The organism is Pseudomonas sp. UBA1879, assembly GCF_002338065.1.
Classification (GTDB): domain Bacteria; phylum Pseudomonadota; class Gammaproteobacteria; order Pseudomonadales; family Pseudomonadaceae; genus Aquipseudomonas.
Genome location: NZ_DDHJ01000007.1, coordinates 4,127 through 59,309 on the forward strand (window position 1 = coordinate 4,127; position 55,183 = coordinate 59,309).

Consider the following 55,183-nt stretch of genomic DNA (forward strand, 5'->3'; position numbering starts at 1 on the left):
TTCGGTGACCGCCGCAGGGCCGGAGATGCTGATCTGCGTGGTGTCGCGCACGTCGGTAACGGTGGTGCTGACCGGCGTGGTGGCGAACGCCAGGTTTTCGTAGTTGCCGCCGCTCACACCCGTGATCGCCGCGGTGACTGCAGGGTGACCGACATAAACGTCGTTGGTCGCGACGGCGGTGGTGGTACCGCTGCTCTGGCCGACGCCGATGGTGATGGTTTTACCGTTGTCCAGAGTGACGCTCACGGGCGAGCCGGTCACCGGGTTGGACACTGTGGCGGTGTAGGTGATGGTGCCGTTTTCGGCAACGGTGCTGCTTGCACTCAGGGTCACCCGAGTGGTGTCGGTGGAGTCGACGATGGTGGTCGAGGCGGCTTTGCCGTCAATCGCCAGTTGTTCGAAGTTGCCGCCCGACGCGCCGGTGATGGTCGCAGTGACCGTGGCAGTGGTCTTGTAGACATCGTTGGCCGGGGCATCGACTTTGATCGTGCCCACGGACTGGCCGGCGGCGATGTTGATGATCGCGCCGTTGGACAGGGTCACGGTGACGGCGGTCTGCGCGGCGTTGGTCAACGTCGCGGTGTAGGTGATCTGGCCGCCTTCGGTGGCGGCGGCGTCGGCAGCCAGGCTGACCGTGGTGGTATCGATGGTGTCCGTCACCTGGGTGTTGGCCGGTTGCGGATCGATAGTGATCGCAATGCCGTCGCCCCCGGTCGTACCGGTGACGGTGGTGCTGATCTGGCTTGGGTTGATGTAGACATCGTTGATGCTGGTCATCGGCACGTTGACGCTGCCGCTCAACTGGCCTGCTTCGATGGTAATGAGCTGGCCATTAGACAAAGTCACGGTCACAGCCGACTGTGCCGCGACGGTCAGGGTCGCGGTGTAAACGAGAACGCCACCGGCTTCGGAGATGGTCGGCGTGCCGGTGAGGCTGAGCGTGGACGGCGTCCGGGTATTGGACGGGTCGTCGATGGCGTTGCGTTGGAAGTCGTTGTTTGCCGTCGCGCCGATCGGAGCGGTCGGGTAGCCAATGGTCGGGTCCACCACGCCAGCGGTCTCAGTCAGCATCACCACGCTGTGGCCGCCTCCTGCGTTGCCGCCGTCGGTGCTGCCGGTGGTCTGGCCAGCGGCGGTGGCTTCGAGGTCTTGGGTCGGGTCGGCGCCCGCAGCGATGGCTTGCTGCAGTTCGGCAACCGATGGCGCGGCTTGCGCGGTGGCCTCTGCCAGGTCGGTGGTAGCGCTGGACGCGGGAGTGTCTGCACTCCACTGCGTGTCACGACCCAGATCCAGGTGGCGGCCGTCAGCCAGTTCGAGCGTGACCGCACCTTCCGGGCCTGTCAGGACCTGTTCGCCGGCCAGCAGCCGGTCACCCTCAATGAGTACACGACGAATCCCTTCAGCGGAGACTGCGACTACTTGGCCAACAATGCTTTTGACGATGGCAACCACACTGCTCATGGGGTGACTCTCCGGATCTACGTCTGTGGACTCCTCCCCTTATCGGCCACTGGGCGCAGGGTTTAAGGGGTCCGAATGTTTGTTTTCTGAAACTTCAATCACTAACAACCTGTTTACATTAGTGATGTTTATTTGACGTCAAATATCAAACTGCTACTTATCAGGTTTTGAATTAACTTCGCGCCAAAGTATTGACCTATTTCGCGCCATCCTAAACAATCGCACCCGTAATGTCACATTGATATTTTAAGACATCGACAAATTCTGCGGTACCGCCTAAAGCGTGCTCAGAACCCTCCGATAACCCTCACATCAATGGTCATTTCTGTACGACACGGTGACGTCCTGTTGCCGTGTTTGAACCCAGTCCGTTTTCGGGAAGTCACGAGCATGCGCCTGCCTTTGTTCACCGCTGTACCCTTCGCTCTTTCAATCGGCTTCGTACAGGCACAAACCCTGCCAGAAGCCATGCAAAAGGCCATGGACGTGCATCCCGAGGTACAGGCCGGGGTCAACGCCCGTATCGCGCAGGATTACAACGTTCGCGCTGCCAAGGGCGGCTACCTGCCCCGTGTCGATGTGCTCGCGGGTTATGGCCGTGCCGGCACCGACAGCCCGACCACTCGCGCAACGGGCAACGATAACCACTGGCAAACTTCCAACCGCGGCGAGTCAAGTGTGCGTTTGCGGCAAATGCTGTTTGACGGTTTTCAAACAAGTAACGAAGTTGGGCGTCAACAAGCCACCGCCAATTCTCGGGCGTACTCTTTGTTGAACACTTCCGAACGAACGGCACTGACCGTGGCGCAGGTTTATATCGATGTCATGACGCAACGCGAGATGGTGCGTCTGGCGGAAGAAAACCTGAAAAGCCACGAGCGTATCTACGACCAGATCAAACTGCGCACGAGCCGCGGTGTGGGTCGCATGGCCGACATGGACCAGGCCGACGCCCGTTTGGCACAAGCGCGTAACAACCTGATCACCGAACAGACCAACCTGGCGGACGCCCAGACCAACTTCCTCAGCGCGGTCGGTGACATGCCCGATCAACTGGAGAAACCGGCGCCGTTCGCACTGATGCCTGCGACGCTGGACGAAGCGCGTCGCCAGATGCTGGACAACAGCCCGGTGCTGCGTTCGGCTGAATCCGACATCGCCGCTGCCGAGAAGCAGTACGCCACTGCGAAGTCCACGTTCTATCCGCGTTTTGACGCCGAGCTGGGCCGCAATGCCGATGACAACGTCGGTGGCGACCTGGGCCACAATAACGGCTGGGAAGCCATGGTGCGCATGCAGTTCAACCTGTACGCCGGTGGCAGCAACAAGGCTGACTTGACCTCCAAGTCCTATCAGACCTCGCAGGCACTGGACATCCGCAACAACGCCCTGCGCCAGCTGAACGAAGAATTGGGCCTGGCCTGGAACGCCTTCAGCAACGCTAACGCGCAGGTGCCGATCGCGCAGCAGTACGTCGACCGGGCCACCAGCGTGCGGACGTCGTACCAGCAGCAATTCAGTCTGGGTGAGCGTACCTTGCTCGACCTTCTCGACAGCGAGAACGAACTGTTCACCGCGCAGCAGCGCCTGGTGCAGCTGCAAAGCCTGAAAACCTACACCCAATATCGGATTCAGGCCGGCATGGGCACCTTGCTGAAAAGTCAGGGCGTCGTTGCGCCGCTGGCATCGGTTGTGCAGAACGATATAAAACCGACGGTCAAATTGCCGGGGATGAACTGATTCTTGACGGAACGCGCTTCCGTTAGGGTCCAGCTTCTTTTAATTGCTTAACGAAAGAGAGTGTCAGCGTGGATTTGGAATTACCTTCGGCTCGATTAGGTCATGATCCCCGCAGCCAGCATGATGACCCCTTGCTCGACGGCCTGCTGACACTCTGCGCCCTGCATCACAAACCGGCGAGCCGGGCGATGCTGACCACCGGATTGCCCTTGCCGGACCAGCGTTTAAGCCCGGATTTGCTGCCGCGCGCAGCGGCCCGTGCCGGTTTGCAGGGGCGTTTGCTGGTGCGCAAGTTGGAACAGATTCCGGCAATTGCCCTGCCCGCCATGGTGCTGCTCAAAGAAGGCCGCAGCGCGGTGTTGCTCGGTTGGGAAGGCGACCTGGCGCGTCTGTTGATCAGCGAAAGCGACGGCGGCGAAGTCCGTGTCGAGCGCGACGTGCTGGCAAAGGACTACGCTGGCAAGGTCTTCTTCGCACAGCCGCAACATAAATTTGACGTGACCAAAGGCTCGCTCATTCCTCGGGCGCGCTCCTGGTTCAAAGACACCCTCAAGCTGTCGCGCTGGCTGTATGCCGATGCGATCGCTGCCAGCTTCGTGATCAACCTGATCGCACTGGCCGCACCTCTGTTCGTGATGAATGTCTACGACCGCGTCGTACCAAACCAGGCCACTGCGACCCTGTGGGTACTGGCCACCGGTATCTGCGGCGCGTACCTGTTCGACCTGTTGCTCAAGGGTCTGCGCAGTCTGTGCCTGGACCTTGCCGGCAAAAAAACCGATCTGATTATTTCCGCGACGCTGTTCGAGCGGATCGTCGGCATGGCGATGAAGTTTCGTCCGGCCCGGGTCGGTAGCTTCGCGCAGAACATTCATGAATTTCAGGGCATGCGCGACTTTCTGACGTCGCTGACCCTGACCAGCCTGATCGACCTGCCGTTCACCCTCATCATTCTGTTGGTGATTGCGCTGCTGGGCGGGCATCTGGTGTGGATTCCCGTGGTCGCGTTCCCGCTGGCGCTGGGCATCGGCCACTTGTTGCAGAAGCCGTTGACCGCGACCCTCGAACGCACCATGGCGCTGGGCGCAGAGCGTCAGTCGAGCCTGATCGAAACCCTGTCCGGGCTGGACGCGGTCAAGGTCAACAACGCCGAAAGCGAGCGCCAGTATCACTGGGAACACACGATCGGCACCCTCAGCCGTCTTGAGCTGCGGGTCAAAATTCTGTCCGGCCTGGCGATGAACATCACGCTGCTGATCCAGCAACTGGCTGGCGTGGCGATGATCTGTTTTGGCGTGTACATGATCATCGACGGCAACCTCAGCATGGGCGGTCTGGTGGCGTGCTACATGCTCAGTGGCCGCGCCCTCGGCCCCTTGGCGGCGCTCGCGGGGCTGCTCACCCGCTATCAGCAAGCCAAGGTGACGATGGTCTCCGTGGATCAAATGATGGAGCTGCCGCAGGAGCGCAACTTCGACGAGCGCCCTCTCAGCCGTCAGGTGCTGCAGGGCGCTATGGAATTTCGCAACCTCGAATTCACCTACCCGAATCAACAGAACCTTGCGCTGAAAAACATCAACCTGGTGGTTCGCCCCGGCGAGAAGATCGGCATCATCGGCCGCAGCGGTTCGGGCAAAAGCTCGCTGGCCAAGTTGCTGGTGGGGCTGTATCAGCCGGATGAAGGCTCGCTGTTGGTCGATGGCGTAGACATTCGCCAGATCGACGTCAGCGAGCTACGCCATAACATCGGTTATGTCGCGCAAGACATTCAGTTGTTGGCCGGCTCGCTTCGCGACAATCTGGTGTCGGGCGCGCGTTACGTCGATGACGAAATGGTGCTGCAAGCCGCCGAGCTGGCCGGTGTCCATGAGTTTGCCCGTCTGCACCCTCAGGGCTACGAACTGCAAGTGGGCGAGCGTGGGCAGAACCTGTCCGGGGGGCAGCGTCAGAACGTGGCACTGGCTCGAGCTCTATTGCTCGACCCGCCGATTCTGCTGCTGGACGAACCCACCAGTGCCATGGACAACACTGGCGAGGAGCGCCTGAAGCAGCGTCTGCAAGCCGTCATCGAGAACAAGACCGTGATTCTTGTCACCCACCGGGCCTCGCTGCTCTCGCTGGTCGATCGCCTGCTGGTGATCGACCGTGGCCAGATTCTTGCCGACGGCCCGAAAGCCGCCGTGATGGAAGCGTTGAAGAAGGGGCAGATCAGTGTTGCTTAAATCGGGTCCAAATTCCGGCGGCTTTTTCGGCTATTTCAAAGGCACACCTTCTTATGAAGGCCAGCCGATGCCCGAGGTGGAAAAAGCCCTGGTCGACGACGCGCCGCGCATCGTCCGGCTGACCATCTGGGCGGTCATCCTGTTCTTCACCTTCCTGGTACTGTGGGCCAACTTTGCCGTCATCGACGAAGTGACCAAAGGCGAGGGCAAGGCCATTCCGTCGACCAAAGTGCAGAAGGTCCAGAACCTGGAAGGCGGCATCGTCGCTGAGATTTATGCCCATGACGGCCAGGTGGTCGACGCGGGCGCGCCTTTGATTCGTCTGGACGACACCCGGTTTGCCTCCAACGTCGGCGAAACCGAGGCAGACCGGGTGGCCATGGAGCTGCGCGTCGAGCGTCTGAGCGCGGAGGTCGAGGACCGCCCGTTGAATATCAGTCCTGAAGCGCGTAAGTCGGCCCCGCATCAGGCCACCAACGAAGAGTCTCTTTATAAGAGCCGGCGGCAGCAGTTGGCGGATGAGATTGGCGGTTTGCAGCAACAGCTGATTCAGCGTCAGCAAGAGCTGCGTGAATTCGGCTCCAAGCAGGAGCAGTACCGCAACAGCCTGAACCTGCTGCGTCAGGAGATCGGCATGTCCGAGCCGTTGGTGGCGCAGGGCGCGGTTTCGCCGGTGGACATCCTGCGCTTGAAACGTTCCGAGGTAGAAACCCGCGGTCAACTGGACGGCACCAGCCTGGCCATCCCCCGCGCGCAAGCGGCGATTGCCGAAGTGCAGCGCAAGATCGACGAAACCCGCGGCAAGTTCCGCAGCGACGCGTTGACCCAACTGAACGAGGCGCGGACCAATCTTGCCAAGGCCCAGTCCACCGCCAAAGGCCTGGAAGACCGGGTCAACCGTACAATGGTCACTTCGCCTGTGCGCGGCATCGTCAAGCAGATGCTGGTGAATACCGTCGGCGGCGTGATCCAGCCGGGCAGCGACATCGCCGAAGTCGTGCCGCTGGACGACACCCTGCTGGTGGAAGCCCGGATTCGTCCGCAAGACATTGCGTTTCTGCACCCCGGTCAAGAAGCCATGATCAAATTCACGGCCTACGACTACACCATCTATGGCGGTCTTAAAGGCAAACTGGAACAGATCGGCGCCGACACCATTCAGGATGAAGAGAAGAAGAACACCTTCTACGTCATCAAGTTGCGCACCGACCGCAGCCACCTCGGCACCGATGAGCATCCGCTGCTGATCATCCCTGGCATGGTCGCCTCGGTAGACATCATCACCGGCAAAAAGAGCATCCTCAGCTACCTGCTCAAGCCCGTCCTCAAAGCCCGTGCCGAGGCCCTGCACGAGCGTTGATTGGCTGATCGGATTCTGATCACTGTGGGCGTGAGCTCGCTGGAGTTCTGTGAATGTACGGGCTTCTTCGTTGAGCGAGCTCCCGGCCACAGGCGGTATTCAGTCTTTCACTTCGAACGCAAGTTATCCCGCTAACACATCGATCAAATCGATACGGTTGATCCTTCCATCACCCCCGTCAATCCTGTTGGGCTTCAAGCATATTGCGCCTGTAATTTATCTCTCCCATCCCCTAAAGATCTGCGCCAATTCAGCGATACGGTTATCTGAACCCTTCATTTAGACGGCCGCCGCTTCTGCGGATGGCCATCTCTTTATCATTGAAAAAAATGATATTTCCGCACACAAGGACGCCGTCGTGACGCTGAATCTACGCCGCAAGGTCATTCTGCTTGCCATCATTCCGAGCCTTCTATTGGCTGCTGTCATCAGTTGCATCACCTGGGTGGTTCTGCAAAAGCTCGCCACCCAAGAGGTCGAACAGACCCACTCGCTGTTGCTCGAAGAACGCAAGCTGTCGTTGAAGAACTATCAACAGATCGGTGAAGCGGCGATCAAGCCGATCTACGATGCCTCGGCGCCGGGTGACATGGAGGCAAGGGATCGTGCTCTGAAGGTGCTGAAAAACCTTCAGTACGATAAAGCCAGCTACTTCTTCGGCTACAACTCGCAGTACGTGCGAGTGTTCTGGGCCGACAAGGACGTGGACATCGGCAAGAACTTCTCCGATGCCAAGGACGCCAATGGCGTCTTCGTGATCCGCGGTCTGGTAGACAAGGCCAAAGACGGCAGCCATTTCTTCCGTTACGACTGGCCAACGCCGGGCAGCGACAAGCCAATCCCTAAACTGGGTTACACCAACTACCTGGCGAAATGGGACCTGGCGTTCGGCACCCAGGCCAACCTCGACGACATCGACCTGCAAGTCGCCGCCATCGAGGCCTCGACCCAAGGCCGCATCGGTTCCTCGGCGGCGCTTATCGTGGCCGTCGTTGCGGTGCTGTTGATCATCGTCGCGCTGATCGGCGTGTTCTTCGGCAACGGGCTGGTCAAACCTGTGCTGGTGATCAAACAGAACCTGGACGACATTGCTGCCGGAGATGGCGATCTCACTCGCCGTTTGCCGGAGAGCGGCAACGATGAGCTGGGCGCGTTGGCGAAGTCCTTCAACCTGTTCGTCGAGAAGATTCACGGCCTGGTGCGTCAGATCGCCGAAATGACCGGCCAGCTCAACGGCCTGGTCAACGACATGTCGGCTCAGGCCGAGCGTTCCGAGCAGGCCATGGGGCGTCAGCGTCAGGAAACCGATCAGGTCGCCACGGCCATTCATGAGATGTCTTCGGCGGCGCATCAGGTTTCGATCAGCGCCCAGGGGGCTTCTCAAGCGGCGCGCAAAACCAGCGATGTCGGCCTGGATGCCAAGACCGTGGTGAACAAGAGCATCGACAGCATTCATGCGTTGATTGGCGAAATCGGCGAGAGCAGTTCGTCCCTCGATCATCTGCGCAAGGACGTGCAGTCCATTGCCACAGTGGTCGATGTAATTCGTTCGGTGGCCGAGCAGACCAACCTGCTCGCGCTCAACGCGGCCATTGAAGCGGCGCGTGCCGGGGACGCCGGTCGCGGCTTTGCGGTGGTGGCTGACGAGGTCCGCGCCCTGGCCAGCCGCACGCAGCAAAGCACGCAGGAAATCCACGACATGATCACCTCACTGCAACGGGGTGCTCAGGATGCGGTGGTGGCGATGAGTCGGTCCAGCGATACCGGCCGGACCACCGGCGAGCTGGCGAATGAGGCGGGGACGTCATTGGACGCGATCGGCCAATTGATCGAGACCATCAACGACATGAACGCGCAGATTGCCAGCGCGTCGGAAGAGCAGACCGCCGTGGCCGAAGAGATCGCCCGCAGCATGACCCAGATCGCCCAATCCGTGGACAGCGTGGCCGACGACGCGCAAAGCGGCGCCTACACCGCGCGCAGCCTGACCGCATTGGGGGATCGGTTGGGCGGGTTGGTGAAGCAGTTCAGGATTTGAAAAAGATTCTGAAATGATCGTTGTTTGTGGGAGCCGGCTTGCTGGCGAATGCGGTTTGCCAGCGAGCATAGAATTTCCCACGGTCCCTCAGTCCCGAATCAAAAACGGGCTGAGTACTGGCTGATCAATTCCTCCGCTTGCTATCGATCCGCACCAACCGCCCACCTTCGAATCGTAGGTACTGATACATGCCGCTGTTCGGGCCGTACACCCATTCCTGCACCTGCACCTGATCGACCTGGCGGAAGTGGTTGACGGTTTCCTTGTAGCCGATGATGTCCTGGCTGACCGGTTGGCCGCATTTCTGCTGCACCTCGAACATCCGATCACCGACGCTGATCAATTGACTGCCACAACGCAACGTATCGGCCTGGCTTAAACCGCTCAATGCCGTCAGCCCTAGGATGGCCAGGGCCCTGGTGAACACACTCTTCAAAAGTCGTTACTCGCTGTCCAGATGCAGGGGGCTGATGACGCGGCCGTCTTTCTCGGGCTGACCGAGGGAAGCGTCCACGAAATAGACCCGATCATCCGCCAATTGTCCCTTGTCCACCAGATAGTCCTTGATGCTGCTGGCGCGGGCCTGCCCCAGTTGACGCAGCAGCAGGGCGCTGGAGCTCCAGGATTTGAGGACCGCCTCGCGCAGCTTGTTCTGCCGCTCTTCCTTGCCCAGATCGACCCATTGCGCAGGCGGCTGCTGTTTCAGGCGCGTGCGGTAGATGCCGTCGAGCATCGGGCCTTTCTCGTCGTCGGGCACTTTCAGATCGCCTGCCTGCGCCGGCACCTTGTCACCGCGCCGCTGCAGGATCTTGTAGTAGGTGCTTTGGTATTCGCGCTCCAGACGCTGCTGTGCAATCAGCGGGCCGTCGCTGGCCTCGGCGCTGGTGCCTTCAATTTCCAGGCGCAGGGCAGGGCGCTCTTTCAAAGCAGCGGCCAGTTTGTCCAGCGAGGCTTGCGCGTCGGCGCTCAGGTCATCCGAACCGGGGGCAAAGGCCACAGTGCCCAGGTCTTGCGAGCTACCGCCGCTGATCAGACCGCCGATGAATTTGAACGGCGCTGCAGCGGCCTTGACCACGAGATTGCGCAGGGTCTGCCAGACAATCGGCATCACGCTGAACTGCGGGTTGTTCAGGTCACCCGTCACAGGCAGCTCGATGGATATCTTGCCGTCGACATCCTTGAGCAGGGCAATTGCCAGCTTCAGCGGCAGGTTCACGGCATCCGGGCTGTCGACTTTTTCACCCAGCTGCAACTGCTCAACCACCACTTTGTTTTCGGCCTTGAGCTGACCTTTGGTGATCAGGTAATGCAGGTCCAGATTCAGCCGACCCTTGCGAATGCGATAGCCCGCGAACTTGCCGGAATAGGGCGTCAGCGTCGTCAGTTCGACGCGCTTGAAGCTGGTGGCGATGTCGAGGCTCGCCAATGGGTTGAACGGGTTGAGCGCACCTTTGATGGTGACCGGCGCATAGCGATCGACCTTGCCCTGAATGTTCACCGGGGCCGGTTTGTCCTGCCGGTTGTCGAGGGTGCCAATCTTACCGTTGAGCTGCTGGACCGCCGTCGCAAAGTTCGGCGTGAGGCTGAAGTCGGCGAAGTTGGCCGAGCCGTTATTGATATTGACCTCGCCGATGTGAATGCCCATGGGCTTGTCGGCAGTGGCGGTTTTCGGTTTCGGCGCAGGCTTCGCCTCGGTTTTGGAGCCGGCAGGCGCGGTTTCGTCTGGCTGCGCAATCAGCAGGTCGTCGATGTTGGTGGTGCGGTCATCGGCGATCACGAAACGCGCATAGGGCTGTTCGAGGTTGACCGTCGCAATGCTCAGGCTGTCGCCGAGCTGGAAATTCACGCCTTCGACATTCAACCGCTGCCACTTCACGAAGTCCCGAGATTTGAGGGTGTCTAGCGTGTGCAATTGGTCGACCTGAGCCTTGCCGGTGATGCCCAACGCCAAGGGCTCGGTGCTCTTAAGGTCAACGGCCAGATCGCTGTTGAGCATGCCACTGCGCACTTCAAGACGAATGAACGGCGTGACGTAGGACTGCGCGACGCGCAGGTCGATGTCGCGGGTGGTGACATTCAGTTTGGCCCGCACCGGGTCGAGATTGACCTCGCCTTCTGCCGTCAGCTTGCCCTGTTTGCCCAGCCCGGTGTCGAGCTTGAGGTTGAAAGGCGATTTGTTGAGGCTGTCGAAGCCGGTCAGGTCCAGATTGAGCGGACCCACTTCCAGCGCGACCGGCTCTTTCGGCACTTTGTCGGCCAGGTGAATGCGGTAGTCGCGCAGTTGCGTGTCACGCAACAGCACCTGCCATGGCTTGCTCGGCGCGGCGGGCGCTTTGCTGGCGGTGGTCTCGGCGCCCGTGGCTGTGGCGGGTTGCTGCTTCTCGACCTCGGCTTTTTTCTGCGCAGTCTTCGATGGCTGGCTGGCGAACAACTTTTGCCAGTCGAGCTGACCATCGGCCTCTCTCGACGCCCAGGTTTCCAGACCCTGACTGCGGATCTTTCCGACGGTGACCAATTGCTTGGCCAAGTCGATCGCCGTGTCGCTGACCTCCAGATTTTTCAGACGCACCAACGGGCGGCCGTCCGGCGCGTCGATGGCAAACGGCGCAACCTTGAGTGAGGTCTGGTCCAGCCGCAGTTCGGTTTCCTTGGCCAGGTTCAGCGTGTAGTGAGTACTGAGGTTAAGCACGCCGTCCTTGAGCACCAGAGGAAGGGCGTCCCGCACGTACGGCCACCAGACTTTCATCTTGCCGTCGGTGACTTTCAGCGTGCCTTCGGAGGTGATCGGCACCAAGCTGATGCGCCCGACCCAATCGATCTGACCGCCTTCGGGGCCTGCGGCGACGAGGGTCATGTCGGCATTGTCTTCGGGCAGGGTGCTGAGGTTCTTCAGCTCGAAATTGAGGGTGTCGTAGAGGAATTCGATGGGCTCGCTGGGGCGGTTGTCCTGGAAATGCACGTAGCCGTCGGACAGCTTGATTTCGCCGATGCGCAGCGGAAAGGGCTTGCTCGGCGGTTCGTCAGGTTTCGCAGGCTCGCTCGGCGGCAGCTTGAACAGACCGGCCAGATTGAGCTTGCCGTCTTTGGAGAACAGCAATTCGGTCTTGGGTTTGTCGAGCGCCACTGCTTCGAGGTGCAGGGCTTTTGTCCACAGGCTGTCGATTTGCAGGTTGGCGTATAACCGTTCGAAACCGATTTGTTCTTTGCCCGGCGCGCCGATGCGCAGGCCCCACAGTGTGACTTCGAGGGTGTAGGGGTTGAGTTCGAGACGATCCAGCTGGGTCGGCACCGTGGCGTAGTTCGCCAGTTGCTGGTTGATCACCCGCAGCGCGATGCCGGGCAGGATGAGAAACCCCAGCAAACTGTAGATCGCGAAGACGGCCAGCAAGGCGCCGATGGCGCGTTTCAATCCTTTGGGCATGTAGTCGCCAACTCTCTCGATATGAGGTGCCTTTGAGTATGGCACGCCAATCTGGTTCCGAAGTCGCGGCGCTGCATTCCTTGTAGGAAACTTCCCTACAGCTCGTGCGTATTCACAGTTGCAAGATCAAGGTCTTGAGCGGGGGCTGTTGATCCATCGACGGAAAATCGGCGCCCGGCGTCATCACCTGCCACTCGCGTACAGGTCGGCCGAGTTTATTGGCGCAACGCAGCACCTGCTCGCGCCAGTCTTCCATGCTGACTTTTGCCAGGTTGTTGCAGCAGATCAGCACGCCGTTTTCCGCGGTGGTCAGCAGAGCGGGTTTGAGCAGGCTCTGGTAGTCGCGCAGCAGGTCAACGGTGCCGAACGCGCTTTTCGCCCACGCGGGCGGGTCCAGCAGGACAAGGTCGAATTGACGTTGTTCCAGACGCACGTAGCTGGGGAGTTTCTGACCACGGCGGGAAGCAATCGGCAGGCCGGCCAATTGACGAATGGCCGGGAAATAGTCCGACTGGATGAATTGCATGTCCGGCAACTGCGGGTTCAGCGCGCCGTTCTCCCGACCGACCGCCAGATTGCCTTCGGCGAAATCCAGATTGCACACCTCCCGCGCCCCGCCTGCTGCTGCACTCAGGCCGACGCCGCAAGTGTAAGCGAACAGGTTCAACACGCTTTTGCCCATGGCGTGGGTTTTCACCCAGCCGCGCGTGTTGCGCAGATCAAGAAACAGCAGCGGGTCCTGGCCTGCGTGACGACCGCGCACCCGGTAATTCAACCCCCATTCGTGGCCGATGAGATCGTCCAGCGCGGCGTCGTCGGCTTTGTACACGGCGTCTGTACGATCGATGCGCGAGTTGCCGTGAGACCGGTCGTTGTAGACCAGCAACAGGTCCAGGCCCAATCGGGCGTTGACCAGCGCATGGGCAGCCAGCAGCGAATCCCGGTCCAGGCTGTTGTGGAAGCTTTGGACCAGCAGTTGCGGGCCGTAGCGGTCAAGGGTCAAGCCGCTCGCGCCTTCCTGACTGCCGTGGAACAGGCGATAGCAGTCGGTGCCTTGGGCATGAAGCTCGGCCAGTAAGGATTGGCGATTGTCGAGGGCGACGCTGAGCGCCTGATTCAAGGAGGACATGCTCGGCGCCTTGGGGCAGGAATTGGGCGCGCGAGTTTAACAGTTCGGCCAATGGCAGTGTTGCAGCCGGCACGTATCTGTCCGGTAATCGCGCACCTCTGTGGGAGCCGGCTTGCTGGCGAATGCATCCTTCCTGACAGCGCGATGGCGACTGATACGACGCTTTCGCCAGCAAGCCGGCTCCCACCATGCTGTCCGTGTCGGGCCCGGAGGGTGTGGTCCATTGTAGGAGCGTGGCTTGTCCCGCGATCGGCGGGGAACCCGTCGTCAAACCCGAGCGAAAGTTACATACCTCGTTAGCCGGTTCGCAACGACTCAATCGCCGATCGCGGGACAAGCCACGCTCCTACAGGGGGGCTCCATCAGCCGTGCTGAAGCGTCTTTCATCCCAACGAGATGCCTCCCGCACAATCACCGTATCGGCTGTAGGAAACACCCTTCCTGAACCTTCCCTGAATCCCCGCGCAATTGTCTCGGCAGGCGCTGTAATGGCCGTTTACTCTCATAAAGGCCGGGCGTATTCTTCGCCCGTTTTCAACAGATGCGGAGACCCACAGTGGGTACTTGTTCGAGTGACAGACGTCAGCCGGTTCCGATGACCGGCCAATCCTCGGCGAGCTAACGCGCAGTCTTTACGCTGCCGTTTCTCGCTGACAAACGCGAGAAACGGCGGGCGAATCTTTTTCCTGTCCTTTCCCTGACGCCCAAGCGCCGTGCGCCGTTCTTTCGGTCGTGCGGGCTGACCGTTGTGCGCCGTTCACGCCTGAGCGTCGCGCAGTGCACTTGGCTGTGCCTCCTGAATCTCCATGAGCCGTAAGCCCTCAATTCAGGGGACACCGTCATGAAGTTCGCCCTTCTCAAAGAGTTCTTCGCAGGCTTCCTGCGCACTCGCCACTTCGCCCGGCACTTCCGTCGGCTGGCGATGCTCGACAGCCTGACCGACGCCACCGTCAGCCGCGAAGTCCCGCCCACCCTGGCACAAACCCTCACCCGTGGCGCCGGCAGCGATGTGCCTGAATTGCTCGCACGCCTGCGTACCCATCACGACGGCCTGAGTGAAGACGAAGCAACCTTGTTGCGCCAACAGCACGGCCTCAACGAAGTCGAACACGAACAGCCGCTGCCAGGGTGGGTGCATCTGTGGCACTGCTACAAAAACCCGTTCAACCTGCTGCTGACCCTGCTGGCGTTCATCTCTTGGCTGACCGAGGACATGAAGGCCGCCACCGTGATCTTCTCCATGGTGGTGCTTTCGACCCTGCTGCGCTTCTGGCAGGAGACCCGCTCCAACCAAGCCGCAGACGCACTCAAGGCGATGGTCAGCAACACCGCCACGGTGCTGCGTCGGGTAGACGGCAAATCCGGGCGCATCGAACTGCCGATCAAACAACTTGTGCCGGGTGACCTGATCGTGCTCTCGGCCGGCGACATGATCCCCGCCGACTGCCGCGTGCTCAGCGCCAAGGATCTGTTCGTCAGCCAGGCCGCGATGACCGGGGAATCGATGCCCGTAGAGAAATTCGCTCGCCGTCAGGAGGTCGACACGGGCAACCCGCTGGACCTGGAAAACATCCTGTTCATGGGCACCAATGTGGTGTCCGGCGCCGCCACCGGGGTGATTCTGGCCACCGGCAATCACACCTATTTCGGTGCCCTGGCTCAACGCGTCAGCGCCACAGATCGCGCGCCCACCTCGTTTCAGGCCGGGGTCAACAAGGTCAGTTGGCTGTTGATCCGCTTCATGTTCGTCATGGCCCCACTGGTGCTGTTCATCAATGGTTTCACCAAGGGCGACTGGATGGAGGCGCTGCTGTTCGCGCTGTCCATCGCCGTGGGCCTGACCCCGGAAATGCTGCCGATGATCGTCACCTCGACGTTGGCCAAAGGCGCGGTGTTCCTGTCGCGCAAGAAAGTCATCGTCAAACGTCTCGACGCGATCCAGAACTTCGGCGCCATGGACGTGCTGTGCACCGACAAAACCGGAACGCTGACGCAGGACAAAATTTTCCTGGCCCGCCATGTGGACGTGTGGGGCGATGAGTCCGATGACGTACTGGAAATGGCGTATTTGAACAGCTACTACCAGACCGGGCTGAAAAACCTGTTGGACGTGGCGGTGCTGGAACACGTGGAAATCCACCGCGAGCTGCAAGTCGGCACAGCCTTCAGCAAGGTCGATGAAGTGCCGTTCGACTTCAATCGGCGGCGCATGTCGGTGGTGGTGCAGGAGCAAGAACAGCCCCATCTGCTGATCTGCAAGGGTGCGCTGGAAGAAGTCTTGGGGGTGTGCAATCGCGTGCGCCACGGCGAAGTGGATGAAGCGCTGACCCCGGAATTGCTGACGCGCATCCTGCGGGTCACGGCGGAGTTCAACGAAGAAGGCCTGCGCGTGGTCGCGGTGGCTGCCCGATCCATGCAGAAAGGGCGGGATAGCTATGGCCTGGCGGATGAATGCGACCTGACCCTGATCGGTTATGTGGCTTTCCTCGATCCGCCCAAGGAAAGCACCGCGCCTGCGCTGAAAGCCTTGGCCGAACATGGCGTGGCCGTGAAAGTGCTGACCGGTGACAACGAACGCGTGACGGCGAAGATCTGCCGTGAGGTGGGGCTGGAGCGTCAGGGCCTGTTGCTGGGCGGCGACGTTGAACGCATGAGCGACGCAGAATTAGCGGTCGCCGTGGAAACCACCAACGTCTTCGCCAAACTGACGCCATCGCACAAAGAACGCATCGTGCGGCTGCTCAAGGCCAACGGCCATGTCGTGGGGTTCATGGGCGATGGCATCAACGATGCGCCAGCGCTGCGCACGGCGGATATCGGCATTTCGGTGGACAGCGCGGTGGACATCGCCAAGGAAGCCGCCGACATCATCCTCCTGGAAAAGAGCCTGATGGTGTTGGAGGAGGGCGTGCTGGAGGGGCGTCGCACCTTCGCCAACATGCTCAAGTACATCAAGATGACGGCCAGCTCCAATTTCGGAAATGTGTTCTCGGTGTTGGTGGCCAGCGCGTTCATCCCGTTCCTGCCGATGCTGCCGATGCACCTGCTGGTGCAAAACCTGCTGTACGACATTTCCCAGATCGCCATTCCGTTCGATAACGTCGACGAGGAATTGCTGAAAAAACCGCAACGTTGGCAGCCGGCGGACGTGGGGCGTTTCATGGTGTTTTTCGGGCCGATCAGTTCGATCTTCGACATCACCACCTTTGCGGTGATGTGGTACGTGTTCGGCGCCAACACGCCAGAACATCAGACGCTGTTCCAGTCCGGCTGGTTCGTGGTGGGGCTGCTGACTCAGACGTTGATCGTGCACATGATCCGCACGCCGAAAATCCCGTTCCTGCAAAGCCGCGCGGCCATGCCGTTGATGGTGATGACCGGAGTGATCATGGCCGTGGGCATCTTCCTGCCGATGGGACCGCTGGCGCACTACTTCAAACTGCAGGCACTGCCACCGCTGTACTTCGTCATCCTGCCGCTGATTCTGCTGGCATACGTGGGGCTGACCCAGGCGGTGAAAGGGTTCTATGTGAAGCGGTTCGGTTGGCAGTGATTCAAGGACGGCAACGGAGGCGGCGATCGTGCCCACGCTCTGCGTGGGCACGCATTCTTTGGCGCTCCGCGTCGCGCGCGCGGGGACGCTAAGCGTCCAGGGCTGAATTCCCACGCGGGGCGGGGGAACGATCAACACGGATTGCTTTTGATTCTGGCCGTAGGAGCGTGGCTTGTCCCGCGATCTGGCGCGAAGCGGCAGCAAACTCGGTTACTTCGGTGTACCTGACACAACGAATACGCCTGATTTTGCTGCCGGTGCCCGGCAGATCGCGGGACAAGCCACGCTCCTACGCCGTCCGGGCAGAAGCGGGCTTTGTATGCTGTATTACCGCGCCAGTGCCAGTGCCACACCCTGACCGCCACCGATGCACAGGGTCGCCAGGCCTTTCTTCGCATCGCGCTTGATCATTTCATGCAGCAGCGTCACCAGCACGCGGCAGCCCGACGCTCCGATCGGGTGGCCGATGGCAATCGCGCCGCCGTTGACGTTGACCTTGTCCATATCCCAACCCAGCTCTTTGCCCACCGACAGCGATTGCGCGGCGAAGGCTTCGTTGGCTTCGATCAAGTCCAGCTCGTCCAGCGACCAGCCGGCTTTGTCCAGGCAACGGCGAGTCGCGCTGACCGGGCCGATGCCCATGATTGCCGGGTCGACACCGGCGTTGGCGTAAGCCGCGATGCGCGCCAGCACCGGCAGGCCCAGCGCTTCAGCCTTCTTCGCGCTCATCAGGATCACGGCAGCGGCGCCATCGTTCAGCGACGACGCGTTACCGGCGGTCACCGTGCCGTCTTTCTTGAAGGCAGGTTTGAGTCTGGCCAGAGATTCGGCCGTGGTGCCTGCACGGGGCTGTTCGTCGGTGGCGAAGGAAACAGGGTCGCCTTTGCGCTGAGGGATCAGGATCGGGGTGATCTCGTCGACAAAACGCCCGGCTTCGATGGCCGCAGCGGCTTTCTGTTGCGAGGCGGCGGCGAAGGCGTCTTGTGCCTCACGGCTGATGCCGTATTTTTCCGACAGGTTCTCGGCAGTGATGCCCATGTGGTAGTCGTTGAACGCGTCCCACAGGCCGTCGCTGATCATGGTGTCGACCATGGTTGCGTGGCCCATACGCAGACCGGTGCGCGCGCCCGGCATCACGTAGTTGGCCAGACTCATGCTCTCCTGACCGCCGGCGATGATCACGTCGGCATCGCCACAACGGATTGCTTGTGTACCCAGGTGAAGCGCTTTAAGGCCCGAGCCGCAGACCTTGTTCAGCGTCATCGCAGGCACGGCGAACGGCAGTCCGGCCTTGATCGACGCCTGACGCGCCGGGTTCTGGCCAGCGCCAGCCGTCAGCACTTGGCCCATGATCACTTCGTCGACCTGCGCAGGGTCCAGACCGGTCTGCGCCAGCAACTGACGAATCACCGCCGCCCCCAAATCAACAGCAGGGACATTCGCCAGCGAACCCTGGAAACTGCCGACCGCGGTGCGGGTGGCGGCAACGATTACGACGTCTTGCATGGTGCGAATCCTCACAGGTGTGGGTGTTGGGCCCGGACATTGGGACAAGGCTGAAGCAAGCCATTCGTGGCCGGGTCATCAAGGGGGCACATGGTGGCATGAATGACGGTGGTAATTTAAGCGTTTTCTCGCTTGCGCCACCTTTTCAGCGCGCGCCGTCCCGCGAGCTTCGCACCGGCCGTACGGGCCCCTCGCGAGCAAGCTCACTCCTACAGGGAATGCCATTTAACTGCAGCATTTGGACAACCTCACGCCTACAGGGAGATGCGATCCGCTGTAGGAGTGAGCTTGCTCGCGATCTGGCGCGAAGCGGCAGCAAAGCCCAACGCCGAGTGATGATCGAGGCCCGGCAGTCGCCTGTGGGCGTGAGCTTGCTCACGATGGCGGACGTCAGGTCATTGGAATGTTTTACATGTACCAGCCCTTTCGTGAGCGAGCTCACGCCTACAGGGAGATGCGATCCGCTGTAGGAGTGAGCTTGCTCGCGATCTGGCGCGAAGCGGCAGCAAAGCCCAACGCCGAGTGATGATCGAGGCCCGGCAGTCACCTGTGGGCGTGAGGTTGCTCACGATGGCGGACGTCAGGTCATTGAAATGTTTTGCCTGCCGTTTCAGCGGCAATTCATTCCCACAGGCGCCGATGCTGATCTCACACCACCCCCATCCTGCGCCGCGCCCGATGCACCGAGGCATTGCGCACGGCCCATCTCAGGATCGGGGCGGTGCGGTTGACCCCGACGCGGATCATCTTGCGCTTGAACTCGCCCATCTGAAGGTCGAACATCCCGCTTGCCCATTCCGGCAGCAGCTCAACCCCGGCCTGCATCATCAGGCTGCCCATCGGTTTGGCCAGTCGGCTCGGCGCGGGGGCATTGCGCAGGATGCGAAACACCTCCCGCGCGCGGTCATCACACAGCAGTTGCGGGTGCATTCGTTGCAAGTAAGCGTCGATTTCCGCCGCCGAACGCGGAATGTCTCGCGCGCCCAAGCGTTCGGCAACGCGTGCGGTTTCGGCGTAATAGCGGTCCTGATCCTCAAGCGATAGAACGGGATTGAGATAGCGCAGATGCGCAGCCATGAAACTGCTGACCTCCGCCACATGCACCCACGTCAGCAATTGCGGGTCATCGGCTCTGTACGGGCTGCCATCCGGCGCCGTCCCGCTGATCTGCGCATGAATGGTCAGCACCCTGTCGATCAGCCAGTTGGCGTCGTGGGTCGAACCGAAGGTCGTGCCGGAAATGAATTGCCCGGTCCTGCGCAGTCGGCCGAGCAGGTCTTCACGAAAATTGGAATGGTCCCAGACCCCCGCCAGCACGCGAGGGTGGAGCATTTGCAGCATCAATGCGCAGATGCCGCCGATCAGCATGCTTGGAAAATCGCCATGCACCTGCCAGCACACCGCTTGCGGGCCAAACAGACCGGGGTCGCCTTTGGGGTTTTCCATGTCCAATTGACCCAGGGCCAGGCCAGTCATGCTCATGACCTGGTTTTCGATGCGGGTGCGGATGAATTCCATGGGGTGTCCAATCGAAAGATGAAATGCCGATACCTGTAGGAGCGTGGCTTGTCCCGCGATCTGCCGGAACGGCAGTCAAACCTGCAACCGGAGTGCACCTGACACAACGCGTGTAGTGGTTTCACGACGGGTTCCCCCAGATCGCAGGACAAGCCACGCTCCCTTTATCGGTTCAGGCGCTTCTCGATCAACCCTTCGACGACACTCGAATCCGCCAGGGTCGAAATATCCCCCAGGCTGTCGATCTCGTTGCAGGCGATCTTGCGCAGAATGCGCCGCATGATCTTCCCCGAACGGGTTTTCGGCAACGCCGGGGCCCACTGAATCAACTCCGGTTTGGCGAAGCTGCCAATTTCCTTGCTGACCAGCGCCAGCAATTCCTTCTGCAACGCGTTATCCGGTTCGATGCCGGCCATGGTGGTCACGTACGCATAGATCGCCATGCCTTTCACGTCATGGGGATACCCCACCACCGCGGCCTCGGCCACGTTGTCATGCAGCACCAGCGCGCTTTCGACCTCCGCAGTGCCAATGCGATGCCCGGAGACGTTGATCACGTCGTCGACGCGGCCGGTGATCCAGTAATGCCCGTCCTGATCCCGACGCGCCCCGTCACCCGTGAAGTAATAACCCGGATACGGCTTGAAGTAAGTCTCCACCATGCGTTGCTGGTCGCCGTACACGCCGCGAATCTGCCCCGGCCAACTGGCCTTGATCGCCAACAGGCCGCTGGTGGCGCCTTCCAGCTCATTGCCTTTGTCGTCAAGCAACACCGGCTGCACGCCAAACATCGGCTGGGTCGCACAGCCCGGTTTCAGCGGGGTGGTGCTGATCAGCGGGGTGAGCATGGTGCCGCCGGTCTCGGTCTGCCACCACGTGTCGACGATAGGGCAGCGGTCTTTTCCGACTTTATGGAAATACCATTCCCACGCTTCGGGATTGATGGGCTCACCGACCGTGCCAAGAATTCGCAGGCTGTCACGGCTAGTATTCTCAAGCGGTTTCGGCCCCTCACGCATCAGCGCGCGCAACGCCGTAGGAGCGGTGTAGAAAATGTTGACGTGGTGCTTATCGATCACCTGCCAGAAGCGCGATGAGTCCGGGTAATTGGACACGCCTTCGAAAATCAGCGTGGTGGCGCCGTTGGCCAGGGGCCCATAGACGATGTAGGTGTGACCGGTGACCCAACCGACGTCGGCGGAGCACCAGAAAATCTCCCCATCGCGGTAGTCGAACACGTGCTGATGCGTCATCGCCGCTTGCAGCAGATAGCCGCCAGTGGTGTGCAGCACGCCCTTGGGTTTGCCGGTGCTGCCGGAGGTGTAGAGGATGAACAATGGATCCTCGGCGTCCATTGGCTCGGGCGGGCAGTCATCGCTGATGCCGTGCAGGGCTTCGTGGTACCAGATGTCGCGCCCTTCGACCCAATCGACCTCGCCCTCGGTGCGCTTGACTACCAGCACGGTGCTGACATTCGGACAGCTTCGCAGGGCCTTGTCGACGTTCTGTTTCAGCGGGATGTATTTGCCGCCGCGCACGCCTTCATCCGCCGTGATCACGGTCTGGCAATCGGCATCGAGGATTCGGTCGCGCAGGGCGTCCGGGGAAAAACCGCCAAACACCACCGAATGAATCGCGCCGATGCGGGTACAGGCGAGCATTGCGTAAGCCGCTTCCGGAATCATCGGCATGTAGATGCACACCCGATCGCCTTTTTTCACCCCGCGCTGCTTCAGCACATTCGCCAGGCGGGCGACGTTGTGGTGCAGCTTCTTGTAGGTGATTTCCGCGGACTCTGAAGGGTTGTCGCCCTCCCAAATGATCGCGACCTGGTCGCCACGCTTCTCCAGGTGGCGGTCGATACAGTTGTAACTGACGTTCAGCGTGCCGCCTTTGAACCACTGCGCGCTGCCGGTCTTGAGATCGGATTGCTGTACCTGGTCCCACGGCGAGAACCAGTGAAGGAATTTTTTTGCCTGTTCGGCCCAGAAGGCGTCGGGCTGTTCGATGGATTGCCGGTACAGACGCTTGTAGTCATCGGCACTGAGTTGAGCGGCTTTTCGCGTCGCGTCGGCGTGTGGGAAATCGCTGATATTGAACATGGCGTCTCCTGTTTTTCTTGTGAGGGTGTGTAGCCACAATAGGACATCAGAGTCGATTGTGTCGGCGCGGTTCAGACGTGTCGGGTTCAGTTCGGCCAGACGCAATGAACCAAAAACACAAAACCCGCCGCCTCTTGCGAGGGAGCGGGTTTTGACGTGTTGCCTTACAACTGAATCAGCCGCGGTGGCGACCGCGGAAGTAGTTGATCAGGCCTTGAGTGGACGCATCTTCGGCCACGCTCTCTTCCGTGCCAACGAGGCGGCTGTACACGCCCTTGCCCAGTTCCTTGCCCAACTCGACGCCCCATTGGTCGAAGGCGTTGGTGCCCCAGACCACGCTCTGAACGAAGACCTTGTGTTCGTACATCGCGACCAGCGCACCCAAACGACGCGGGCTGATGCGCTCGACGACGATGGTGTTGCTGGGACGGTTGCCGGGGATGACCTTGTGCGGCGCGACCCGCTGCACTTCTTCTTCGGGCATGCCCTTGGCGCGTAGCTCGGCTTCGGCTTCAGCACGGGTCTTGCCCTGCATCAGCGCCTGGCTCTGCGACAGGCAGTTGGCGTACAGCCACTGATGGTGATCGGAGACCGGGTTGAAGCTGACGATCGGCACGATGAAGTCCGCCGGAATCAGCAGGGTGCCCTGGTGCAGCAACTGGTGATACGCATGCTGACCATTGGCCCCCACGCCACCCCAGATCACAGGCCCGGTGTCGATATTCACCGGCACGCCGTCCTGGCGAACGCTCTTGCCGTTGGACTCCATGTCCAGTTGTTGCAAGTGTTTGGTGATGTTGCGCAGGTAGTGGTCGTACGGCAGGATCGCGTGGCTCTGCGCGCCCCAGAAGTTGCCGTACCACACCCCCAAGAGGCCCAGCAGCACGGGCATGTTCTGTTCGAAAGACGCGTTCTGGAAGTGCTGGTCCATGGTGTACGCACCGGACAGCAGCTCCTTGAAGTTGGACATGCCGATGGCCAGCGCGATCGGCAAACCAATGGCCGACCACAGCGAGTAACGACCGCCCACCCAGTCCCACATTGGGAAGATGTTCTCTTCGCGAATGCCGAACGCTACAGCCGCAGCGTTGTTGCTCGACACGGCGATGAAGTGGCGATGCAGCTCGGCCTCAGAACCGCCTTGGGCCAGGTACCAGGCGCGGGCTGCGGTGGCATTCTTCAAGGTTTCGAGGGTGGTGAAGGTTTTCGACGACACGATGAACAGCGTCGTTTCAGCGCGCAGTTTGCTGGTCAGCTCGTGCAGTTCAGTGCCGTCGATGTTCGCCAGGTAATGGCAGCGAACGCCTTTTTGCGCGTAGGACAACAGCGCTTCGGAGACCAGCTCCGGGCCCAGGAACGAGCCGCCGATGCCGATGTTGACGATGTCAGTGATCGGTTTTTCGGTGTAGCCACGCCACAGGCCGTCGTGGATGCGCCCCACCAGATCAGTCATCTGGTTCAGCACTTTGTGCACTTCCGGCATCACGTTGACACCGTTGACCTGCAGCTTGTCGCCGACCGGGCGACGCAGCGCTGTGTGCAAAGCCGGACGACCTTCTGAAGCATTCACCAACTCGCCGTCGTATTGCGCTTTGATCGCGTCTTTCAGGCCCACTTCATTGGCCAGATTGACCAACAGCTGACGCGTTTCGGAAGTGATCAGGTTTTTCGAGTAGTCGAGAAACAGCCCGCTGCTGCTGAGGGTGAATTCGTCGAAACGCTTCGGGTCTTCGTTGAACGCATCACGCATGCTGAAGTTCTGCATCGCTTTGCGGTGATCGGTGAGCGCCTGCCAGGCGGGCAGGGTGGTGACGTCATGAGGGGTGCGGTAGTACGCCATCGCTGCGGGTTTCCTTGTACTTGAACTGCCTTTTGGACATTGAAAAGCCAGGGGCGGGTCGAATGCATGCGTTCTCCGAAGCCTAATGCCCGGACGCGCCGATGTCTGCGCCTCGCTTTACCTTTGCTCGGTACTTTTTCTCACAAGGTAGTGCCGCCCCAGTGGGGCGACCTGTACCGGTATGGCATTGCGGGTGTGGCTAAGTTCATTGCCCGCTGCCAGATAGAGCCTGCGCGGGCTGAAGTTTCATCAAGCGTTCCGGGACTGAGCATAGTTGCGAATCCCGAGACCATCGCCTTTAAGGCACTTTGCTCAAATGCAGATTGTCGATCAGGCGCGTCTTACCCAGAAATGCGGCACCCAGCACCACGAGATCCTGATCCTCCGCTGCCGCGGGGCGCAGTGTGACGGCCTGGCGAATCTCAAGGTAGTCCAGACGGAAGCCGGCGTCTTCCAGCGCTTTCTTGCCATCGGCGAGTAACCGTTCGTGGTCTTGCTCGCCCGCGAGGAGGGCGTCGCCGATCTGCTTGAGGACACGGTACAGCGTCGGGGCGGTGGCGCGCTGTGCTTCGGTCAGGTAGCCGTTGCGCGAAGACAGCGCCAGGCCATCAGCGGCGCGAACCGTGGGCTCGCCAATGATCTGGATCGGCATGTTCAGGTCACGCACCAAGGCGTTGACCACGGCCAGTTGCTGAAAGTCTTTCTGGCCGAAGATTGCGATGTCGGGCTGCGCCATGTTGAACAGTTTGCTGACCACCGTAGACACACCGTCGAAGTGGCCCGGGCGACTGCCGCCACACAGGCCTTCGGAGACCACGGGCACGCGGACGATGGTTTGATCGGCCATGCCGTGGGGGTACATTTCTTCGACCGTTGGCGTGAACAGCAGATGGCAACCGGCTTGCAGCAGCTTCTCCTGATCGGCCGCGAGAGTGCGCGGGTAAGTGGCCAGGTCTTCGTTGGGGCCGAACTGCAGCGGGTTGACGAAAATGCTCGCGACCACGAAGTCCGCCCGCTGGGCGGCTTTGGTGACCAGCGCAGTGTGGCCGCTGTGCAAGTTGCCCATGGTCGGGACCAGCGCGATGCGTTTGCCTTCACTGCGGGCGCGTGCCACGGCGGCGCGCAGTTCACGCACGGTTTTTACAGTGTTCATGCCGAAAATCCGTGTTCTGGGGCCGGAAAGCTGACGTTTTTGACAGCGCTGACGTACGCGGCGATGGCCGATTGAATGTCGGGCTGACCGAGCATGAAGTTCCTCACGAACTTCGGCACGCGACCGCTGATGGACAGGCCAAGCATGTCGTGCAGCACCAGCACCTGGCCGTCGACCGCGCTGCCCGCGCCAATCCCGATGACCGGAATCTTCACGGCCTGCGTGATTTCCTGCGCCAGCTCGCTCGGAACGCATTCCAGCAACAGCATGGCGGCACCGGCCTGTTCCAACGCGATGGCGTCGGCACGAATCTGCCGTGCTTGCGCCTCCTGACGACCCTGCACTTTATAGCCGCCCAGGACGTTGACGGTCTGCGGCGTCAGGCCCATGTGCGCACACACTGGAATGCCCCGTTCGGCCAACACACGAATGGAGTCGGCCAACCAGCCCGCGCCTTCGATCTTGAGCATGTGCGCCCCGGCCTGCATGAGCATCGCACTGTTGGCGAACAGTTGTTCCGGGGTGGCGTAGGACATGAACGGCAAATCGGCGAGGATCATGGCGCCCTGATTGCCCCGTTTGACGCTGGCCACGTGATAGGCCATCTCGGCGGTAGTGACGGGGAGGGTGCTGTCATGACCCTGCAAGACCATGCCCAGCGAGTCGCCCACCAGCAAAATTTCAACGCCCGACTGAGACGCCGCATGGGCGAAAGTCGCGTCGTAAGCCGTGAGCATGGTGATTTTTTCACCCTTCTGCTTCAGGCCCAGCAAGGACGTCACGGTGATATCTGGCATGTAAAAAGTCCTCGTTCAGGCGCGGTGAATACTACGGCGAGCAACGCGTGATTCATTCTGCAAACGCAGGCACATCGTCGTTTCGCGATGTTTGAAAAGACCTGTCTGGCACCTGGCAAGCCGGTCGTCCGGCTTTGGGACGCTTATCTTCGTGAGGAGGGGGCGGGAAGTCAATTCCAGGTGTTACCGGGTGGCGCGGGGATGTTACCGGAGGGAAACGGCTGATGGGCCTGAGTGGTGAAAATGCCGATACCTGTGTAGGAGCGCGCTTGCCCGCGATTGCAGTGCGTCAGTGCCATTACAGCGTCTGACACACCGCATTCGCGGGCAAGCGCGCTCCTACTGCTCGTATCTGTGCTTCAGCCCGGAATGCGCTCAAGCCCTTCGAACGGGCATGCGGCCAGCAAATCATCCAGCGAACGACCATCGGCGAAGGTGATCCCAGGCGCCAGCTCTGCCAGTGGATACAGCACGAACGCGCGGGCGTGCATGTGATAGTGCGGGACTTTCAGGCGAGGTTCGTCGATCGAGCGCTCTCCAAACAGCAGAATGTCCAGATCCAGTGTTCTCGGCCCCCAGCGCTCAAGACGTTCGCGGCCTTGACCGTTCTCGATCCCCTGAAGGGCATCCAGTAGCGCCAGGGGAGCCAGCGCGGTGTCGAGGGCCGCGACGGCGTTGGTGTAGCGCGGCTGACCGGGCAGCAACGAATCGCTTACGTAAAAAGAGGAAACGCCTGACAGCGTGGTCTCGGGCAATTGGCCCAGCGCCTTGATCGCTTCACGCAATTGCTCGGCAGGGTCAGCGAGATTGCTGCCCATGCCGATGTATACCCGTTCCATCTCCGTCACTCCGATGCATCGGCACCAGCGCGTTTGCGCTTGCTGCCACCGCTGCGACGACGTTTGCGCGGGCCTTGGCCAGTCGTGTCGGATTTGCTGCCCAGGTCACGGATCATGTCGCGACGGCCAGACTCGTTGGCATCCTGATACTCAGTCCACCAATCACCCAGCCCATCGGTTTCCTCACCCGCACTTTCACGCAGCAGCAGGAAATCGTAACCCGCACGGAAACGCGGGTTGTCCAGCAGCAGGTCGGCGCGCTTGCCTGAACGGCGGGGCAGACGCTCCTGCATGTCCCAGATCTCGCGGATCGGCATGGTGAAACGCTTGGGTATAGCGATGCGTTGGCATTGCTCGGCGATCAGCTCGTGAGCGGCTTCCTGCATGGCCGGGATCGGCGGCATGCCGCGCTCTTGCAGGCGCAATACGCGGGCGGGCAGGGCCGGCCACAGCAGCGCGGCGAACAGGAATGCCGGTGTCACCGGTTTGTTCTGCTGCACGCGCAGGTCGGTGTTGGCCAGCGCTTCGCTGATGAGCGTATGCGTGTAAGTCGGGGTGTATTCCAGCGCCTTGGAACTGGCCGGGAACAGTGGCTCGAACAGTTCCAGATCCACCAGCATCTCGAAGGTCGGTTCGGCGTACCCTGACAGGAACAGCTTGAGGACTTCTTCGAACAGGCGGGCGGCGGGGATATCACGCAGCATTGGCGCCAGCGGGCGAATCGGCGTGGCGCTATGTTTTTCGATGCCGAAGTCCAGCTTGGCAGCGAAACGCACGGCGCGCAGCATCCGCACCGGGTCTTCTTTATAGCGCTGCTGAGGATCGCCGATCAGACGGATCAGCCGGTTGCGAATGTCGTGCACGCCGTTGGCGTAATCCAGCACGCGTTCGCTGACCGGGTCGTAATACAACGCGTTGATGGTGAAGTCGCGGCGTTGAGCGTCTTCTTCCAGCGTGCCGTAAACGTTGTCCCGGAGAATCCGACCGCTCTCATTACGGGAAGACTGGTTGCTGTCTTCCTCCTCGTCATCCTGCGGGTGATTGGCGCGAAAGGTCGCGACTTCGATGATTTCGCGACCGAAGTGGATGTGCACCAGCTTGAAACGGCGGCCGATGATGCGCGCATTGCGAAACTCGGCGCGGACTTGCTCGGGCGTGGCGCTGGTGGCGACGTCGAAATCCTTGGGGGTGATGCCCAGCATCAGGTCCCGCACGCAGCCGCCGACCAGATAGGCCTGGTAGCCCGCGTTCTGTAAACGCTCGACGATGTTAACCGCGTAGCGACTGAATTGAGTGCGCTGCAACGAGTGTTGGCTGCTACTGAGCACTTCAGGCGTTGTACGCGTATGTTGCTGCGGCTTGCGCAGGGGAGATCGGAATGACTGGAACAGCTTTTTCAGCATGGGATGCACTGTTTGAAGGAATATTCGGCCAATGACAAAGAATGACCGCACGATGGGCGGGGATTCTAGCATTTAGTCGAGGGATGGTGTAGGACGCCGCGCGAACAGGTCCTGGAGGCAGGGAAAGTAGGGCTGTGACGGGGATGGCGGGGGGAGGTAATCCGGCACGCGACCGGAGAAACGCTGTGTTTCGGTGTTACGGAAGCTACTGGGGGAGCCGAAGCTCCCCCAAAGTGTATGCTCTTATTTTTATTATTCGTTGGGCTTTTTATTTTTGTTGAGCGCCCAATTCACGGCTTTCGCCTGTGAAATCTCCCAATCGGGAGCCAAGAGCAAACGGATTGCTTTGGTCGCTGTGCTGCAATTATCAATCGATCCAACCAGTTCAGGCGCTACCTTAGGGTAGTTTTTTGTTGTTCTCAGCCTGGTTGCGGGACAAGTCCCAAATGCAACGCCTCTCCAAAAGAATCAGTTAGCTGCGCCTCCGCCGTGTTGTTTTTATTGTGCGTGAGTCGATACGTCTTATTTTTATTATGGTGTTCTGCGGGTGACTGATTTTTGTTGTTCTTGTACTAAGCATATAGCAGGACGCGTGCCAACTATTGCCAAACTGGCTGGAGCCCGCTGTTTTCGGGGGTGTGGCAAATCGACGCTATTTTCTTGTAGCCAAAAAAAACCGGGACTACGTTACCGTACGCCCCGGCTTTTGTTACGTGTTGCTGATGAGGTAACAGTTTTTTCACAACTGCTGAGAGGCGCGTGCCAGAGCCTCGCGGCTGTGCCTGGCCTCAGGTTTCGCTGGCCACGCCGGTCTTGCGCCGAGGGATGCCGAGCCGTTGACGCCGCTCCCACAGGCATTTGCGGCTCACACCCAGCTTGCGGGCCAGTTCGGTCTCGGTCATGTGGTCCTGATGCTCAAGAACGAAGTGCTGGAAGTAGTCCTCAAGGGACAAGTCTTCAGTGGGCTCATGAGCGGTTGAGCTGGCCGATGGCTGCTGCGGCGCCAGACCGATGAATTCCTCAACGTCCAGATCGCTCAGCTCGATGTCAATCCCTAGCAGATCTGCCGATATTTCAGGGCTCTCGCACAGGATGACCGCCCGCTCGACCGCGTTCTCCAGCTCGCGCACGTTGCCCGGCCAGGAATAGTGACGAATGGCCTGCTCGGCATCCGGACCGAAACGCAGGTCGGTACGTCCGGCTTTCGCACTCTGACGGGCCAGAAAGGCGTTGGCGATTTCGTTAACGTCCGCGCCACGCTCACGTAGCGCTGGCAGTTTCAGGGCAATGACGTGCAGACGGTAGTAAAGGTCTTCACGGAATTGACCGACTTTGGCCAGGCTTTTGAGGTCGCGGTGAGTCGCGGCAATCAATCGGACATCGACCTTCTGCGACTGCACCGAGCCAACCCGGCGGATTTCGCCTTCTTGGAGCACCCGCAGCAGACGCGCTTGCGCCTCGAGCGGCAGTTCGCCGATTTCATCGAGAAACAGTGTCCCGCCGTCAGCAGCTTCGACCAGACCGGCCCGGCCCGCGCTGGCGCCCGTAAATGCGCCTTTTTCGTGGCCGAACAATTCAGACTCGATCAGGCTTTCGGGGATGGCAGCACAGTTCACCGAAATCATCGGCGCCTTGGCGCGACGGGAAAGATTGTGCAGCGCGCGGGCCACTAATTCTTTGCCTGTGCCGGACTCACCTTGAACCAGCACGTTGGAGTCGGTTGGAGCCACTTTGCGAATCTTGCTGTAAAGGTCCTGCATCGGTGGACAGGAGCCGATGATGCCGATTTCGCCGTTGCTGTTGTCAGGCACTGCCTTTTCCGAGGTCGACGTTTTGCCAGCGGATGTGGTGCGTTCAGCCTGAAGGCTTTGCACCGTCTGCCGGTCTCGGAGAATGCGCGAAACGGCTTGCAGCATTTCGTCGTGGTCGAAGGGCTTGGCGATGTAGTCCACCGCACCCATTTTCATCGAGTCCACGGCTGAGCGAAGGCTGGCGTAGCTGGTCATGATCAGCACCGGCTTGCCCTGGCCGAGCCGGATCAGCTCGGTACCTGGGGCGCCAGGCAAGCGCAAGTCGCTGACGATCAGGTCGAACGAGGGGATGGTGAAACGTTCCTGAGCTTCCTGCACGGATCCGGCTTCACTGACCTGGTACTGATTGCGTTCCAGCAGACGACGCAGGGCAGAGCGGATAATGGTTTCGTCTTCGACGATCAAAATGTGCGGCATTGATTCGGTACTCTCGACGGTCTCAGTTCACAGCGGACGTCGCTTCGACATGTCGCGGTAAGGTCACCCGGATACGGGTTCCGCGCTGTTGCTCGGGGTCAGCCGGGCTGTCGATGGTGATTTGTCCATAATGCTCTTCAACGATGGAATAGACCAGTGCGAGCCCCAGTCCTGTTCCTTCTCCCGGATCCTTGGTGGTGAAGAACGGTTCGAACAAGCGATCCATGATTGCTTTCGGAATGCCAGTGCCTTCGTCTTCGACGATCAAATCGATCGTATGTTCGCAGGCTTCGCTTTTTACCCGTACCGCACTGCCCGCAGGGGAGGCGTCACGGGCGTTGGAGAGCAGGTTGATCAGCACCTGTGCCAACCGCTGCGGATCACCATCGACCCAGTGGTTCGGGTTGCACAGGTTATAGAATTGCACGTCGAAATTGCGACGATTTAGCGCGAGCAGACCAATGGCATCCTGAGCGACCTCGGCCAGACAAACGGCTTCATCGGCGTGTTGATGCCCGCCCGCATGGGCGAAACTCATCAACGACTGCACGATGCGCGACACGCGTTTGGTCTGTTCGATGATCTGGCTGCTGATTTCCGTCAGTTCGCCGTCCTCTTCCCGCTCTTCGCGCAGGTTCTGCGCCAGACAGGCGATGCCAGTGATCGGGTTACCGATTTCGTGGGCCACCCCGGCGGCCAGCCGGCCAATGCTCGCCAGACGTTCGGAATGGACCAGCTTGTCTTCAAGCATCTGGGTGTCGGTCAGGTCTTCCACCAGAATCACCAGGCCGCTGTTGCCAGGCGCGAGAGGCTCGTCGATGGCCGCTTTGTGCAGGTTCAGCCAGCGCGTCTGCCCGTCCAGCGCCAGGCGCTGCTTGTGCAAGTGTTCATCCGGGACATTGATAAAACCCAGTAGCAACTGGCGCCATGGGTCGGCAATGGTCTCGAGGCGAGAGCCCACGACACGCTGGGCGCCGATGCCGGTAAGTTCTTCCATGGCCTTGTTCCACATCAGGATTTCCTGATCCTTGGCGAGTGAGCAGACGCCCATCGGCAGTTCCTGCAAGGTCTGCCGGTGATAGCGACGCAGCGCATCCAGTTCTGCGGCCAGGCCGGTCAGGCGCGAGTGGTAATCCTCAAGGCGGCTTTCGATGAAGTGAATGTCTTCGGTGACATAGTTTTCGCCGCCCGATTTGTACGGCAGGAAGGTTTCCACCATGTCCTGGGCAACGCTGGGGCCCATCAGCCCGGAAAGATTGGCCTCGATCCGGTCGCGCAAACGGCGCAGCGCATATGGACGTCGTTCATCGAACGGCAAGTAGAGATCGCGCAAGGCTTGTTCGACTTCCTTCTGTGCGGCTTTGGCGCCCAGTGGCTTCGCCAGTTGGGTGGCGAACTCTTGAGGTGACACGGCGTGTAATTCGCGACGCTGGGGGCGCCGCACGTTGTCCACTGCGCAGGCTTCGGCGGCGCTGGCCTCTTCGGGGCTGGGGTTGCTGAACAGTGAAATCAGGGTGAACACCAGCACGTTGGCGGCGAGAGATGCGATGGCCGCCATGTGCCAACTGGTGTCGTCCAGCACGTAGATCATGTTCAGCAGGGGGATGTAGAAGCCCTGGAAGTTGCCGATCAGCGGGAACAGCATGCTGACCAGCCAGACCACGATCCCGGCGATCAGCCCGGCCATGAATCCCCGCCGGTTGGCCGCCGGCCAGTACAGAACCGACAGTACGCCCGGGAGGAACTGCAAGGTGGCGACGAACGCGACGATGCCGAGGTTGGCCAGATCCTGCTTGGCACCCAGTAACAGGTAGAACCCGAAGCCGGCCATGATGATCGCGACGATCAAACCGCGACGGGTCCACTTCAACCAGCGGTAGATATTGCCTTCGGCGGGTGGCTGATAGAGCGGTAGCACCAGATGATTCAGCGCCATGCCCGAGAGGGCGAGCGTGGTGACGATGATAAGGCCGCTCGCTGCTGAAAGCCCGCCCACGTATCCCAGTAACGCCAGCGCAGGATTGTGCGCGGCGATACCGATGCCGAGTGTGAAATATTCGGGACTGGTGGTTGCCCCCAGTTTCAGCCCTGCCCACAGCACCAGTGGCACGGCAAGGCTCATCAACAGCAGGAACAGCGGCAGTCCCCAACTGGCGCTGACCAGCGAGCGGGGGTTGAGGTTTTCGGTAAAAGTCATGTGATACATGTGCGGCATCACGATGGCAGAAGCGAAGAACACCAACAGCAGCGTGCGCCACGGGCCTTCCTGCAGCGGGGTGTGCAAGGCGGCCAAGGCGCTCTGGTTCTGCAACAGCCACTGTTCAAGGCTCTGCGGGCCATCGAACACTCCGTACAGCGCGTAGATGCCGATGCCGCCCATCGCGATCAGCTTGATGACCGATTCGAAGGCGATGGCGAACACCAGGCCTTCATGCTTCTCCCGCGTTGCGATATGCCGGGAGCCGAAGAAGATGGTGAACAGCGTAATCAGGATGCAGAAAGCAAGGGCAACGTAGTTGCGCACGGGCTCCCGGGTGAGGATGCCGATGGAGTCCGCCACGGCCTGAATTTGCAGCGCCAGCAGCGGCAGCACGCCAATGAGCATGAAAATGGTGGTCAGTGCCCCGGCCCATGTGCTGCGAAACCGGAACGCGAACAGGTCCGCCAGCGATGACAGCTGGTAGGTGCGGGTAATTTTCAGGATCGGATACAGCAGCACCGGTGCCAGCAGAAACGCGCCGGAGACCCCGAGATAACTCGACAGGAAACCGTAGCCATATTCGTATGCCAGACCGACCGTGCCGTAAAACGCCCAGGCACTGGCGTAGACGCCCAGCGACAGGGTGTAGGTCAGCGGGTGACGAATGATCCAGCGCGGAATGAGGCCGCGCTCGCTGATCCAGGCGACACCGAACAGCACCAGCAGGTAGGCGGCACTGACCAGAATCATCTGGGTCAGGCTAAAGCTCATCGGCATCTCGTTGGCTCTGCAAAATGAAAGTCACCACGATCAGGATCAGCCACAGCATGTAAGGCCGATACCAGGCGCCTGTCGCATCGATCCACCAGTCCATGATGGCCGGGGAAAAAAGGTAAATGCCTACCACCAGTAGCAGGACCAATCGATAAATGTACATTTGGCCTCCTGGGTTGACTGACGCGGGGTGAAGGAGCGGCATGGTAACGGATGGCTATCTGGCTGCAAGCGACGTTTCGGCCAGCTTTATGCCGCGATGGGCGCCAATCGCTCTGGCTCAGTCTATTCGAGCTTCTTCGATGCTGGCGACCCGGGGAATCAAATGGGCATTCCAATGGGCGATTCCCCAGTCCAGCACCTCTCGCGGGGTGCCGAACGAAAGCTCGTCCGGTGCCGGTTGGCCCAGCGCCCGCAACGCCCGAAGCAGCAAAGCTGTAGCCTGATCAGCCGGCAGGGGCGGGGAGCGGTAGGACTTGCCCAGCTTGTGCCCGTCTGGCTGCGTGATCAGGGGAACGTGCAGGTAATGCGGTTGTGGCAGGCCCAGCAGTTCTTGCAGGTAAAGCTGGCGGGGCGTCGAATCCAGTAGATCAGCGCCTCGCACAATGTCGGTCACCCCTTGGCAGCCATCGTCGAGGACGACCGCCAATTGATACGCGTACAGGCCGTCGCGGCGTTGGATCACGAAATCGCCAACGTCTCGCCCCAAATGCTGATGAAACGGACCTTGAACGCGGTCTTCAAAACGGTATTCCAGTTCCGGGACGCGAATGCGGATCGCGGCATTGTCAGGAGAATGTCCAGCGTTCCGGCAGATACCGGGATAAACGCCACCAAAATCTTCCAGCTGCTTGCGCGAACAGGTGCATGCGTATGCCAGCCCGTAGCTGAACCAGCGATCAATGATGTCCTGATAGGCACCGTGGCGATCGCTTTGTCTGACGAGTTCGCCATCCCACTCGAAACCGTAGGTTTCGAGGGTGTTGAGAATCGCCGCCTGGGCGCCCGGCTCTTCTCGTGGCGGGTCCAGGTCTTCCATGCGCATTAGCCACTGCCCGCCAACGGCACGCGCGTCGAGGTATGACGCCAATGCCGCGACCAAAGAGCCGAAGTGCAGATAGCCACTGGGGGTTGGCGCAAAGCGCCCTATATAAGAAGGGGATTTCATGGGCGCTGATAGTACTGGAAATGAGATGTGCTAAAAACCGGACGATGCTGGAGACCCTGTAGGACACCGCTTTCTCTGAGGGAGCCGGCTGGCTGGCGAAGGCGGTGTGCCAGACACAGAGTTATTGGATGACACCGCAAGGTTCGCCAGCCAGCCGGCTCCTACACGGGTTGCGGCAGCCTAACAGGGGACAAAAACAACAAAAGACGCCGAAGCGTCTTTTGTCTTTCCAGAAAAACAGGATCACTTACCGATCTGCTTTTCCTTGATTTCAGCCAGTGTCTTACAGTCGATGCACAGGTCGGCTGTCGGGCGGGCTTCCAGACGGCGCAGGCCAATCTCGATGCCGCAGGATTCGCACCAGCCGTACTCTTCGTCTTCGATCAATTGCAGCGTTTTGTCGATCTTCTTGATCAACTTGCGCTCACGGTCACGAGCACGAAGCTCCAGCGCGAATTCTTCTTCCTGACTGGCGCGGTCAGCGGGGTCAGGAAAGTTGGCCGCTTCGTCCTTCATGTGATCAACCGTACGGTCGACTTCCTGCATCAAGTCCTGTTTCCACTTGTTCAGGATCTTGGTGAAGTGAGCACGCATGGGCTTGCCCATGTACTCCTCATCCTTCGTCGGGACGTAAGGTTCGAACCCGCTAATTGTCTGTGTGCTTTTTTGCTTTTCTTCGGTGGGCATGAACGGACCGCCTCTCACTCTTCTAAGCCATTGCGCAGGGTAATGATCCATCGCCGACACCTGCCGGCCCTGCGGCTGCAAGCGGGCGAACTTACCAGATCGTATCGGAGCGCGCTACTCCCGGTTGTCGAGCATGGCCCGGCAACGCGCCCGTGAACTATGACCACAGCCAAAGCGCCCGGTTTTATATTATTTTGCGATGCCATCAGTCTAGCCCCTGCTGCGACATCATCCGTTTTTGTTGATCACCGGCAGATGCAGCGCGCCGAACGATAAATCTGTAGCCGTTCGAGGGGTTGGGTAGAATCGGCGCTTTCCGACACCCGTAATAAAGGAAGAGACATGCCTCAGCCGTACAGTGCGCGTAGTCGCGCCATCGAACCTTTTCATGTCATGGCCCTGCTGGCCCGTGCCAATGAACTGCAGGCTGCGGGGCATGACGTTATCCACCTGGAGATCGGCGAGCCCGATTTCACCACGGCCGAGCCCATCGTCAAGGCCGGACAGGCAGCATTGGCGGCCGGGAAGACTCGCTACACCGCAGCCCGCGGTTTGCCTGAGCTGCGCGAGGCGATCTCGGGTTTTTACCAGCAGCGCTATGGCCTGAGCATTGATCCTGGGCGGATTCTGATCACGCCGGGAGGCTCGGGTGCGTTACTGTTGGCGACGAGCCTGTTAGTCGATCCCGGGAAACATTGGCTACTGGCCGACCCAGGCTACCCGTGTAACCGGCACTTCCTGCGACTGGTCGAGGGAGCTGCGCAGTTGGTGCCGGTCGGACCGGAAGTGCGTTACCAGCTCACCCCCGACCTGGTGGCGCAGCACTGGAATGAGGATAGTGTCGGCGCCTTGGTCGCCTCGCCCGCTAATCCGACCGGTACGCTGCTGCACCGGGACGAACTGGCGGCACTCTCGACCTCACTCAAAGCTCGCGACGCGCATTTGGTGGTGGACGAGATTTATCACGGACTGACCTACGGCACAGACGCGGTCAGCGTGCTGGAAGTCGATAATGATGCGTTCGTGCTGAATAGTTTTTCAAAGTATTTCGGCATGACCGGGTGGCGCCTGGGTTGGCTGGTCGCACCCGAAGCGGCCATCGGCGATCTGGAAAAGCTGGCGCAGAACCTCTACATCAGCGCACCTAGCATGGCGCAAAGCGCGGCCCTGGCCTGTTTCGAGCCGCGAACGCTGGAAATCCTCGAACAGCGCCGCGCGGAATTCGGCAAGCGCCGGGATTTTCTGCTGCCTGCGCTACGGGAATTGGGCTTCAACATTGCCGTCGAGCCGGAGGGCGCGTTCTATCTGTATGCCGACATCAACGCCTTTGGCGGCGATGCCTTCGCTTTTTGCCGACACTTCCTCGAAACTGAACACGTAGCTTTTACACCTGGACTGGATTTCGGGCGTCACCAGGCTGGACATCACGTGCGCTTCGCCTACACCCAGAGTCTGCCGCGTTTACAGGAAGCAGTTGAACGTATTGGCCGTGGGCTGCGGAGTTGGCAAGGCTGATGCGTTTTTCTCCTGAGCTTGAAGAAGGACGCCTGCTGCAACGCTACAAACGGTTTCTCGCTGACATTGAAACCCCCAGTGGCGAGCGCCTGACCATCCACTGCCCCAACACCGGTTCGATGTTCAACTGCATGATGCCGGGCGGCCGCGTCTGGTTCAGCCGCTCCGCCGACCCCAAGCGCAAACTGCCCGGGACCTGGGAAATCAGCGAAACCCCGCAAGGGCGCTTTGCCTGCGTCAACACCGGCCGAGCCAATAAGCTGGTCGAAGAGGCGCTGCTGGCAGGTGTGATCACCGAGTTGAACGGGTTCATGTCGCTTAAGCGCGAAGTGGCGTATGGGCAAGAAAACAGCCGTGTGGACTTTCGCCTCGATTACCCGGACGGCCCCGTGTTCCTCGAAGTGAAAAGCGTGACCCTGGGCTTCGATGAAAGCGCGGTCGCGGCATTTCCAGATGCCGTCACTCAGCGTGGCGCCAAGCATTTGCGTGAGTTGGCGGCGTTGGCACGAGAAGGGGTGCGTGCGGTGCTGCTGTATTGCGTCAACTTGACGGGCATCGAGGCGGTGCGGCCCGCTGAAGAAATCGACGCCGCTTACGCCGAAGCCTTGAGAACCGCGGTTGCCGCGGGTGTCGAAGTCTTGGCGTACGGCGTGCAGCTGACGCCCGAAGAAGTGCGGGTCGATCGGCAGCTTGAGGTTCACCTGACTGAAACGCGCCCTATCAGCCCCGTGTTGGCAGGTTGATCCAGACGCCCTGATCCTCTTCGCCAGATTCAACGGCGCTCAGGAATGCACCCTCGCAGGGGCCAGCGACGCACTCGCCGGTTTCGATCAGAAACAACGCGCCGTGAGTCGCGCACTGAATAAGGCTGGCGCTGGCATCCAGAAACTGATCGGGCTGCCATTCCAGCGCAACGTTTCGATGCGGGCAGCGGTTCTGATAGACGTACACCTGCCCCGCGCGTCGTACCGCCAGCACGGGAACCCCATCGACATTGAAACCGCGGCTCATTCCCTCAAGCAGATCAGCTTTTTCACACAGGTATTTCAGCGGACTCTCCTTCCTGCTTGACGCGCAAATGCAAATAATTATCAAATTGCTCCGCTTCGCGGGCGACCTAGTCTGACAGCTCGGCGATCGCTGCGTCGATCACGTTGGCCTGTTATCGCGATCCGGCTCACGCGCTTCTTCTATATAAAGGACCTTTTTCCCATGCGTTTTCTCGCCAAACTGGCCGGCCTCTTGATCGGGCTCTCATTCACTCATGGGGCCTGTGCAGAAGCGCAGCGGTGGGTCAGCGTCGGCGGCGCGCTAACCGAATGGGTTGTGGCGATGGGAGGCGAGTCACAGCTGGTGGGTATCGACAGCACAAGTCAGCATCCAAGCTCCATTAAATCCCTGCCAAGCATTGGCTATCAACGCCAGCTGTCGTCAGAGGGGATCCTGAGTTTGCGTCCGAAAATTCTGGTGGGGACGGAAGAAATGGGGCCGCTACCGGTGCTTGAACAGCTGCGCGCCGCGGGCGTGAAGGTCGAGGTGTTTTCCGCGGGCGCTGATGTCGGTGCGCTCCAGAGCAATTTGCAGAAGCTCGGCGCGCTCCTCGATAAAGACGCGTTGGCTCGCGACTTGAGCGAACAGTACACCCAACATCTCGATGCTCTGCATGCCTGGGTGGCGCAAGCGCAACTGCATCAGTCTGCGCCGAGGGTGCTGTTGCTGGTCAGCCATGCCGGCGCCGCGCCGATGGTGGCGGGGACAGGCACAGTGGGTGACTGGCTGATCAAGCAGGCGGGAGGTCGCAATCTGGCGACCCATGCGGGCTACAAGGTTTTCTCTGCAGAGGCAATGGCAGGGTTGGACCCTGAAGTGCTGGTGTTCACCGATCGTGCGCAAATGGGGAGTTCGTCCCGAGAGGCGCTGCTCAGAGAAAATCCGCTGCTGGCCGCGACCCGTGCCGGTCGTCAGAATCGCCTGATCGAGCTTGACCCGACATTGCTGGTCGGCGGTTTGGGCCCACGACTGCCCGATGCCATGCAAACCCTGGCCAAAGCCTTTTACCCTGCCGACACGGCGCTCAATGCCAAGGTTTTGCCTGCCCAATGAGCAACATCGTGCAACCTCGTACGCTGTTCATCGTCCTGAGCGCGGTGTGTCTGATGGCGATCTGGCTCTCACTTGCGCTTGGGCCGATCAGCCTGCCCCTCACGGACACCCTGCGCGCCGGTTGGCAGCTGCTCGGCTTTGCCGGGAGCGACGAAAATCTGCGGCAGGCGGAGCTGATTATCGGTCAGATTCGCGTCCCCCGAACCTTGCTTGGCCTCGCGGTGGGAGCGGTGCTGGCGCTTTCGGGCGTAGCGATGCAGGGCTTGTTTCGGAATCCGCTCGCCGACCCTGGCTTGGTCGGGGTGTCCAGCGGGGCCGCACTCGGCGCGGCGGTCGCCATTGTCGCGGGCGCTTCGCTGGGCGGTTTGCCGGAAATGTTTGCGCCTTATCTGTTGTCGATCTGCGCCTTTGTCGGCGGGCTCGGGGTTACCGGGATCGTGTACCGCCTTGGCCGTCGAGATGGCCAGACCAGCGTGGGTACCATGCTGCTGGCTGGCGTGGCAATGACGGCGCTGGCGGGGTCAATCATTGGGCTGTTCACGTATCTGGCGGACGACGCAGCACTGCGCACTCTGACTTTCTGGAACCTCGGGACGTTGAATGGTGCGAGCTACGCGAGGCTGTGGCCATTGCTGCTGGTCTGTGCGCTTGTAATCGTCTGGCTGCCGCGCCGGGCGAAAGCCTTGAACGCGCTGTTGCTCGGCGAATCCGAGGCGCGTCATCTGGGGATTGAGGTCGAGCGGCTCAAGCGCGAGCTCATTTTGTGTATCGCGCTGGGGGTGGGTGCGGCCGTTGCTGCGGCTGGCCTGATCGGTTTCGTCGGGCTGATCGTGCCGCATCTGGTGCGGCTGATCGCCGGTCCCGATCATCGCGTCGTGCTGCCTGCCTCGGCGCTGGCAGGTGCAAGCCTGTTGCTGTTGGCCGACGTGTTCGCCCGTCTGGTGTTGGCGCCTGCCGAGCTACCGATTGGCATCGTGACGGTGTTCATCGGCGCGCCGTTCTTTCTGTTTCTGCTGGTGAGGGGGCGCGCTTGATGATGAAGGCCGAACGCATCAGCGTGCATCGTGATGGCTCATGCGTGTTGGCGGGTATCGACCTGACGCTCAACCCTGGCGAAATGCTGGGGGTGTTGGGGCCGAATGGCGCCGGAAAGAGTACTTTGCTCGGCGCGTTGTGCGGCGAGTTGAAAACCACGCAAGGGTGCGTTTGGCTTGACGATCAACCGTTGTCGCACTGGACAGGTCAGCAGCGTGCGCGGCGTCTGGCGGTCTTGCCACAGAGCTCAACGCTAAGCTTCGCTTTCAGCGTTCAGGACGTGGTCGCGATGGGGCGTCTGCCTCATGACAGTGGCCAGCAACGGGACGCCGAGATCATTCAGGCATCCCTTGAAGCCGCCGATGCGTTGCATTTGATGGGTCGGAGTTACCTCGCCCTGTCGGGTGGCGAGCGCCAACGGGTGCACCTGGCCCGAGTGCTGGCGCAACTATGGCCGGGGGAGGGTGGGCAGACATTGCTGTTGGATGAGCCGACATCCATGCTCGACCCGTTGCATCAGCACACCACCTTGCAGGCGGTGCGTGGATTTGCCGACCGAGGCGGTGCGGTGCTGGTGATCCTGCATGACCTCAATCTGGCCGCGCGCTACTGCGACCGATTGCTATTGCTTGAGGCGGGGCGGCCATTCGCGTCTGGCACCCCGGAGGACGTGCTGGTGCCGGACGCATTGCGAGCGGTGTTTGGCCTGGAGGTCTTGGTGCAAAGACACCCTGAGCGCGGTCACCCTTTGATCATCACTCGCTGACCTTCTCTCTTTCCTGCAGACGTTTTTTGAAGGCAATGTCCTTAAGATGTTTCTGATAATTGCGTAGGCCCGCTCTTTGCCGCTCGCATGGCCGTTCACGCCGTTTCTGACTGGATTATCGTCCGCACCTGGAGTTCGCAGGTTGTCGAGGAATAGTGATGGAGCGGGTGTGTGTGAGTGACGAAGCCGTGGCGCAAAAGGCGATAGGGCTACTGGAACTGACGTCGTTGAATGTCGACGATACGGCGGAGCGCATCGGCGCACTGTGCGAGCGCGCGTTGACCCCGGTCGGGAATGTCGCAGCGGTGTGCGTGTCACCCCGATTTGCCGGATTGGCGCGGCGCACGCTCGACAGCCTTCGGGCGCGGGAGGTCAAGGTCGTGGCGGTAGTCAACTTCCCGAATGGCGGCGTGTCGGTGAGCGCCGTTGAATCTGAAACCCAATCGGCGATGCTGACCGGGGCCGACGAAATCGATCTGGTTTACCCCTACCACGCACAACTGAGTGGCGATCGGGCCGTCGGCAGTGCGATGGTCGCCGCTTGTAAGGCCAAGTGTGGATCTCGGGGATTGTTGACGGTGACGTTGGAGACGGGGCTGCTGCGGGATCCGCAAATCATCCATCAGGTCTGCCGCAATGCGATTCTGGGGGGCGCGTCTTTCCTCAAGACCAGTACCGGCAAACAGGCGGTGGGCACGACACCGCAGGCGGCGAGAATATTGATCGAAGCCATTGCCGAGACGGGGGCGCAAGTGGGGTTCAAGGCGTCCGGGAATGTTCGTACGCTGGATGAGGCTCGCGTCTATCTCGATGTGGTGGGCAGGAAGTTCGGTCCGCTTTGGGCTGGGCCCGCCCGGGTCCGGTTAAGTGGCGCAAGCCTGCTGGACGATCTTCTGGCGCATCTGGGTGTTCGACCGTGAAAACCTCGCAGGACGTGCCAGGGTTTAGGAATGACGCCGAACTGCAGACAAAAAAAGACCCGGCAAAAAGCCGGGTCAAAAACCGTGATTAGCCTGATGAGGAGATAATCTGAGAGTCCGAACCAAGGAGCCTTTCAGGTTACCAGCCAGTCTCGCGACCGGATGTGATAATCATAGTGATTCTCATTTGTAAGTCAACAGGCAATCTCAAACTATTTTCAGGGTTGGTAATAGGCTGCTGTCTGGCTCGAAGCGACCTCGTTCAATTCTTCGTCGAGTCGAGCTTTATCCGCTTGAGTCAATTCACGCCAGTCAAGATCGTCCAGCGCGCCGGCGATGTAATACAGCAGCGCTTTCGAGGTCCGAAAGTCGCGAGCCTGAACAGCTTTGTAGGCGAGTATGGGGCCGAGTCGGCGAAGGTCTGCGGCGTTGTGAATGCCCGCGGCGTGTAACCACTGGGCCGAAGTTTTGCCCAGATTTTTCATCTGTAGCAGTTCGTCTTCCATGATGCCTCCTGCAGGTGTAGCTCCTTGTTGGATAACCTCCTGGACTTGTAAAAACTGCAGATGCAAGCCATGGAATGAGTGTAGACACCCTTCCAAATGCCTTCTAATCGCGCACATGAAAACGCTTGATTACCCGCCGAATGGTCATATCTGCGGCTAACAGCCTGCGTGGCCCCGGCTCATTGCGTAAGCAGGGCTGATGATCGACGATCCGCGAAGCGTGTGCCGTTAGCGCGTCAGCGAGTGCGATAACGCAGGCGGGTACCGAAATTGACTGACATGAGGATCTCGTCCGCACTCAGTTCGACAGGGAAGTAGGCGCCGGAAATTTGGGCGTGGGCAATGCTGGCACCTTCCAGCGATGCGGTGCGAAAGTCGACGCCGCGAAGGTCTGCGGAACGGAAGTACGCGTCGCTGAAGTCGACCTCTTCGGCATTCAGATCGCGAAGGTCCAAGCCACGGAAATCACCGCCCGCAAGGTCGATGGGGCCACTTTTTGGGCGTTGCAGATTGAAGGCACTGACGTCATCTTTTCGCAGAAGCGCAAAAAGCGGCGATTCGAGCTGCTTGGGCTGGTTCATCGTGGCGTCACCTTGTTGGAATTCTGACGCCATTATAATGCCACTATCATCGAGCCGTGAAGTGTCAGGCTTCACGATTCGATGACTGGTGGCTCGACCGATTACAAGCCCGGCAGGTATTGGCGGATGTCATCCACCAACTTATCCAGATCACCACTCAGGTTCGTTTCGACGTGGCGACTGCGCAGCGTTTCGTCGGCGGTCAATGGCTCACGGTTTGCCAACTGAGCCTCAATCACGTCCATCGTTGCGTCGGACGGGTCGTTGTTCAGTGCCTGACGTTGCGCCAGCCAGCCCTGAATGACGGCCTTTGGCGCAGCGCAGTCAACGATCAGGAAGGGCGTGCCAGTGTTTTCGGCGACTTGAGCAGTTGCCTGACGTTGGTCGAATTTGAGGAACGTGGCATCGATCACCACCGGGAAGCCCGCGTGCAGCACCACTGCGGCCAGCTCATTGAGGCGTTTGTAGGTCGCGGCACTGACGTCCGACGCGTAAAGATTCTGGCTGTCACCGAACAGGCGCTTGCGCTCGACATCCGAACGCAGGCGTACGGCGCCAAGGGCTTCGACCAGACGCATGGCTACGTGACTTTTGCCGACAGCCGAGACGCCATGGGTAATGGCCAGGAAGTTCGACGGAATGGCGCTGTAACTCTCCGCCAGATTGGCATAGTTGCGGTATTGGCGCAGGGTGGTCGCGCGTTGCACATGATCAGCGTCTGCGGACAGGCTGAACAACGCAACTTTGGCGCGCACGAGTGCACGGTAGGCTTTGTAGAAGTTCAGCAGTTCCAGGCCTTCATAGTCGCCGGTGTGTTCGAGGTACTGACTGATCAAGCGCCGTGACAGACTCTTCAGGCCGCGGTCTTCCAGGTCCATGGCCAGGAAGCCGATGTCGGCGTACACGTCGGTCATGCGGAACGGTTCGTTGAATTCGATGCAGTCGAAAATCACCACCTTGCCGTCGATCAGAGTGATGTTACCGAGATGAATGTCGCCATGGCATTCACGAATGAACCCGTCGGCCTTGCGTCGGGCCATCAACGGCTGCAGGCGTGCATAGCTGGCGTTCGCCCAGGCTTCCAGCGCACTCAGCTGAACGAGGTCGGCCTTCTCGGTGAGAAACGGCAGGATCTGTTCGAAGTTCTGGCTTACCGGCGCCATCGCGTATTCGGGCGAGCCGAGCGGGTTTTCTGACGGCACACGGGGTGTGCTCGTGTGGAACTCGGCGATCTGGCGAGCCATGTCGTCAATGTGTGCCGTTGTCAGCTCACCTTTGGCTTGGAGAACGCTCAACAGGCCATCTTGCGGGAATTGACGAATCTTCAGGGCGAACTCGATCGCGTCGCCTTCGCCCCCCAGCTGCGGAGCTTCGGCAGTGCCGGTGATCGGCAACACGTCCAGATACAAATCGTGAGTCAGACGCTGATTGAGCTTTAGTTCCTGCTGGCAGAAATGTTCACGCGCTGCGAGGGTGGTGAAGTCCAGAAAGCCGAAATTCATCGGTTTCTTGATCTTGTAAACGTAGGGGCCAGTGAGCAGCACCCAGGAAATATGCGTTTCGATGACCTGAAATTGCTCCACGGGATGAGGGAACAGGGCAGGATTTTGAAGCGCGGCGATCAGTGTCTGGCTCACGGACGATCCTTGAAAGAGGTTAAGTCGAGAATGGGGTGACTAAAGGTGGCCATTATGGCCGCTCGGCGCATTGCTGCAAACCGCTGCGAGCTGGTCTGCCAGTGGCTTTGAAAGTGCGTATAATCCGCCGCCATGACTCGATCCCGCACTCCGAAAAAATCCCCCAAACCCGCCAACAGCCGCTTGCGCAGCCTGTTGGGCTGGGCCTTGAAACTCAGCCTTGTGGGGCTGGTAGTACTGGCCTGCTTCGCGGTTTACCTTGACTCCATCGTTCAGGAAAAATTCTCGGGCAAGCGCTGGACGATTCCTGCCAAGGTTTACGCCCGTCCGCTGGAGTTGTTCGTCGGCCAGAAACTGTCCCGCGACGACTTTCTGATTGAACTGGATGCCTTGGGTTACCGGCGCGAAAGCGTCGCCAATGGCCCGGGCGCTGCGTCGGTCAACGGCAACATCGTCGACCTCAATACGCGCGGCTTTCAATTTTATGAAGGCGCGGACCCGGCACAGCAGATTCACGTCAGATTCTCGGGCGACTATGTGGCTGATCTGACCGCCGCCAACGGCTCCAAGCTTGCAGTGGCGCGTCTGGAGCCGCTGCTGATCGGCGGTCTGTATCCGAAAAACCTTGAAGACCGGATCCTGATCAAACTCGATCAGGCGCCACCTTATCTGCTCGACACGCTGGTGACGGTGGAAGACCGTGATTTCTACCACCACTTCGGTGTGTCGCCGAAATCAATCGCCCGTGCCTTCTGGGTCAACGCGTCGGCGGGGCAGATGCGTCAGGGCGGATCGACGCTGACGCAACAGTTGGTCAAGAACTTTTACCTGACCAACGAACGCAGCATCACCCGCAAGCTCACCGAAGCGATGATGGCGATCCTGCTGGAGATTCACTACAGCAAGCAGGAAATCCTCGAGGCGTACCTCAACGAGGTGTTTGTCGGCCAGGATGGTCAGCGCGCCGTGCACGGTTTCGGTCTGGCCAGTCAGTACTTCTTCAGCCAGCCGCTGTCCGAGCTGAAGCTTCATCAAGTCGCGCTGCTGGTGGGGCTGGTCAAAGGGCCGTCCTATTACAACCCACGTCGCAACCCGGACCGAGCGCTGGAGCGCCGCAATCTGGTGCTTGATCTGCTGGAACAGCAGGGCGTTGCGTCGGCGGAAGCAGTTGCAGCCGCGAAGAAGATGCCGCTGGGTGTGACTAAAAACGGATCGCTGGCCGACAGTTCGTTCCCGGACTTCCTGGACCTGGTCAAACGCCAGCTGCGTCAGGACTATCGTGACGAGGACTTGACTGAAGAAGGCTTGCGGATTTTCACCAGCTTCGACCCGATCCTGCAGATGAAGTCCGAAGCCGCTGTGCGCGAGAGCTTCGCCAGGATTTCCGGCCGCAAGGGTGCGGACGAAATGGAAACGGCGATGGTCGTGACCAACCCGGAAACGGGCGAAGTGCAAGCGCTGATCGGCAGCCGTCAGGCGGGGTTCGCGGGCTTCAACCGTGCACTGGACGCCGTACGGCCGATTGGCTCGCTGGTCAAACCGGCCATTTACCTGACAGCCCTTGAGCGTCCGCAGCAGTACACGCTGACCAGTTGGGTGCCGGACGAGCCATTTCAGGTTAAAGGTGCGGACGGCCAGATCTGGAAGCCGCAAAACTTCGATCACAAGGCCCACGGCAACATCTTCCTGTACCAAGGCCTGGCACATTCCTACAACCTTTCCAGCGCCAAGTTGGGCTTGGATTTAGGTGTTCCGAACGTCTTCAAGACCCTGACCAAGCTGGGGGTTACTCGCGACTGGCCGACGTTCCCGTCAATGTTGCTGGGCGCAGGGGCGCTGAGCCCGATCGAAGTCGCAACGATGTATCAGACCATCGCCAGTGGCGGGTTCAATACCCCGTTGCGCGGTATTCGCAGCGTGTTGACAGCAGAGGGCGAGCCGCTCAAGCGTTACCCGTTCCAGATCCAGCAGCGTTTCGATCCCGGCTCCATTTATCTGCTGCAAAACGCCATGCAACGCGTGATGCGTGAAGGCACGGGCAAGTCGGTTTACAGCGTGTTGCCGAGTACGCTGACCCTGGCCGGAAAATCGGGGACGACCAACGATTCCCGCGACAGTTGGTTTGCCGGCTTCAGCCAGGACCTGCTGGCGATTGTCTGGATGGGCCGCGATGATAACGGCAAGACGCCATTCACCGGTGCGACCGGTGCGTTGCAGATCTGGACCAGCTTCATGAAAAAGGCGGACCCGTTGCCGTTGGACATGGCCATGCCAGATAACGTGGTAATGGCGTGGGTCAATGCGTCCACCGGGCAAGGTACCGATGCCAGCTGCCCCGGGGCGGTGCAGATGCCGTATATTCGTGGCAGTGAGCCGCAACCAGGCCCAACATGCGGCGGGCCGACAGCGCCTGCCGAATCGGTGATGGACTGGGTCAAAGGCTGGTTGAACTAAGCGAAGAGGGTGTGAAGTGAACAAGTGGTGGATTCCGGCGTTAACGGCTCTGGCTTTGCTCAATGGGTGTGCGACTCAGACGCGCGGCAACATTCCGGTGGTGGACGCCGGCTCGCGCGTGTCCAATGGCGAGCGCGTCTCGGCCAATCGCAACGCGGCCGCCCGCGCTCCGGTACAGGCGCCGGCGCAAGCACAGACGATTGAAGAAGACTCCGGCGTGACGGTAATGGTGCCGGGCGGGGCCAATGCCAGCGCTGCGCCGATTTCAACCTTCGTCCCGCCAACGTCGGCACCGATCAACTCGGCACCGATCGACACATCTGCGGCCAGTCAAGCGCCGATCAACACCGCACCGGTGAATAACGCCTATACGCCACCCGCCCCGACCAGCAACACCTACAACATGCCTTCGTCGGCCCCGACAGGCATTCCGTCGGCGTCCAGCGGTGGCCTGTCGGCTGATGAACAGTTGGACGGCCCGGTACTCGCCCTTCTGACCACGGCTCAGCAACAGCAGACCAGCGGCGATCTGAATGGCGCGTCTTCGAGTCTTGAGCGAGCCCAGCGTGTTGCGCCGCGTGAACCGCAAGTGCTGTACAAACTGGCTCAGGTCCGTCTGGCCCAAGGTGACGCGCCTCAAGCCGAGCAACTGGCCCGTCGCGGTCTGACCTACGCGAATGGTCGTGCGAGCCTGCAAGCGAGTTTGTGGGGGTTGATCGCTCAGGCCCGCGAGAAGCAAGGCGATGCGGCGGGTGCTGCGCTGGCCCGGCAGAAGGCCAATGGATAAACGCTTCCCTGAAATCGCCGATCAGCTGTTACTGATCGAACGCGAATTGCGCGTGTTGGGATGGTGGAGCCAGCTGCCGCCCAGCGACGAGGCGTTATCCAGCCGCGAGCCTTTCTGTGTTGATACGCTGGATTTCGATCAGTGGCTGCAATGGATTTTCCTGCCCCGGATGAAAGTCATTCTGGAGCAGGATCTGGCACTGCCGAACGCTTCGGGCATTCTGGAAATGGCGCAGATGGTGTACGCCAGTCGCGCTCAGGAGACTAAACACCTGCAAACGCTGCTGGCGCAATTCGATCGACTGATCACCGAGGCGGTCTGAGACTCAGTTGCACGTGTCGTCGATGGATTTTTTGATTTCCACGATACGTGCCTGACGCTCCTCCTCTGTGAACCGCCTGAATTCCCCATTCACTTCCTGACGCACGCGCGGGTTGTTCTGCAACAGCGCAAGGTTGGTGCGTTGGGTCTCGCAGTACTCCTTTCGCTTGGCTTCCTGAGCCGCGACCTGTTTCCTGACCTTCGCGTCCACAGCCTGCTGCTCTTGCGAAGCATCAGTTCGGGCGGGCGCCGTGGGCGGTGGGGGCACGGCCTTTGGCGTGTCGAGCTCCTGCGATGACTGCCCGACCGGGGGCTGCGCGTCAAAGTGCGTTACACCTTGGGCATCGACCCATTTATAGATCTGGGCGGCCTGAGCTGCCGCCGAACCGACTGCCAGCGCCAGCGTGGCGGCAAGAATAATCCAGCGCATACTGCTTCCTTAAGACTTCGTTTGCTTTACGAGTGAAACCTACCACAAGCGCGTTATAACGACCTCATTCGGTGCTTTTTCAGCGGCTATGGGTGAAGAAAGCGCATCGATGACTTGACTTGAGCGGGGCGAATCACAACAATCCAAAGTTCGCTGTAGAGGGACTGCCAGAAGCAGACCGTCTCGGTAGATCATGAGGCGCACACCCGCGCCGACCTGTAACACCCGCAACGCGTTACCTCGCGCTGGGTGGGATGACCCCGAAACACTTAGGGGAGCTCCCAATACTTGCTCAGTCAGTGCTGACGTAGTCGGCGACCACCGTCGCTCATGCTCTGCTGGCAGTAAACCTATTAAGACCCGTCTTCTCCTGTGTGGACGGTATTCTGGCGTTTTAGAGGTGAACAACGTGGAGCTTTTATCTGGCGCTGAAATGGTCGTCCGCTTTTTGCGTGACGAAGGCGTTGAGCATATCTATGGGTACCCCGGCGGTGCCCTCCTGCATATTTACGACGCGCTGTTCAAAGAACCGGCGGTGAGCCATATCCTCGTTCGTCATGAGCAGGCGGCCACCCACATGGCCGACGGTTATGCACGAGCCACCGGTAAAGCAGGCGTGGTACTGGTGACGTCCGGTCCGGGTGCTACCAACGCCATCACCGGCATCGCAACGGCCTACATGGACTCTATCCCGATGGTCGTCCTGTCGGGGCAGGTCCCGAGCACCATGGTCGGCACTGATGCATTCCAGGAAACCGACATGATCGGTATCTCCCGGCCCATCGTGAAGCACAGCTTCATGATCAAGCATCCGTCCGAAATCCCGGAAGTGCTGAAAAAAGCTTTCTACCTGGCGCAGTCCGGTCGTCCGGGGCCAGTCGTGGTCGATATCCCGAAAGACATGACCAACCCGGCTGAGAAGTTCGAATACGTTTTCCCGAAAAAAGCCAAGCTGCGGTCGTACAGCCCGGCCGTTCGCGGGCATTCGGGCCAGATCCGCAAGGCCGTTGAAATGCTGTTGGCCGGCAAGCGTCCGATCATCTATGCCGGTGGCGGTGTGATCATGGGTAACGGTTCTGCCGCCCTGACTGAATTGGCACAACTGCTGAACGCGCCCGTGACCAACACGTTGATGGGGCTGGGCGCATACCCGGGTACTGATCGTCAGTTCGTCGGTATGCTGGGGATGCACGGCAGCTATACCGCTAACCTGGCGATGCACCATTCCGATGTGATCCTGGCCGTCGGCGCGCGCTTCGATGACCGTGTTATCAACGGCGCTTCGCGTTTCTGCCCGGGTGCCAAGATCATTCACGTCGATATCGATCCGGCGTCGATCTCCAAGACCATCAAAGCCGATGTGCCGATCGTGGGCCCCGTGGAAAGCGTGCTGACCGAAATGGTCGCGACCCTCAAGGAAATCGGCGAGACCCCCAACAAGGAATCCGTCGCGACCTGGTGGAAGCAGATTGATGAGTGGCGCGCTGGCGGGGACCTGTTCCCGTACAACCGCGGCGATGGCAGCCTGATCAAACCGCAGACCGTGATCGAAACCCTGTGCGAAGTCACCAAAGGCGATGCCTACGTGTCCTCCGACGTGGGCCAGCACCAGATGTTCGCAGCGCAGTACTACCGCTTCAACAAGCCTAATCGCTGGATCAACTCGGGCGGTCTGGGCACCATGGGCTTTGGCCTTCCAGCCGCCATGGGCGTTGCCTTGAGCTTCCCGGATGCCGACGTGGCGTGCGTCACAGGGGAGGGCAGTATCCAGATGAACATCCAGGAGCTGTCGACCTGCCTGCAGTACAACCTGCCGGTCAAGATCATCCTGCTCAACAACGGCGTGCTCGGTATGGTTCGGCAGTGGCAGGACATGAGCTACAGCGGTCGTCACTCGCACTCCTACATGGAGTCGCTGCCTGACTTCGTGAAGCTGGTCGAGGCTTATGGTCATGTCGGCATGAAGATCACCGATCTGAAAGACTTGAAGCCGAAGATGGAAGAAGCGTTCGCCATGAAAGATCGTCTGGTGTTCCTCGACATCCAGGTCGATGTCGCCGAGCACGTCTATCCGATGCAAATCAGAGACGGCTCGATGCGCGACATGTGGCTGAGCAAGACGGAGCGTACCTAATATGCGGCACATCATTTCGCTATTGCTGGAAAACGAACCGGGTGCTTTGTCTCGCGTCGTCGGCCTTTTTTCGCAGCGCAACTACAACATCGAAAGCCTGACCGTGGCGCCAACCGAAGACCCGACCCTGTCGCGTCTGACGCTGACCACGGTGGGGCATGATGAGGTGATCGAGCAGATCACCAAAAACCTCAACAAGCTGGTCGAGGTGGTCAAGTTGGTCGATCTGTCAGAGAGCGCTCACATCGAGCGTGAACTGATGCTGATCAAGGTCAAGGCCACTGGCGCGCAGCGTGCCGAGATCAAGCGGACCACGGACATTTTCCGTGGCCAGATCGTCGATGTTTCCAGCAGTGTCTACACCGTGCAGTTGACAGGGACTAGCGACAAACTGGACAGCTTTATTCAGGCCATTGGCACCACTGCCATCCTCGAAACCGTACGCAGCGGCGTCACGGGCATTGCCCGCGGCGACAAAGTGCTGAGCATCTGATTTACACATATTTAGCGAATGGCCTGAACAGCCAAGATAACAGGGGAATTTCATGAAAGTTTATTACGACAAAGACTGCGACCTTTCCATCATCCAGGGCAAGAAAGTCGCCATCATCGGTTACGGCTCCCAGGGCCACGCTCAAGCGTGCAACCTGAAAGACTCCGGCGTTGACGTCACTGTCGGTCTGCGTAAAGGTTCGGCGACTGTCGCCAAGGCAGAAGCACACGGCCTTAAAGTGACTGACGTCGCTTCCGCCGTTGCCGCTGCTGACCTGGTCATGATCCTGACCCCGGACGAGTTCCAGTCCCAGCTGTACAAGAACGAAATCGAACCGAACATCAAGAAAGGCGCCACCCTGGCCTTCTCTCACGGCTTCGCGATTCACTACAACCAAGTCGTGCCGCGTGCTGACCTGGACGTGATCATGATCGCGCCAAAAGCGCCAGGTCACACCGTACGTACCGAATTCGTCAAAGGCGGCGGCATCCCTGACCTGATCGCTATCTATCAGGACGCTTCCGGCAATGCCAAGAACGTCGCGCTGTCCTACGCTTCGGGCGTGGGCGGTGGCCGCACCGGCATCATCGAAACCACCTTCAAAGACGAAACCGAAACTGACCTGTTCGGCGAACAAGCCGTTCTGTGCGGCGGTACCGTTGAACTGGTCAAAGCCGGTTTCGAAACGCTGGTTGAAGCCGGCTACGCGCCAGAAATGGCTTACTTCGAGTGCTTGCACGAATTGAAGCTGATCGTTGACCTCATGTACGAAGGCGGTATCGCCAACATGAACTACTCGATCTCCAACAACGCCGAGTACGGCGAGTACGTGACCGGCCCTGAAGTGATCAACGCCGAGTCCCGTCAGGCCATGCGCAACGCGCTGAAGCGCATCCAGGATGGCGAATACGCGAAGATGTTTATCGCCGAAGGCGCTGCCAACTACCCATCGATGACCGCCAAGCGCCGTAACAACAAGGCACACGGCATCGAAATCATCGGTGAGCAACTGCGCTCGATGATGCCTTGGATCGCCAAGAACAAAATCGTCGACCAAACCAAGAACTAAGATTTTGTAATCGAGTTCCGGTTTACGAGAAACGCGACCTTCGGGTCGCGTTTTTTCGTTATGGAGACTCATCTGGTATAAAGCTGCATCGTTTGTCGGCGCGATGTCGCCGCGAGCAACTGTCGAAAATTCATAGCTGCAAGGTAATGTCCATGAGCGAACGTCCCGAAGAGCCGAACCAGGCCTCTGACGCCGAAAGCCTGCTACCGATCGATGAGCATATAGAAGAAGGGCACGATGCCGAAGGACGCAAGGTCCGGCATCGTGGCATTTATCTGCTTCCTAACCTATTCACCACTGCCAACCTGTTTGCGGGTTTTTACGCGATCATCAGCGCCATGAGTGCGCAAAGCGCTTTGAGCGCCGGGGATGCTGCCGGGGCGAGCAAGTATTTCGCGTTTTCCGCTATCGCCATCTTTGTGGCGATGGTGCTCGACGGCCTGGATGGTCGTGTCGCGCGCATGACCAACACACAAAGCGCATTCGGTGCGGAATACGATTCCTTGTCGGACATGGTCGCGTTTGGCGTGGCCCCCGCATTGTTGGCGTTCGGTTGGGCGCTGGGTGATATGGGGAAAGTCGGCTGGATGGTCGCCTTCATTTATGTGGCAGGCGCCGCATTGCGTCTCGCACGTTTCAACACCCAGGTGGGCAAGGCTGACAAGCGCTACTTCATTGGTCTGGCGAGCCCGGCTGCAGCAGGGGTGGTGGCCGGTACCGTGTGGGCCTTCAGCGATTACGGCATTCAGGGTTCCAAACTTTCGTTTCTGGTTGCGCTTCTGGTGGCGGCCGCCGGGATGCTGATGGTCAGCAACATCAAGTACAACAGCTTCAAGGAACTCGATCTCAAAGGGCGCGTGCCTTTCGTGGCGATCCTGGCAGTCGTGTTGGTGTTCGCGGTGGTATTTAGCGATCCTCCGCGCATCTTGCTGCTGATTTTCCTTGCGTATGCCGCGTCGGGCCCTGTTCAGTACCTGCTCCGCCTGCGTCGTCATAAATAGCGCAATAGATTCATTTCACACCGCACTCCGCAGCCTATAAGGTTGAGTCATTCACCTGGGCCGCGGAGTCGCCATGTTAATCAAGATCCCTTTCGCATCCGCCTGTAAAGAATCGGACGTCACGCCTGAATCAATTTACCTTTCGCGCCGTGCTGTGCTGGGCGCCTCATTGGCGGGGTTTGCGTTCAGTGCATTGCCTTCTTGGGCACAGGCCGCTGACCCTTCCCGATACCCTGACGTCGAAGCTGGAAAACCGCCAGGCTGGTTCAGCGATAAGCTCACATCGACGAAATGGCAGGCGGTGACCGTTCAGAACGAAGCGATCACGCCGTTCAAGGACGCTACGCATTACAACAATTTCTATGAATTTGGCACCGACAAAGGCGATCCGGCGCAAAACGCTGGCTCATTGAAAACCGAGCCTTGGACAGTCGTGATTGACGGCGAGGTAGCCAAGCCAGGTCGATACGCGCTCGAAGACTTCATGAAGCCTTACCAGTTGGAAGAGCGTATTTATCGTCTGCGCTGTGTCGAGGCGTGGTCGATGGTGATTCCCTGGATGGGCTTTCCCATTGCTGCGTTGCTCAAGCAGGTAGAGCCCACGGCGAAAGCGAAGTACATCCGCTTCGAAACGTTACAGGATCCCAAGACCATGCCCGGCCAGCGATCCGGTTTTGCATTGATCGACTGGCCGTACGTGGAAGGACTGCGACTGGATGAGGCAATGAATCCACTGGCGATACTGGCCGTAGGGATGTATGGGCGTGAGTTGCCCAATCAGAACGGTGCGCCCCTGCGCTTGGTGGTGCCGTGGAAGTACGGATTCAAAAGCGTGAAGTCTATTGTCCGAATCAGTCTGGTCAGCGAGCAGCCAAAAACAACCTGGCAAAGCATCTCGGCTAACGAGTACGGTTTCTATGCAAACGTAAACCCTACCGTCGACCATCCACGCTGGACTCAAGCCCGCGAACGGCGACTCCCTAGCGGCTTGTTCAGCCCGAATATCCGGCCCACCGAGATGTTCAATGGTTACGGCGAGCAAGTAGCTTCTCTTTATACAGGCATGGATTTGCGGAAGGACTATTGATGCGTTATCTGCTTTGGCGAGTAGCCGTCTTCGTGGCGATCTGTATTCCGCCAGCTATCTGGCTAAACCGGGCGTGGGCACTCGATCTGGGTCCGGATCCAGGAAAAGCACTGGTGGATCTTTTTGGGCTGGGCACGCTGGTGCTGCTACTGATTACGCTCGCAATGACGCCGCTTCAGCGCATTACCGGTTGGGCAGGGTGGGTGCATGTTCGTCGCCAGTTGGGGCTGTGGTGCTTCACTTATGCCTCGTTGCACATGCTCGGGTACGGCTTTTTTATCCTCGGTTTCGATTGGGCGCAGTTGGGCGTCGAGCTGGTCAAGCGGCCCTACATCATCGTAGGCAGCTTGGCTTTTCTTGGGCTTCTCACTCTGGCGGTTACGTCTAATCGCTACAGTCAGCGTCGGTTGGGCGCGCGATGGAAAAAGCTACACCGCTTGGCGTACCTGATTCTCGGGCTTGGGCTGTTGCATATGTTGTGGATCGTGCGCGCCGATCTCAAAGAGTGGGCGATCTATGCGGGGGTGGGGGTGTTGTTGTTATTGCTTCGTGTCCCGGTAATTGCGAGGCGAATCCCTCGGCGGGTCTATAGAAAGCCGGCGGCAGCAACAAAAGTTTAAATAAGTGCTTGACGCCCCTCCGAATGTCTCTATAATTCGCCCCACTTCCGGCGCAGACGAAACGGAAAACTCCTTGATAATCAATGAGTTGGACGAAGTAGACAGTGCGGAAGGCTTCGGTTTGCAGGTTGAATCGGCAGCGGTGAAAAAGGTGGTTGACAGCAGATTGTAACGCTGTAGAATTCGCCTCCCGCTGACCTGAGACGCCAAGTCGAAGCAAGCGCAAGTGGTTGAAGTTGATGAGGAAACTTTGAAAACTTCTGAAAATAACCGCTTGACAGATTGAGACGCTGCTGTAGAATGCGCGCCTCGGTTGAGACGAAAGACTCAGCCAACCGCTCTTTAACAACTGAATCAAGCAATTCGTGTGGGTGCTTGCGCTGTAAGACTGAAGTCAACTGATTATCAGCATCGCAGGATACTCCACGAGAAATCATGGTTTAACCAACGATTGCTGAGCCAAGTTTATAGGGTTTTCTCAAAACCCGATTGCAGTATTGAACTGAAGAGTTTGATCATGGCTCAGATTGAACGCTGGCGGCAGGCCTAACACATGCAAGTCGAGCGGATGAAGGGAGCTTGCTC

The 55,183-nt window shown here is 59.7% G+C and carries 42 protein-coding genes and 1 rRNA gene; 21 read left to right on the forward strand and 22 right to left on the reverse strand.

Annotated elements, in window-relative coordinates; translation table 11 throughout:
* The coding region (locus tag B3N48_RS08655; RefSeq protein ID WP_296182123.1) for a retention module-containing protein at nt 1-1,461 on the reverse strand (1,461 nt) is incomplete at its 3' end.
* A gap of 390 nt (nt 1,462-1,851) precedes the next feature.
* On the opposite strand from B3N48_RS08655, the gene B3N48_RS08660 reads away from it, so the two are divergent.
* The 4 genes from B3N48_RS08660 (at nt 1,852) to B3N48_RS08675 (ending at nt 8,821) form a co-directional block, all read left to right on the forward strand.
* Nucleotides 1,852-3,201, forward strand: coding sequence for a TolC family outer membrane protein (locus B3N48_RS08660; protein ID WP_296182124.1), 1,350 nt, complete (start codon nt 1,852-1,854; stop codon nt 3,199-3,201).
* A gap of 68 nt (nt 3,202-3,269) precedes the next feature.
* Nucleotides 3,270-5,423: a type I secretion system permease/ATPase gene (locus B3N48_RS08665; RefSeq protein ID WP_296182125.1), complete on the forward strand. Its 2,154-nt coding sequence runs from the start codon at nt 3,270-3,272 to the stop codon at nt 5,421-5,423.
* Entirely contained in the window at nt 5,413-6,783 is a 1,371-nt protein-coding gene (locus B3N48_RS08670) for an HlyD family type I secretion periplasmic adaptor subunit (protein WP_296182126.1), read from the forward strand. Before B3N48_RS08665 ends, B3N48_RS08670 begins: the two co-directional genes overlap by 11 nt.
* Nucleotides 6,784-7,141: 358 nt before the next feature.
* On the forward strand, nt 7,142-8,821 hold the full coding sequence (locus tag B3N48_RS08675) for a methyl-accepting chemotaxis protein (RefSeq protein ID WP_296182127.1): 1,680 nt from the start codon (nt 7,142-7,144) through the stop codon (nt 8,819-8,821).
* Between the two features lie 124 nt (nt 8,822-8,945).
* Here the strand turns inward: B3N48_RS08675 and B3N48_RS08680 are convergent, their stop codons facing one another.
* From B3N48_RS08680 to B3N48_RS08690, 3 genes are all read right to left on the reverse strand, one after another.
* The gene (locus tag B3N48_RS08680; RefSeq protein WP_414704214.1) at nt 8,946-9,248 is read right to left on the reverse strand and encodes a DUF2845 domain-containing protein; all 303 of its coding nucleotides are present in this window, start codon (nt 9,246-9,248) and stop codon (nt 8,946-8,948) included.
* Nucleotides 9,249-9,263: 15 nt separating this feature from the next.
* The gene (locus B3N48_RS08685) at nt 9,264-12,242 is read right to left on the reverse strand and encodes a DUF748 domain-containing protein (protein WP_296182128.1); all 2,979 of its coding nucleotides are present in this window, start codon (nt 12,240-12,242) and stop codon (nt 9,264-9,266) included.
* Between the two features lie 112 nt (nt 12,243-12,354).
* Nucleotides 12,355-13,371, reverse strand: a complete 1,017-nt coding sequence (locus B3N48_RS08690) for a class I SAM-dependent rRNA methyltransferase (RefSeq protein WP_296182130.1) — start codon at nt 13,369-13,371, stop codon at nt 12,355-12,357.
* A gap of 841 nt (nt 13,372-14,212) precedes the next feature.
* On the opposite strand from B3N48_RS08690, the gene mgtA reads away from it, so the two are divergent.
* Entirely contained in the window at nt 14,213-16,924 is a 2,712-nt protein-coding gene (gene mgtA / locus B3N48_RS08695) for a magnesium-translocating P-type ATPase (protein WP_296182132.1), read from the forward strand.
* 327 nt (nt 16,925-17,251) lie between these two features.
* Here the strand turns inward: mgtA and B3N48_RS08700 are convergent, their stop codons facing one another.
* The 13 genes from B3N48_RS08700 to dksA all read right to left on the reverse strand — a co-directional run bounded on the left by B3N48_RS08700 (nt 17,252) and on the right by dksA (nt 35,139).
* Nucleotides 17,252-18,430, reverse strand: coding sequence for an acetyl-CoA C-acetyltransferase (locus tag B3N48_RS08700; protein ID WP_296182133.1), 1,179 nt, complete (start codon nt 18,428-18,430; stop codon nt 17,252-17,254).
* Between the two features lie 648 nt (nt 18,431-19,078).
* Nucleotides 19,079-19,948 carry an oxygenase MpaB family protein gene (locus tag B3N48_RS08705; RefSeq protein ID WP_296182135.1) on the reverse strand — a complete coding sequence of 290 codons (870 nt, stop codon included), beginning with the start codon at nt 19,946-19,948 and terminating at the stop codon, nt 19,079-19,081.
* A 164-nt stretch (nt 19,949-20,112) separates the two neighbouring features.
* Nucleotides 20,113-22,050, reverse strand: a complete 1,938-nt coding sequence (gene acs / locus B3N48_RS08710; protein WP_296182137.1) for an acetate--CoA ligase — start codon at nt 22,048-22,050, stop codon at nt 20,113-20,115.
* Between the two features lie 175 nt (nt 22,051-22,225).
* The gene (gene pgi / locus B3N48_RS08715) at nt 22,226-23,890 is read right to left on the reverse strand and encodes a glucose-6-phosphate isomerase (protein ID WP_296182138.1); all 1,665 of its coding nucleotides are present in this window, start codon (nt 23,888-23,890) and stop codon (nt 22,226-22,228) included.
* A gap of 298 nt (nt 23,891-24,188) precedes the next feature.
* A complete protein-coding gene (gene panC, locus B3N48_RS08720; protein ID WP_296182139.1) occupies nt 24,189-25,043 on the reverse strand; it encodes a pantoate--beta-alanine ligase in 855 nt (284 codons plus the stop codon).
* The gene (gene panB, locus B3N48_RS08725) at nt 25,040-25,840 is read right to left on the reverse strand and encodes a 3-methyl-2-oxobutanoate hydroxymethyltransferase (protein ID WP_296182140.1); all 801 of its coding nucleotides are present in this window, start codon (nt 25,838-25,840) and stop codon (nt 25,040-25,042) included. The genes panC and panB overlap by 4 nt, the downstream gene beginning before the upstream one ends.
* Nucleotides 25,841-26,199: 359 nt before the next feature.
* Nucleotides 26,200-26,679 carry a 2-amino-4-hydroxy-6-hydroxymethyldihydropteridine diphosphokinase gene (folK, locus tag B3N48_RS08730; RefSeq protein ID WP_296182141.1) on the reverse strand — a complete coding sequence of 160 codons (480 nt, stop codon included), beginning with the start codon at nt 26,677-26,679 and terminating at the stop codon, nt 26,200-26,202.
* Nucleotides 26,680-26,684: 5 nt separating this feature from the next.
* The gene (locus B3N48_RS08735) at nt 26,685-28,082 is read right to left on the reverse strand and encodes a polynucleotide adenylyltransferase PcnB (RefSeq protein WP_296182142.1); all 1,398 of its coding nucleotides are present in this window, start codon (nt 28,080-28,082) and stop codon (nt 26,685-26,687) included.
* Nucleotides 28,083-28,870: 788 nt separating this feature from the next.
* Nucleotides 28,871-30,310 (reverse strand): sigma-54-dependent transcriptional regulator, encoded by a 1,440-nt coding sequence (locus B3N48_RS08740; RefSeq protein WP_296182143.1) that lies wholly within the window; start codon nt 30,308-30,310, stop codon nt 28,871-28,873.
* Between the two features lie 22 nt (nt 30,311-30,332).
* A complete protein-coding gene (locus tag B3N48_RS08745) occupies nt 30,333-33,287 on the reverse strand; it encodes a sensor histidine kinase (RefSeq protein WP_296182145.1) in 2,955 nt (984 codons plus the stop codon).
* Nucleotides 33,271-33,447, reverse strand: a complete 177-nt coding sequence (locus B3N48_RS08750) for a hypothetical protein (protein WP_002552060.1) — start codon at nt 33,445-33,447, stop codon at nt 33,271-33,273. The genes B3N48_RS08745 and B3N48_RS08750 overlap by 17 nt, the downstream gene beginning before the upstream one ends.
* Nucleotides 33,448-33,564: 117 nt before the next feature.
* Nucleotides 33,565-34,452 (reverse strand): tRNA glutamyl-Q(34) synthetase GluQRS, encoded by an 888-nt coding sequence (gene gluQRS, locus B3N48_RS08755; protein ID WP_296182147.1) that lies wholly within the window; start codon nt 34,450-34,452, stop codon nt 33,565-33,567.
* 243 nt (nt 34,453-34,695) lie between these two features.
* On the reverse strand, nt 34,696-35,139 hold the full coding sequence (gene dksA, locus B3N48_RS08760) for an RNA polymerase-binding protein DksA (RefSeq protein ID WP_166598279.1): 444 nt from the start codon (nt 35,137-35,139) through the stop codon (nt 34,696-34,698).
* 342 nt (nt 35,140-35,481) lie between these two features.
* On the opposite strand from dksA, the gene B3N48_RS08765 reads away from it, so the two are divergent.
* Together B3N48_RS08765 and sfsA are read left to right on the forward strand one after the other, a co-directional pair.
* Nucleotides 35,482-36,654 (forward strand): pyridoxal phosphate-dependent aminotransferase, encoded by a 1,173-nt coding sequence (locus B3N48_RS08765; protein ID WP_296182154.1) that lies wholly within the window; start codon nt 35,482-35,484, stop codon nt 36,652-36,654.
* Nucleotides 36,654-37,397: a DNA/RNA nuclease SfsA gene (gene sfsA / locus B3N48_RS08770; protein WP_296182156.1), complete on the forward strand. Its 744-nt coding sequence runs from the start codon at nt 36,654-36,656 to the stop codon at nt 37,395-37,397. Before B3N48_RS08765 ends, sfsA begins: the two co-directional genes overlap by 1 nt.
* On the opposite strand, the gene B3N48_RS08775 is transcribed toward sfsA, so the two are convergent.
* Complete coding sequence (locus B3N48_RS08775; RefSeq protein ID WP_296182205.1) at nt 37,375-37,704, reverse strand: Rieske (2Fe-2S) protein; 330 nt, start codon at nt 37,702-37,704, stop codon at nt 37,375-37,377. The genes sfsA and B3N48_RS08775 overlap by 23 nt on opposite strands.
* A 162-nt stretch (nt 37,705-37,866) precedes the next feature.
* On the opposite strand from B3N48_RS08775, the gene B3N48_RS08780 reads away from it, so the two are divergent.
* From B3N48_RS08780 to deoC, 4 genes are all read left to right on the forward strand, one after another.
* Complete coding sequence (locus B3N48_RS08780; protein WP_296182158.1) at nt 37,867-38,757, forward strand: heme/hemin ABC transporter substrate-binding protein; 891 nt, start codon at nt 37,867-37,869, stop codon at nt 38,755-38,757.
* Between the two features lie 50 nt (nt 38,758-38,807).
* Nucleotides 38,808-39,791: a FecCD family ABC transporter permease gene (locus B3N48_RS08785; RefSeq protein ID WP_296182208.1), complete on the forward strand. Its 984-nt coding sequence runs from the start codon at nt 38,808-38,810 to the stop codon at nt 39,789-39,791.
* Nucleotides 39,791-40,558, forward strand: coding sequence for a heme ABC transporter ATP-binding protein (locus B3N48_RS08790; RefSeq protein WP_296182159.1), 768 nt, complete (start codon nt 39,791-39,793; stop codon nt 40,556-40,558). The genes B3N48_RS08785 and B3N48_RS08790 overlap by 1 nt, the downstream gene beginning before the upstream one ends.
* Before the next feature lie 158 nt (nt 40,559-40,716).
* On the forward strand, nt 40,717-41,478 hold the full coding sequence (gene deoC / locus B3N48_RS08795) for a deoxyribose-phosphate aldolase (protein WP_296182161.1): 762 nt from the start codon (nt 40,717-40,719) through the stop codon (nt 41,476-41,478).
* A 218-nt stretch (nt 41,479-41,696) separates the two neighbouring features.
* Here the strand turns inward: deoC and B3N48_RS08800 are convergent, their stop codons facing one another.
* The 3 genes from B3N48_RS08800 to B3N48_RS08810 all read right to left on the reverse strand — a co-directional run bounded on the left by B3N48_RS08800 (nt 41,697) and on the right by B3N48_RS08810 (nt 44,202).
* Nucleotides 41,697-41,984 (reverse strand): TfoX/Sxy family protein, encoded by a 288-nt coding sequence (locus B3N48_RS08800; RefSeq protein WP_296182162.1) that lies wholly within the window; start codon nt 41,982-41,984, stop codon nt 41,697-41,699.
* Nucleotides 41,985-42,220: 236 nt separating this feature from the next.
* Nucleotides 42,221-42,565, reverse strand: a complete 345-nt coding sequence (locus B3N48_RS08805) for a pentapeptide repeat-containing protein (protein ID WP_296182164.1) — start codon at nt 42,563-42,565, stop codon at nt 42,221-42,223.
* A 101-nt stretch (nt 42,566-42,666) separates the two neighbouring features.
* Nucleotides 42,667-44,202 carry an AAA family ATPase gene (locus tag B3N48_RS08810; RefSeq protein WP_296182168.1) on the reverse strand — a complete coding sequence of 512 codons (1,536 nt, stop codon included), beginning with the start codon at nt 44,200-44,202 and terminating at the stop codon, nt 42,667-42,669.
* Nucleotides 44,203-44,334: 132 nt separating this feature from the next.
* Between B3N48_RS08810 and mrcB the strand changes: the two genes are divergently transcribed.
* From mrcB to B3N48_RS08825, 3 genes are read left to right on the forward strand one after another with little or no spacing between them, the layout of a single operon-like run.
* Entirely contained in the window at nt 44,335-46,656 is a 2,322-nt protein-coding gene (gene mrcB, locus B3N48_RS08815; protein ID WP_296182170.1) for a penicillin-binding protein 1B, read from the forward strand.
* 16 nt (nt 46,657-46,672) lie between these two features.
* A complete protein-coding gene (locus tag B3N48_RS08820) occupies nt 46,673-47,443 on the forward strand; it encodes a tetratricopeptide repeat protein (protein ID WP_296182173.1) in 771 nt (256 codons plus the stop codon).
* Nucleotides 47,436-47,765, forward strand: coding sequence for a YqcC family protein (locus tag B3N48_RS08825; protein ID WP_296182178.1), 330 nt, complete (start codon nt 47,436-47,438; stop codon nt 47,763-47,765). The genes B3N48_RS08820 and B3N48_RS08825 overlap by 8 nt, the downstream gene beginning before the upstream one ends.
* 3 nt (nt 47,766-47,768) lie before the next feature.
* On the opposite strand, the gene B3N48_RS08830 is transcribed toward B3N48_RS08825, so the two are convergent.
* Nucleotides 47,769-48,194, reverse strand: coding sequence for a DUF4124 domain-containing protein (locus B3N48_RS08830; protein WP_296182181.1), 426 nt, complete (start codon nt 48,192-48,194; stop codon nt 47,769-47,771).
* Between the two features lie 409 nt (nt 48,195-48,603).
* Here B3N48_RS08830 and B3N48_RS08835 point away from each other — a divergent pair, with 409 nt between their 5' ends.
* The 7 genes from B3N48_RS08835 to B3N48_RS08865 all read left to right on the forward strand — a co-directional run.
* Nucleotides 48,604-50,328 (forward strand): acetolactate synthase 3 large subunit, encoded by a 1,725-nt coding sequence (locus B3N48_RS08835; RefSeq protein ID WP_296182184.1) that lies wholly within the window; start codon nt 48,604-48,606, stop codon nt 50,326-50,328.
* Between the two features lies 1 nt (nt 50,329).
* Nucleotides 50,330-50,821 (forward strand): acetolactate synthase small subunit, encoded by a 492-nt coding sequence (ilvN, locus tag B3N48_RS08840; protein ID WP_093469284.1) that lies wholly within the window; start codon nt 50,330-50,332, stop codon nt 50,819-50,821.
* Nucleotides 50,822-50,873: 52 nt separating this feature from the next.
* The gene (gene ilvC / locus B3N48_RS08845; protein ID WP_296182190.1) at nt 50,874-51,890 is read left to right on the forward strand and encodes a ketol-acid reductoisomerase; all 1,017 of its coding nucleotides are present in this window, start codon (nt 50,874-50,876) and stop codon (nt 51,888-51,890) included.
* Nucleotides 51,891-52,042: 152 nt separating this feature from the next.
* Nucleotides 52,043-52,891: a CDP-diacylglycerol--serine O-phosphatidyltransferase gene (gene pssA / locus B3N48_RS08850; RefSeq protein ID WP_296182194.1), complete on the forward strand. Its 849-nt coding sequence runs from the start codon at nt 52,043-52,045 to the stop codon at nt 52,889-52,891.
* Nucleotides 52,892-52,964: 73 nt separating this feature from the next.
* Complete coding sequence (gene msrP, locus B3N48_RS08855) at nt 52,965-53,978, forward strand: protein-methionine-sulfoxide reductase catalytic subunit MsrP (RefSeq protein ID WP_296182197.1); 1,014 nt, start codon at nt 52,965-52,967, stop codon at nt 53,976-53,978.
* Nucleotides 53,978-54,598: a protein-methionine-sulfoxide reductase heme-binding subunit MsrQ gene (gene msrQ / locus B3N48_RS08860; protein WP_296182201.1), complete on the forward strand. Its 621-nt coding sequence runs from the start codon at nt 53,978-53,980 to the stop codon at nt 54,596-54,598. The genes msrP and msrQ overlap by 1 nt, the downstream gene beginning before the upstream one ends.
* 499 nt (nt 54,599-55,097) lie before the next feature.
* Nucleotides 55,098-55,183 (forward strand): 16S ribosomal RNA (locus B3N48_RS08865); the annotation flags it as partial.

Coding starts and splice junctions, on each gene's coding strand:
- B3N48_RS08660 (WP_296182124.1), top strand. CDS start 1,852: ATGCGCCTGCCTTTGTTCACCGCTGTACCCTTCGCTCTTTCAATCGGC.
- B3N48_RS08685 (WP_296182128.1), bottom strand. CDS start 12,242: ATGCCCAAAGGATTGAAACGCGCCATCGGCGCCTTGCTGGCCGTCTTC.
- B3N48_RS08690 (WP_296182130.1), bottom strand. CDS start 13,371: ATGTCCTCCTTGAATCAGGCGCTCAGCGTCGCCCTCGACAATCGCCAA.
- mgtA (WP_296182132.1), top strand. CDS start 14,213: ATGAAGTTCGCCCTTCTCAAAGAGTTCTTCGCAGGCTTCCTGCGCACT.
- B3N48_RS08700 (WP_296182133.1), bottom strand. CDS start 18,430: ATGCAAGACGTCGTAATCGTTGCCGCCACCCGCACCGCGGTCGGCAGT.
- B3N48_RS08705 (WP_296182135.1), bottom strand. CDS start 19,948: ATGGAATTCATCCGCACCCGCATCGAAAACCAGGTCATGAGCATGACT.
- acs (WP_296182137.1), bottom strand. CDS start 22,050: ATGTTCAATATCAGCGATTTCCCACACGCCGACGCGACGCGAAAAGCC.
- pgi (WP_296182138.1), bottom strand. CDS start 23,890: ATGGCGTACTACCGCACCCCTCATGACGTCACCACCCTGCCCGCCTGG.
- panC (WP_296182139.1), bottom strand. CDS start 25,043: ATGAACACTGTAAAAACCGTGCGTGAACTGCGCGCCGCCGTGGCACGC.
- panB (WP_296182140.1), bottom strand. CDS start 25,840: ATGCCAGATATCACCGTGACGTCCTTGCTGGGCCTGAAGCAGAAGGGT.
- folK (WP_296182141.1), bottom strand. CDS start 26,679: ATGGAACGGGTATACATCGGCATGGGCAGCAATCTCGCTGACCCTGCC.
- B3N48_RS08735 (WP_296182142.1), bottom strand. CDS start 28,082: ATGCTGAAAAAGCTGTTCCAGTCATTCCGATCTCCCCTGCGCAAGCCG.
- B3N48_RS08740 (WP_296182143.1), bottom strand. CDS start 30,310: ATGCCGCACATTTTGATCGTCGAAGACGAAACCATTATCCGCTCTGCC.
- B3N48_RS08745 (WP_296182145.1), bottom strand. CDS start 33,287: ATGCCGATGAGCTTTAGCCTGACCCAGATGATTCTGGTCAGTGCCGCC.
- B3N48_RS08750 (WP_002552060.1), bottom strand. CDS start 33,447: ATGTACATTTATCGATTGGTCCTGCTACTGGTGGTAGGCATTTACCTT.
- gluQRS (WP_296182147.1), bottom strand. CDS start 34,452: ATGAAATCCCCTTCTTATATAGGGCGCTTTGCGCCAACCCCCAGTGGC.
- dksA (WP_166598279.1), bottom strand. CDS start 35,139: ATGCCCACCGAAGAAAAGCAAAAAAGCACACAGACAATTAGCGGGTTC.
- B3N48_RS08765 (WP_296182154.1), top strand. CDS start 35,482: ATGCCTCAGCCGTACAGTGCGCGTAGTCGCGCCATCGAACCTTTTCAT.
- sfsA (WP_296182156.1), top strand. CDS start 36,654: ATGCGTTTTTCTCCTGAGCTTGAAGAAGGACGCCTGCTGCAACGCTAC.
- B3N48_RS08780 (WP_296182158.1), top strand. CDS start 37,867: ATGCGTTTTCTCGCCAAACTGGCCGGCCTCTTGATCGGGCTCTCATTC.
- B3N48_RS08790 (WP_296182159.1), top strand. CDS start 39,791: ATGATGAAGGCCGAACGCATCAGCGTGCATCGTGATGGCTCATGCGTG.
- deoC (WP_296182161.1), top strand. CDS start 40,717: ATGGAGCGGGTGTGTGTGAGTGACGAAGCCGTGGCGCAAAAGGCGATA.
- B3N48_RS08800 (WP_296182162.1), bottom strand. CDS start 41,984: ATGGAAGACGAACTGCTACAGATGAAAAATCTGGGCAAAACTTCGGCC.
- B3N48_RS08805 (WP_296182164.1), bottom strand. CDS start 42,565: ATGAACCAGCCCAAGCAGCTCGAATCGCCGCTTTTTGCGCTTCTGCGA.
- mrcB (WP_296182170.1), top strand. CDS start 44,335: ATGACTCGATCCCGCACTCCGAAAAAATCCCCCAAACCCGCCAACAGC.
- B3N48_RS08825 (WP_296182178.1), top strand. CDS start 47,436: ATGGATAAACGCTTCCCTGAAATCGCCGATCAGCTGTTACTGATCGAA.
- B3N48_RS08830 (WP_296182181.1), bottom strand. CDS start 48,194: ATGCGCTGGATTATTCTTGCCGCCACGCTGGCGCTGGCAGTCGGTTCG.
- ilvN (WP_093469284.1), top strand. CDS start 50,330: ATGCGGCACATCATTTCGCTATTGCTGGAAAACGAACCGGGTGCTTTG.
- ilvC (WP_296182190.1), top strand. CDS start 50,874: ATGAAAGTTTATTACGACAAAGACTGCGACCTTTCCATCATCCAGGGC.
- pssA (WP_296182194.1), top strand. CDS start 52,043: ATGAGCGAACGTCCCGAAGAGCCGAACCAGGCCTCTGACGCCGAAAGC.
- msrP (WP_296182197.1), top strand. CDS start 52,965: ATGTTAATCAAGATCCCTTTCGCATCCGCCTGTAAAGAATCGGACGTC.
- msrQ (WP_296182201.1), top strand. CDS start 53,978: ATGCGTTATCTGCTTTGGCGAGTAGCCGTCTTCGTGGCGATCTGTATT.